Source organism: Neorhizobium sp. 2083 (genome assembly GCF_031455615.1).
In the GTDB taxonomy this organism is placed as follows: Bacteria; Pseudomonadota; Alphaproteobacteria; order Rhizobiales; family Rhizobiaceae; genus Neorhizobium.
Window position 1 is genome coordinate 111745 of record NZ_JAVDTC010000005.1, and the last position, 57671, is coordinate 169415.

The following is a 57671-nucleotide window of genomic DNA, read 5'->3' on the forward strand; positions in this document are numbered from 1 at the left end:
ATTCCAGCATCTTGGGGGTGCCGCTCTCGATCACCTCGAGCGCTTCGGTGATGACCGCACCTTCGACGCAGCCGCCCGAGACGGAACCTTCGAAATTGCCTTCGCCGTCGATGACGAGATGGCTGCCGGTCGGCCGCGGCGCCGAACCCCAGGTTTCGATCACCGTTGCAATCGCCACGTCGCGGCCGGCATGCTTCCAGCTCTCGGCGGTCAGCAGCGGGTCCAGAATTTCGGAAACAGTCATGCGACCCTCCTCATCTTCAAGTAGCGCCGCGGGTCCGCGGCCTTCGTATGGTCATCCGACAGCGCGGCGGCGAGATCGGCAAGCGATTGTAAATTGTGGACGGCGCGAAACTCGTCCACATGCGGCAGCATGGCGCGCACGCCGCGCGCCCGCGCCTCGAACCCGTCGAAGCGCAGCAGCGGATTCAGCCAGACCAGGCGGCGGCAGGAACGGTGCAGCCGGTCCATTTCCCGTTCCAGCTCCTCGACGCCCTCGCGCTCCAGGCCGTCTGTGATGAGGAGCACGACCGCGCCCTGCCCCAGCACGCGGCGCGACCAGAGCCGGTTGAATTCCGCAAGCGTCGCACCGATCCGGGTTCCGCCCGACCAGTCGCGCACCGCATCGGTGCAGCCGGACAAAGCCTCGTCCGGATCGCGGCGGCGCATCTGGCGGGTGACGTTGGTCAGCCGCGTGCCGAACAGGAAGGTATGCACCCGGGTGCGCTTTTCGGTGAGCGCATGCAGGAAATGCAGGAAGATGCGGGTATATTGGCTCATCGAGCCGGAAATGTCGGCAAGCACGACCAGCGGCGGCGGTTCGGTTTTGCGCTCGCGAAACCGTGGCAGGATCAGATCCCCGCCGCTCTTCATCGCCTGGCGCATGGTGGCGCGCGGATCGATTTTTGGCGGGTGATTGGACGGACGGAAACGGCGGGTCGCCACCTTGTCGAGCGGCAGGGCGAGCCTGACCATTTCGCGGCGCGCCTGGACCAGTTCCGCCGCGCTCATCTGGGCGAAATCCATGCGCTTGAGGATTTCGCTTGCTGAGGTCGTGAAGCGGGAGTCCACTTCGATCTCTGGCGGCTTCCTGCGGTTTGGGGTTTCCGGCTGATCGGCGGTGAGCGCCTCGCTGACGCGGGCGGCGCCTGCCTTCTGTTTTTCCCGTTCGCGATTGTCGGCGGCCTTCGGCGACATCATCGCTATCATCTTGCCGACCAGGTCGCGTGAGCGCCAGAACAGGCGGAACGCCTCGTCGAAGACCGGCTGATCCTCGTGCCGCTTGACGAACACGGCCGACAACGCCGCGTGGAACTCCTCGCGGGAACCGATGCCGATCGCGTCGACCGCGGCAATCGCATCGGCGGCAGCGGCGGGCCCGGTCTTCAACCCGGCGCGGCGCAGCACGCGGGAAAAATAGACGAGATTGTCCGCAAGCCGGCCATCGTCGCGCCTCCCCGCGCCGGCCGGGACCGGCGGGACGATCAATCCGTCGTTGCCGAAGCCAGCCGCCATGATCCCTATCCCGCCGCCAGAAGTTCTGCCTTGACTTCGGAAAGCACCCTTTCGCCCTCGCCGCCCCTGATACGGGCGATGTCGTCCTGGTATTTCAGAAGCGTGCCGAGCGTGTCGGCGATCGTTTCCGGATCGAGCGCGATCCGGTCGAGTTCGGTCAGCGCCGTCGCCCAGTCGATGGTTTCGGCGACGCCCGGGTTCTTGAAGAGATCGATCGTCCTCAGCTTCTGCACATAGGCGACCACCTGCCGCGACAGGGTTTCCGAACATTGCGGCACCTTGCGGCGAATGATCTCCAGCTCCCGGGCCGCATCCGGATAATCGACCCAGTGATACAGGCAGCGCCGCTTCAGCGCGTCGTGGATCTCGCGGGTGCGGTTGGTGGTGATGATGACGATCGGCGGTTCTTGCGCCTTTATCGTGCCGAGTTCGGGGATCGTCACCTGGAAGTCCGACAGCACTTCCAGCAGGAAGGCTTCGAACGCCTCGTCGGTGCGGTCGAGTTCATCGATCAGGAAGACCGGCGCCGGGCCTCCGGGCTGGCCGAGCGCCTGCAGCACCGGCCGGCGGATCAGATGGCGTTCGGAGAAAAGGTCCGCTTCGATGCGCGTGCGGTCCTTGATGCCGGACGCCTCCGAAAGCCGGATGTCGAGCATCTGGGCCGGGTAGTTCCATTCGTAGACGGCCGAGGAAATGTCGAGGCCTTCATAACACTGCAGCCGGATCAGCGGCCGGTCCAGGCCCTTGGCCAGCGCCTTGGCGATCTCGGTCTTGCCAACGCCCGCCTCACCTTCGAGGAAGAGCGGGCGTTTCATCTTCAGCGCCAGGAAAATCACCGTGCCGAGCGAGCGGCCGGCAAGATAATCCTCAGCGCCCAGAAGCGCGATCGTCTCGTCGATGGAGCTCGGGATGGAGGTGGACAGACTGCCCGTTTTTCCTTGCGCCATAATTAAGCCCTTTCAAACGGCGTTCTACAATGTACGAAAGCCGCGGTCCAGATAGATGAGCGAGGGGTTCGCCTCGCCGAGATGCATGGCCTTCACTTCGCCGAACATGACGAAATGGGTCGAAACCCGCTTTATGTCGGTCAGCCGGCAATCGAAGCTGACGACCGCGTCTGCAAGCACCGGGGCACCGGTCACCAATGTCTTCCAGTCCCCGAGCGCAAACCGCTCGTCGGCCGGCACGCCGCTCAACCCCGCAAAACCCGTCGCCAGGGCCTGATGATGCGCCGCCAGCGAATTCAACGCAAAAATGCCGCTCCTCTCGAATATGGCATTGTTGACGTTGCTGCCGTTGAGGCAGACAAGCACGGTCGGTGGATTGTCCGAAACCGAGCAGGCTGCCGTCACCGTCACGCCGCGGCGCACGCCTTCGAACTCCGTCGTCACAACCTGGACATGGCCAGCGTATCGCGCCATGCCGTTTCGGTAGTGGACGGGATCGAGAAGAGGCTGGTCCGTCAAAGGCATCTCTTGAAAGGCATCCGGGGGCTGATGTCAGTCCCGCATTACTCTGCGAGATATGGTGGCAAAGGCGCTAGTTGTCCATCGGAGTTGCGGCTTTTTACCTTCAAAAGCCGATTCTCTTTGACGGCTGCGATCAGAAAGCTAAATGTCAGTTCGAAGAAGAATCCCAGGGAAAACATGACAGCACGACGTTTCATCATCGCCGGACTGCTGGCTTCGTTTCTCGGATGCGGACCGGCATCGGCGGCAGTGATCGGCGTCGTGGCGCCACGCTCCGGTCCATATGCGCCGCTCGGCACCCAGGTCTTTACAGGCGCGCGCGCGGCGGCGGAGGCGGGCGGCGATACGATCGTCGAGATCGACGAGAGCTGCGACGAGAATGGCGGCGCTGCCGCCGCCAAAACCCTCACCGATGCGAAAGTGTCCGCCGCCATCGGTTTCCTCTGTGTCGAGACGCTGTCTACGGCACTGCCGATGCTCAAGGCGTCCCAGATCCCGGCCCTCACGATCTCAGTGCGTTCGAAGATCCTGATGGAAGACACGTTGCGCAACGGCTGGCCGTTCTTCCGCATGGCGCCGGCCGAAGGCGACGAGGCGGAAAAACTGTCCGAGACCATTCTGAGCATCTGGAAGGCGGAACCGATCGCGCTGGTCGAGGACGGCACGATCTACGGCCGCGAGCTTGCGAGCGCCATCCGCCAACGTCTCGAGCCGATGGGCATAACCCCGATCTTCACCGACACGTTCCGGCCGGGCCAGGAACAACAGGTGGCGCTGGTGCGCCGCCTCGCCAAGGCAGGCGCGAGCCATGTCTTCGTCGGCGGCGACCGCAACGACATGGCGATCATCGCCCGCGACGGCGCTTCCGAAAACATTCCGCTGACCTTGCTTGGCGGTGACAACCTGCGTGCGGCCAACCGCCCGGTTCCGTTGCGCGACGGTGTTCTGGCCGTCGCGCTTCCCGATTATGCCGCCCTGCCCTCGGCGTCTGCCGCCGTCGCCGCGCTGCGTGCGAAAAACATCGATGCCGACGGCTATATGCTGCCCGCCTATGCCGCTGCCGAACTCGTTCACCAGGCGGTGACCGCGGCCGCGGGCCAGCCGCTGGTGCAGACGATCGGCAGCCGCTCCTTCAATACCGTGATCGGCCCGATCGCCTTCGATCGCGGCCATGAACTGAAGGACAATCCGTTCCGCCTGCTGGAATGGCGTGGATCGACGTTCATGCTCTCACGCCCGGCGACCGACTGACGATTGTTCCGCCCGCGCCGCAATGTTAGAGGGAGCGCCGACAACCGGAGATTTTCGACCCATGACGCTCGCCCCGCACCTGCCGATCCGCATCGCTCCCTCCATTCTCGCCGCCGACTTTTCCAAGCTCGGCCAGGAAGTTCGCGACGCCGTCGATGCGGGGGCCGAATGGGTCCATCTCGACGTGATGGACGGGCATTTCGTGCCGAACATCTCTTTCGGACCCGACGTCATCAAGTCCTTGCGGTCCTACACCACGGCCTTTTTCGACTGCCACCTGATGATCTCCCCGGCCGATCCCTATCTCGAAGCCTTCGCCAAGGCCGGCTGCGACAGTATCACCGTCCATGTCGAGGCCGGGCCGCACCTGCACCGTTCGCTGCAGACCATCCGTTCGCTCGGCAAGAAGGTCGGCGTCACCCTCAACCCGGCAACGCCGCTTTCCGCCATCGAAAACGTGCTCGACGACATCGACCTGATCCTGATCATGAGCGTCAACCCGGGTTTCGGCGGCCAGAAGTTCATTCCGGCGATGGTGGACAAGATCCGCGCCGCCAAGGCGATGATCGGCAGCCGGCCGATCGAACTGGAAGTCGACGGCGGCATTACCGCAGACACGATCGGTGCGGCGACGGCCGCGGGGGCCAATGTCTTCGTTGCCGGATCCGCAGTTTACAAAGGTGATGGAATCGCGGCCTATCGTGAGAATATCGCGCGGCTGAAAGCTGCGGCGGAGGACGGACGCAGATGATACCACGCTTGCGATCTTCGGTTCCTGCATTTGCGGCAATGCTGTTTGCCGGTTCCACATCCGCTGCCGATATCGCAAGCGTGCGCCCCATCGGCTTTTCCGCCGACGGCGCCGTCTTCGCCTTCGAGGAATACGGCATCCAGGACGGATCCGGTTTCCCCTATGCGAACATCTACGCGCTCGACCTCAACAAGGACACCTATCTGCCCGGCACGCCGTTCCGGGTCCGGCTGGAAGAGGATGGCGCAACGGTCGCTAAGGCCCGCTGGCAGGTCCACAACGCTGCGGATGTGGTGGTCGAGACCCATGAGCTCACCAATCATCCGGGCGAGCTCGTCGCCTTCAACCCGATCACCGAAATCGGCACCGACCCGCATCAGCTTCGGTATCGCAGCGTGCCGGCCATGCCGCCCGTCGGGGAAGCCAACACGCTCGTCCTCGAAGAGGTCTCGCAGCCGCTCGGCCCGCAATGCGAGGGCATTGTCGACAAGATGGTTTCCTTCCGCCTGCGCTTTACCGAGCGCGACGGAAAACCGGTCGACGACGTGGTCCACGAGGACCAGCGCATCCCCCCCTCGCGCGGCTGCGTGACCGGATACCGGCTCGCCGGCGTCGTCAGCGGCGCATCGCTTGAAGGCGCAGCGGTGGAAGTCGCTCTGGTCATGGTCCTCAGCGCCGGTTTCGAGGGCCAGAACGGACGCTGGATCGCCATTCCGCTCAAGACGGCACCCTGATCCCGTTTGATCGCCTCAAAAACTTGAGCTTCGCCGCGCTTCTTGCTACAGCGCAGCCGACACTCGTGAAGGAAACGACAAGCCCATGATCCCCCGTTACTCGCGGCCCGAAATGGTCGCCATCTGGTCGCCCGAAACCAAGTTCCGCATCTGGTTCGAGATCGAGGCCCATGCCTGCGATGCGCTGGCGGCAATCGGCGTGATCCCGAAATCGGCGGCGGAGACGATCTGGGAAAAGGGCGGCAGCGCCACCTTCGACGTCGCGCGCATCGACGAGATCGAAGCCGTCACCAAGCATGACGTCATCGCCTTCCTGACCCACCTTGCCGAATTCGTCGGTCCCGACAGCCGCTTCATCCACCAGGGCATGACCTCGTCCGACGTGCTCGACACCTGTTTCAGCGTCCAGCTGGTGCGCGCCACCGACCTGCTGATCGCCGATATCGACAAGCTGCTCGAAGCACTGAAGCGTCGCGCCTTCGAGCACAAGGACACGGTCACGATCGGCCGCAGCCACGGCATCCACGCCGAACCGACCACGTTCGGCGTCAAGCTCGCCCAGGCCTATGCGGAATTCGACCGCAACAAGACGCGTCTGCTTGAAGCCCGCGACGAGATCGCCACCTGCGCGATATCGGGCGCCGTCGGCACCTTCGCCAATATCGACCCGCGCGTGGAGGAACACGTCGCCGCCGCCATGGGCCTGAAGCCGGAACCGGTCTCCACCCAGGTCATCCCGCGCGACCGTCACGCCATGTATTTCGCCATCCTCGGCGTCATCGCCTCGTCGATCGAGCGCCTTGCGATCGAGGTGCGCCACCTGCAGCGCACCGAAGTGCTCGAAGCGGAGGAATATTTCTCGCCGGGCCAGAAGGGTTCCTCGGCGATGCCGCACAAGCGCAACCCGGTGCTGACCGAAAACCTGACGGGCCTTGCCCGCATGGTGCGCTCCTACGCGCTGCCGGCCATGGAAAACGTGGCGCTCTGGCACGAGCGCGACATTTCGCACTCCTCGGTCGAACGCATGATCGGCCCGGATGCGACCGTGACGCTCGACTTCGCGCTGGCACGCATGACCAGCGTGATCGACAAGCTGCTCGTCTATCCTGAGAACATGATGAAGAACATGAACAAGTTCCGGGGACTTGTTCACTCGCAGCGGGTTCTGCTTGCCCTTACGCAGGCCGGCACTTCCCGCGAGGACGCCTACCGCCTCGTGCAGCGCAACGCCATGAAGGTCTGGGAAGAAGGCAAGGATTTCCTCGAGGAGCTGCTCGCCGACCAGGAAGTCCGCGCCGCCCTTTCCGAAGAGGACCTGCGCGAGAAATTCGACCTCGGCTATCACACCAAGCACGTGGACACGATCTTCCGTCGCGTTTTCGGCGAGGCTTGATCTTGACCGTCGGCGAACACAGATAGGCGCCATGAAGGCATCCGAAGCAGATATACTGATCGTCCCCGGCTACACCAATTCCGGGCCGCATCACTGGCAGACCCGTTGGGAGCAGAAGCTCACGACGGCCCGTCGGGTCGAGCAGGACGAATGGTCGAAGCCGGTCCGCGAGGACTGGATCGCCCGCGTCGCCGAAGAGGTGAACCGCGCGACGCGCCCCGTCGTCATCGTCGCCCACTCGCTCGGCATCCCGACGGTCGTCCACGCCGTCCCGCTGTTCACGAAGCCGGTGGCCGGCGCCTTTTTCGTGGCGCCGCCGGAAGTGGACAATCCGTCCATCCGGCCGAAGCACCTTTTGACCTTCGGCCCTTATCCCCGGGATCCGCTGCCCTTCCCGTCGCTGACGGTCGCAAGCCGCAACGATCCCTTCGGCTCCTATGAACATGCGGACGACATGGCGTCCGCCTGGGGTTCGATGCTGGTCGATGCCGGCGAGGCCGGCCACATCAACCAGGAATCCGGCCATGGGCCATGGCCGGAGGGCACGATGGTTTTTGCCCAATTCATCAGCCGCCTGAGGCCTTGAAAACACGACGGAATTGGCATTCTCCCGTAATTTCCGGGTGCATCAATTCGAACGGCAATTTTAAGCTGGATTTAATTGACACTTGCTAAAGTGCCCGCTCATTTTGTTGCGAGCCAGGCTGTGCCGATGCCGTCAAGTGTTCTCCCACGCCCTTTGGACTCCGGCCCCGGAGACGAGATCGGCGTTCTTGAGACGGTGTTCGAGGCAGCCCCTTTCCCGATCGCCATCATCGACCATGCCGCAGCGCTGTTGTTTGCAAACGGCACATTCAAACGCGAGTGGCTTGGGGAAAACCAGCGGCCGGCGACCCTGTCGACCCTTCTTCATGTCCAGGATCAGGCCAGGTTCCATCGGGCGATCGAAGGCCTGGACATCGGTTCCGCTTCAGAACGCCTGGAACTGCGGTTCCTGGACCCGTCCGGTTCGCCGCGATGGGCGGTGACCACTTTCGCGCCGCTCGGCAAGAATCTCAAAGGCCAGTTTCTGTTTGCGGTGCATCTGGCCGACGTCACCGACCAGAGACTGCAGATCGAAGAACTTGCCGAACGCGAAAGCCGCTGGGACAACGCGCTGGTCAGCTCCGTATCGGGCGTCTGGGACCATAACTACGCAACCGGCCAGAAATACTATTCGCCGGTGTGGCGGCAGATCCGGGGAATGTCACCGGAGGATCCGCTGGCAGCCAGCACCGAGGAATGGCTAAAGCTGGTGCATCCGGACGACCGGGACCGCGTCATCCATGCCATGGCGCGGCAGAATGCCGGCGACCCGGCCTATGCCGTCTTCGATTATCGCGAACGCCACAAACAGGGGCATTGGGTCTGGATCGAATGCCGGGGTGCCTGCGTCGAGTGGGACGCGACCGGCAAGGCGACCCGTGTGGTCGGCACGGACACGGACATTACCGCACGCAAGGCCGCAGACGAGAAGACCGCGCAGATGTCGCGGCGGCTCGACATGGCGCTCGAAATATCCGGCATCGGCGTCTACGAATCCGACTTCTCCACCGGCGAAGTCGACTGGGACGAACGCATGTTCCGGATCTATGGGCTGGCAAAAAGCGAAGAAGTGAAGATCGGCGGGCTCTGGGAGAGTTTTCTGCATCCCGACGACGCCGCGCGCGTTCAGGCAAACGTCCTCGACCATATCGAAGAGGGCAAGCGCTTCTCGGACCAATACCGGGTGATATTGCGGGACGGCTCCGAACGCGTCGTACGCACACGCACCATGTCTTTCATCGATGGCAACGGCCACCCGAAAATGGTCGGCGCCAACTGGGATGTCACGGCGGACGTTGCCCTTCACCGCGAACTCGAACGGGCAAAAACCCTCGCGGAAGCGCGCAATCGCGATCTCGAGGCCGCCCGCAGCAGCATCGAGCACAATGCGATGCACGACTACCTGACCGACCTCCCCAACCGGCGTTATCTCGACGAGATGCTGGACCGCGTCGCGGCCGAATGCGCCCGCGACAGGCACGGCATCGCGATCCTCCATATCGACCTCGACCGCTTCAAGCAGATCAACGACACGCTCGGTCACAGTGCCGGCGACATGATGCTGAAGCATGCGGCGAAAGTGCTCAGGGGCACGATCCGAAAGGGCGATTTCGTCGCCCGCATCGGCGGGGACGAATTCGTCATCCTGTCGAAATTCGAGGGCTCGCCGCGAAAGCTCTCGCATCTGGCCGACCGGATCATCGGGGAGCTGCGCAAGCCGGTGTCCTACGAGGGCAACGACTGCCGTTTCGGCGCCAGCATCGGCATCGCCTGCCATACCGGCGCGGAGGTCGACGCGCGCCAGCTTCTCCTCAACGCCGACATCGCGCTTTACCGGGCCAAGAACCGCGGCCGCAACCGGCATGAATTCTTCTCGGCCGACACCCACAACGCGATTATCAGCACCAAGCGGATATCGGACGAAATCCTTCTTGCGCTCGAGCGCGACGAATTCATTCCATATTATCAGCTTCAGTTCGACGCGGCGACGCTCGAGATCGCCGGGGTCGAAACGCTGGCGCGGTGGATGCATCCGGAACGCGGCATGCTGTCTCCCGACCAGTTCCTCGAAATGGCCGAGGAGCTCGACGCCGTCTCGGTGATCGACGGAATCATTCTCGACAAGGCGCTGGCCGATTTTCGCGATTGGCGGGCGCATGGCCTTTCGATCCCGAAACTCTCGGTCAACGTTTCCTACCGGCGGCTGCACGATGCTTCGCTGTCGCGCAAGCTCAAGAAACTCAGGATCGAGCCGGGTACGGTGTCCTTCGAGCTTCTGGAATCGATCTTCCTCGACAATTGCGATGGCGATGTGCTGAAGAACCTCGCGCGGATCAGGAAGCTTGGCATCGATATCGAAATCGACGATTTCGGCACCGGCCACGCCTCGATCATCAGCCTCCTGCGGCTCAATCCGCGGGCGCTGAAGATCGACCGCGAACTCGTCCGTCTCGTCTCGCAGTCGCAGAAGCAACGGAAGATGGTCGGGTCGATCATAGAGATCGGCAAGTCGCTGAATATCGAGGTGGTCGCCGAAGGCGTCGAGACCACGGAACAGATCCGTATCCTGCGCGACCTCGGCTGCGACGTCCTGCAGGGGTATGCGCTTGCAAGGCCGATGCCACGCGCGAGCATCCCGGACTTCATACGCTCCGGCCGCTGGCGGCCATCCGAAAGCCTGTAGGCCAACAACCGCAGCGCCCATCCGCCTGGATCGGCGTTCGATTCATCGGAATACGGAAAAGCCGCGCCCAACCGGACGCAGCTCTCGTATCAGGCTGGTGAAATACAGCTTACTGGTTTTCGATCTGATCGATCGCCTGGGCCAGAAGCTCCACCATCTTGGCACGGACATCCTGGTCGGAGACGGAGACGCCGGCGGCATCGAGATCGCTGCGCAGCTTGCGGAACACGTCCTCGTCGCCCGCTTCCTCGAAGTCGGCAACGACGACTTCCTTCGCATAAGCGTCGGCGTCGGCATCCGCCTTGCCGAGCAGACCGGCCGCCCAGAGGCCGACGAGCCTGTTGCGGCGGGCGAGCGCCTTGAACTTCAATTCCTGGTCCAGGGCAAACTTGTTTTCAAAGGCTTTTTCGCGATCGCTGAGGCCACTCATCTCGGGTCTCCCAAAGTGAACTTATACGGGACCCCCATAATCAAAAGAGGAGCGAAGCGCAATCGGCGAGCTGTCGATTCCGGCACTGGCGGACGCGGATTCCCGGCGGGTACTTGACGGATGCAAGTTCCATCGCCGCAGGCTGCAGCGCCCCGGCCGGTCGCGCCCCGCCCATGAAGCGAAGCGTCGACGCCGACGGCGCCGAAATCATGACGCATTTGGTGATTATGCCGTGCGGACCTTGCCGTCGAAGCTGGAAAGCACCAGATTCTGTGCATGGGCGCTTGAAACGGCAATGCCCGGCTGGATGCGGCTCTGCGTTCCATCAGCCTGTTGCGACGGGAGTGCCCCCCGGAACGGCGAGCTCTTGTCATAGCCAAATTTACCCTTGAGGGCTCTGGTCCGGTCACGAAGAGCGTAGACATATGATGGTTCCGGCTTTTCCTGTTCATTACCTCCCTTTCGGTCCGGACATCCCGATTGCCGGAGCAAAACCTTTGAAAAGCCGTGTAATCTGAAGCTCAATGATTCCCGATTGCGCTTCATAGACCCCTCACCCACAAAGGTTTCGGAGGCCCGCATTGTGAAACCTGTTCTTTTCCGTTAAGGGACCGCTCAAACATCATCCATTGCGCCCGGCAAGGGCGCCAACAACGAGACAAGAATCATGAACCGTCGCCGCCGTATCTACGAAGGCAAGGCCAAGATCCTCTATGAAGGCCCGGAGCCCGGCACGCTGATCCAGTTCTTCAAGGACGACGCCACCGCCTTCAACAAGAAGAAACATGACGTCATCGACGGCAAGGGTGTCCTCAACAACCGCATCTCGGAATACCTCTTCACCCATCTGAACAAGATCGGCATCCCGACGCATTTCATCCGCCGGCTGAACATGCGCGAACAGCTGATCAAGGAAGTGGAGATGATTCCGCTCGAGATCGTGGTGCGCAACGTCGCCGCGGGATCGCTCTCGACGCGTCTCGGCATCGAGGAAGGCATGGTCCTGCCGCGCTCGATCATCGAATTCTATTACAAGTCCGATGCGCTCGCCGACCCGATGGTCTCCGAGGAACACATCACCGCTTTCGGCTGGGCGAACCCTGCCGAACTCGACGACATCATGGCGCTCGCCATCCGCGTCAACGACTTCCTCTCGGGACTGTTCCTCGGCGTCGGCATCCAGCTCGTCGACTTCAAGATCGAATGCGGCCGCCTGTTCGAAGGCGACATGATGCGCATCATCCTTGCCGACGAGATCTCGCCGGACAGCTGCCGCCTCTGGGATATCGAGACCAGGGAAAAAATGGACAAGGACCGTTTCAGGCAGGACCTGGGCGGCCTTGTGGAAGCTTACTCGGAAGTGGCGCGCCGTCTCGGCATCATCAATGAGAACGAACCCGTCCGCGGCACCGGACCGGTTCTCGTCAAGTAATCTGGGGGTTGGATCAGTGATCAAGGCACGCGTGACCGTCACGCTCAAGAACGGCGTTCTCGATCCGCAGGGCAAGGCCATCGAAGGCGCGCTCGGCAGCCTCGGCTTTTCGGGCGTCGGTCATGTGCGCCAGGGCAAGGTCTTCGACCTCGAACTCGAGGGTACCGACAAGGCGAAGGCCGAGGCGGACCTGAAAGCCATGTGCGAGAAGCTGCTGGCAAACACTGTGATTGAGAACTATACTATCGCCCTCGACTGAAGGTTGCGGGAAGCGCGGGATGGCTGAGATCACAAGTGAGTTGATGTCTGAGCTTCTCAAGAAGATTCATCAGCGATTTGACAAGGTCGAACTATCAATTGGTGAGTTGCGGGCCGACCACATGACCTTGAGAGGACAACTCCACGTTCTCCAAGGGGATGTGAACAATCTTCGCGTCACGGTTGGTCATATCGAAAACCGACTCGATCGTATCGAAAACCGCCTCGAGCTGCGCGAGCTCGCCGAGGCCCAGGCAAGGTTTGAACCGCACCCATGAAATCCGCCGTCGTTCAGCTTCCCGGTCTCAATCGCGATCGCGACATGATTGCCGCCCTCACCAAGATTTCCGGCAAGGCGCCGATCACCATCTGGCAGACCGAGACCGAGATCGCGGACGATATCGACCTGATCGTGATCCCCGGCGGCTTCTCCTATGGCGACTACCTGCGCTGCGGTGCAATTGCCGCCCGCATGCCAGTGATGCAGGCGATCAAGGACAAGGCGGATAAGGGCGTGAAGGTGCTCGGCGTCTGCAACGGTTTCCAGATCCTCGTCGAAGCCGGCATGCTTCCCGGCGCATTGATGCGCAATTCGTCGCTGAAATTCGTCTGCAAGGAAGTGAAGCTCGAAGTGGTCAATGCCGAAACGGATTTCACCCGGGCCTATGAAAAGGGCCAGGTGCTCCGCTGCCCGGTCGCTCATCACGACGGCAACTATTTCGTCGACGCCGAAACGCTGTCCGGCATGGAAGATCGCGGCGAGATCGTCTTCCGTTATGCGGAAGGCACCAATCCGAACGGTTCGCTGAACGATATCGCCGGCGTCATCAACAGCCGCGGCAACGTGCTCGGCATGATGCCGCATCCGGAAAACCTGATCGAGGCCGCCCATGGCGGCAACGATGGGCGCGGAATTTTCGCCTCGGCGCTCGATGTGATCGCCGCGACCGCCTGAACCTCCACGCCATCCGGATCGCCCCTGGAACGACCGAAACCACGTCAGGACGTTTTGATGCCGTTCTTCCATCGCCTGCCCGCCCTATCGTCCCTCGTCATCCTTGGCGTGGCGCTCGCCGCCTGCCAATCCGAGCGTCCGGCGGCGGTGACGGCGAACCGTGCGGCGCTGCCGACCATGGAACGCGTGGCGCTCGCCGCCAACAGCTGCTGGTTCAAATCGGGCGATGCGGCCTTCAAACCCTATCGGCTGGCGCCGGAACTCAATTCCTTCTCCGGCCGGCCGCGCATCCTCGCCGTGCCGCGCAACAGTCCCGAGTCGCGCCCGATGCTGGTCGTCCAGGCGGAGGGCAACCCTGCCCGCCTTGACGCCTTCGGCCCGATGATGAGCGGACCCGACGGAGAGCGGATCAAACGCGACGTGCTGCGCTGGGCTGGCGGCGCGACGGGCTGCTGATATTAACCATCTGTATTTACGCATTAATATACAATCTGTTGCACGCCTGCACCGGCCTGCCCAAATCGTCACATTTTCTCGCCACAAGTGATAACACAGTGTGAACGGCGCTGGACGGCTTCAAACTGCCATTGTACCACTTCGATCTTGAAGAGTGGGCGAGCGTACCGAGTGCGAATCGCACCGGCCGCCAGCATGGCGGCGCTTATGAGGGCGGTGGAATGAACAAGACATTTTTCGCATCTGCAATCGGAGCCGTCATCCTGGCTTCGGGCATCTCCTCCTCGGCATCTGCCCAGGAACGTCTGTTCGATGAAGTGCGTATCGGCGTTTCCGGTTCGATCCAGAGCAAGAGCACCTTCGAAAAGGGCGCATTCCCTTCCGCCACCGTCTTCTTCGACCCCTTCGACCAGCGTCACGCCCAGAGCTTCATGGACCACATGCTGCGTCCGCGCGTCCATGTCGGCGCGATCGTCTCGACGGCCGGCGAGGCAAGCCAGGTGTTTGCCGGCTTCACCTGGACGGCACCGATCACCGACAAGATCTTCGTCGATCTCGGCTTCGGCGGCGCGTTCAACAACGGCAATCTCGACAAGCCGAATGACGGCCCGAAGGTCGGTTGCCATGCGCTCTTCCACGAGTCGCTCGGCCTCGGTTACAACATCACCAACAACTGGCGTGTTCTGGCGACCGTCGAGCACTCCTCGAATGCCAACCTCTGCGACTACAATGCCGGCCTTTCCTACGCGGGCATCGCGGTCGGCTACAAGTTCTGATCCACAGCCGATATGGTCTGAAAGAGGCGCCGGGTTTCCGGCGCTTTTTGTTTTCCGGCCTTCCACATCATGCCATCGCATGGCAGCATTTTCCTGTCGCGCGCCGCCGCCACATAGGTTAAAGAGCGGCCTTGTCAGGCTCCCCAATCCAGAGAAGATCATGACCATTCCGAACAGCATCGCGATCACTCCCGAACTCGTCGCCTCGCATGGCCTGAAGCCCGACGAATATCAGCGGATTCTCGATCTGATCGGACGCGAGCCAAGCTTCACGGAACTCGGCATCTTCTCGGCGATGTGGAACGAGCACTGCTCCTACAAATCCTCCAAGAAATGGCTGCGCACCCTGCCGACCAAGGGGCCGCGCGTCATCCAGGGGCCCGGCGAAAATGCCGGCGTGGTGGATATCGACGATGGCGACTGCGTCGTCTTCAAGATGGAGAGCCACAACCATCCATCCTATATCGAACCCTACCAGGGTGCGGCGACCGGCGTCGGCGGCATTCTGCGCGACGTCTTCACCATGGGCGCTCGCCCGATCGCAGCGATGAACGCGCTGCGCTTCGGGGCGCCCGACCATCCGAAGACCAAACATCTGGTGTCCGGCGTCGTTGCCGGCGTCGGCGGGTACGGCAATTCCTTCGGCGTGCCGACCGTCGGCGGCGAAGTGGAGTTCGATCCGCGATACAACGGCAACATCCTGGTCAATGCCTTTGCAGCCGGGCTTGCCAAGTCGAATGCGATCTTCCTGTCGGAAGCCAAAGGCGTCGGCTTGCCGGTCGTTTACCTCGGTGCCAAGACCGGCCGTGACGGCGTCGGCGGGGCAACGATGGCATCTGCCGAATTCGACGAATCCATCGAAGAAAAGCGCCCGACCGTCCAGGTCGGCGACCCCTTCACCGAAAAATGCCTGCTCGAAGCCTGCCTCGAACTGATGGCGACCGGCGCGGTGATCGCCATCCAGGACATGGGTGCGGCTGGCCTTACCTGCTCGGCCGTCGAGATGGGCGCCAAGGGTGACCTCGGCATCGAGCTCGACCTCGACCAGGTCCCGGTGCGCGAAGACCGGATGACGGCCTATGAAATGATGCTGTCGGAAAGCCAGGAGCGCATGCTCATGGTGCTGCAGCCGGAAAAGGAAGACCAGGCCAAGGCGATCTTCGTCAAATGGGGCCTCGATTTCGCGATCGTCGGCAAGACGACCGACGACCTGCGTTTCCGCGTCCTGCATCAGGGCGAGGAAGTCGCCAACCTGCCGATCAAGGATCTCGGCGACCAGGCTCCGGAATACGACCGTCCCTGGGTGCCGTCAAAGGCACGCCCGCCCCTGCCCGCCTCGCAGGTTGCCGCACCCGCCGACTATAATCAGGCTTTGCTGAAGCTCGTCGGCTCGGCCAACCAGTCCAGCCGCCGCTGGGTCTGGGAACAGTATGACACGCTGATCCAGGGCAATTCGCTGCAGCGCCCGGGCGGCGATGCCGGCGTCGTGCGTATCGACACCCATCCCACCAAGGCACTCGCCTTCTCTTCCGACGTCACGCCGCGCTACGTCGAGGCCGATCCGTTCGAAGGCGGCAAGCAGGCGGTCGCGGAATGCTGGCGCAATATCGTCGCCACCGGTGCCGAACCGCTCGCCGCCACCGACAACCTCAATTTCGGCAATCCGGAAAAACCGGAAATCATGGGTCAGCTCGTCGGCGCCATCAAGGGCATCGGCGAAGCCTGCAAGGCGCTCGATTTCCCGATCGTCTCCGGCAATGTCTCGCTCTACAACGAGACCAACGGCATCGCCATTCTGCCGACCCCGACGATAGCCGGTGTCGGCCTGCTGCCGGACTGGCAGAAAATGGCGAAGATCGGTTCGGCGAACGACGGCGACAAGCTGATCATGATCGGAACGGACGGCAGCCATCTCGGCTCTTCGGTCTATCTGCGCGACATTCTCGACACGATCGACGGTCCGCCGCCGGAAGTCGACCTGAAGGCCGAGCGCCGCAACGGCGATTTCGTCCGCTCGCTCATCCGCAACGGCCAAGTCACGGCCTGCCACGACATTTCTTCGGGCGGCCTTGCGGTGGCGCTTGCCGAGATGGCAATGGCATCAGCCAAGGGAATGAAAATCAGCCTCAAGGAACAGCGCGGCCCGGCCCATGCGCTGCTGTTCGGCGAAGATCAGGCCCGTTATGTCATCGCAGTGCCTGCGGATCTCGCCAATTTCGTGCAGGCCAATGCCGAAGGTGCGGCCGTTCCCTTCCGCACGCTTGGCACAGTCGCAGGCGGCAGCTTGGTGATCGACGACCTGATCGAGATCGGGATCCCGCAGCTGACGGAAGCGCATGAGAGCTGGTTCCCGGCCTTCATGGCCTGAACTCCAGCCGCTCCACGCGTCAGGAAAGCTACGCCAGTGCGAAAAGCCGCGGTTTGGGACTGCGGCTTTTCTGCACACGTGAGCAAATTTGAAGCCGAAGGGATTGCTGGACTCGTCTCATCCGGATAACCATTCGGGTTTTCTGATATGAGAACAAGCGTAGAGAAATGCTGAAACCGATTTTGACCTGGTTGAGGTCATCGGGCCCGACCTGGCACTACAGACGGATCTGGCTCGATGCACTGATCGTCACCCTTTGCCTGAATGTTCTGGCCTGGATGATTTTTTCGAAGATGGGAATGACCACCCACGATATCTTCGATGAAGACGGCCCCATCGAAGACCTTCAGTCCGCGTCGCTCGCCATCACCGCCGTTTTTGCCATCATGGCCGCCCTCGGAACGAGGATATTGGCACGCTTCGTCGCAGTCACGACGGCTTGCATCTCCGTCGTCTTCTTCATGCGCGAGATGCCAATATGCCGTGGAAGTGTGACAGTTTATTGTGTGTCGAAGACCTGGCTGCCAATTATTATCGGCATTGCCGCCCTGATCCTGCTGATTGCGACGATCGTGTTCGAATATCGGCACAGAGGCGGCTTCCTGCGCGCTATCCATCCGCGCCTGTCCTGGCCGCTGGGCCTGATTGCCGCGGTGCTCGGTGCCAGCCAGCTCGCCGAGCATTTCGATATCGTCATGATGGAGGAAAGCCTCGAGTCCTACGGCTTCATGATCCTGACGATGAGCTCCTTATGGCTCTTTCGTTTCTCCCGCGCCCAGCATCTTCCGCCACTGAGGTTCCGCGCCAGGGCCAGCCTCCACAAGATGAAGCATGCATTCTTGCATCATTGCAGCTGAGCCGCTCGATCCCGCTTTGACCGCAGAGCAGCTTTGAGGCAGTGTATCTCGACAAAAGGTTTCGCGGTTGAGTCTGCGGAGAAGAAAAGGCGTGACATCATGGCTATGAGACCCGGTGAAATCGAAGACCTGATCAAGGCCGGCATTCCCGGTGCCAAGGTTACCATCCGGGATCTCGCCGGCGACGGCGACCACTACGCTGCCGAAGTGGTGGCGGAGGCTTTTCGCGGAAAGAGCCGCGTCCAGCAGCATCAGATGGTCTACGAGGCTCTGAAGGGCAATATGGGCGGCGTACTGCATGCGCTGGCGCTGCAGACCTCCGCTCCGGCGGAGTGAGATGACGACGCCCCGCCTGATCGAGGAGATCGTCACCGGAGCTCCTCGGCAGTCGCAGCAAGCGGCACAGCCGCCAGCACGGTCGTGGCTCGCCTGACGTTTTAAACGGCGGCGAGCCGCGGAATAACCCCACCCAATGGACTATTCCGCTGGAATTCCAGCTGCCACATTGCTATTTAAGGCTAATGACGCAGCGCAGCGGCCCTTGAAACCGCATGTGAAAGGATAGGACATGAGCGGAATTACCGATTTTATCGCCAACGAAGTGAAGACCAATGACGTGGTTCTCTTCATGAAGGGCACCCCGCAGTTCCCGCAATGCGGTTTCTCCGGCCAGGTCGTGCAGATTCTCGACTATCTCGGCCTCGACTACAAGGGCGTCAACGTGCTCGCCGATGCGGAAATCCGCCAGGGCATCAAGGACTACTCCAACTGGCCAACCATTCCGCAGCTTTACGTCAAGGGCGAATTCATCGGCGGTTGCGATATCGTCCGCGAGATGTTCCAATCCGGAGAGCTGCAGACTCACCTGCAGGAGCAAGGCATCAGCGTCCGCGGCGCGGCTTGAGATTTTCCGGGCCAAGGTCCGGGACATTATAAAGATATTTTCAAGGCGCCGCTCCCAACGGCGCCTTCACGTTGTTTAGGAAACTGCTTGTGACAAATCCTTTGCAAACGCCTCAGGACCGCCTGCGCGGCATGGGGCGCGCCGAATTTATCGCGATGATGGCGATGCTGATGGCACTCAATGCATTCGCCATCGACATCATGCTCCCGGGCCTTCAACAGATCGGCGCTGCGCTTGGGGTCTTGAATGAGAACCACCGGCAGTATGTGGTCTCGTCCTACATATTCGGCCTTGGCATCGCCCAGGTCCTCTATGGCCCTCTCTCGGACCGTTTCGGCCGGCGCAACCCGATGCTGTTCGGCATCGGCATCTATTTCATCTGCGCCGTCGCCATCGTCGTCGTGCCCTCCTTTGGCGCTCTTCTTGTCCTTCGCTTTATCCAGGGCGCCGGCGCTGCCGCGACCCGGGTCATCACCATTTCCATCGTCCGCGACGTTTATGGCGGCCGCGCGATGGCTGAGGTCATGTCGCTGATCATGATGGTCTTCATGGTCGTGCCGATCATCGCACCGGGCACCGGCCAGCTTATTCTGCTTGCCGGCAACTGGCATCTGATCTTCCTCTTCATCGCGATCATTTCGCTCTGCATCGGAAGCTGGATGTATTTCAGGCTGCCGGAAACGCTTGACCCCGCCGACGTGCGCCCGTTCACCGTTTCGTCGATCCTGTCGGGCTTCAAGATGGTGCTGACCAATCGCCTGGCGCTTTGCTACACAATCGCCAGCACCTTCATTTTCGGCGCGATGTTCGGCTTCATCAACTCGGCGCAGCAGATCTATGTGGGTATCTACGGTCTCGGATCCCTATTCCCCGTCGCGTTCGCAGCCGTGGCGGTCTTCATGTCGGCGGCCTCCTTTCTCAACTCCCGCTTCGTCGGTCGTTTCGGCATGCGTCGTCTCTCGCATGGCTCGCTTGTCGGCTTCATCGCGATTACGACGGTCTGGATGCTCGTGCAGGTTTTGGGTCCGCAGCCCATGCCTTTCATGCTGTTCCTGACCTTCTTCTCGCTGGCAATGTTCCAGTTCGGCTGGATCGGTGCGAACTTCAATTCGCTGGCCATGGAACCGCTCGGTCACGTCGCGGGCACGGCCTCCTCGGTACTCGGTTTCATGAGTACCGTCGGCGGGGCGCTGATCGGCGTTGCGATCGGCCAATCCTTCAACGGCACGGCATTGCCGCTGGTGGCCGGATTTTTTATCGTGTCGATCATCGGACTGATCTTCGTGCTGATCGGCGAGAAGGGAAAACTCTTCCAGCCGCACAATCCGAAGATCTGAAATATCTCACCCAACAAAAAAAGGCCGGATTGCTCCGGCCTTTTTTGTATGCGCTGCTTCAATGGCCGATGATCTCGTTGCGGAGCATCTGCCAGCTTTCCCTGTCGGTGGTCAGCAGCAGCCCGCCGTCGAGGTGATGCGGCAGGTAGGGAGAACCGTCGAAGCGCGCAACGTAACCGCCGGCCTCCGTCCCGATCAGCGTGCCGGCCAGATGATCCCAGGGCATCAGCTTGTTATAGAGCACGAACTGCACGTGGCCGCCGGCAAACGTGCGGTATTCATGGGCCGAGCAGCGATAGTTGGCGAAGAAACGAACCTTGGCGAGATTGCCGAGGATCCGCTCGCGCTCGCCGCCGAAGAAATATCCGGGCGAGGCCATGCCGATCATCGCGTCGATCGGCCGGGATTGCGCGACCGCAAGCCGGATCGCCTCGCCGTCCGGACGCCGCAGGAAAGCACCGGCGCCCTTTTCCGCCATGACCCAGTCGTCGCCCATCGGATCGTAGATGATGCCGGCGACCGTCTCGCCCTTCCAGACGACCGAGGCCATCACGCCGAAGGCTGGGATGCCGGAGGCGAAATTGAACGTGCCGTCGACCGGATCGACGACCACCGCGAATTCCGCATCCGCGAGCTTGGCGAGCAGCGAGGGATCGGCCGCCACCGATTCCTCTCCGACGAAAAGCGCGCCGGGCGCAAAGGCCTCCAGCTCGCGGCGGATCATCCGCTCGGCCGCCTCGTCGGCCTCCGTCACCAGGTCGGCCGGCTCGCTCTTGGAGCGGACGTCACCGCTGCCAAGCCGCCGGAAACGCGGCAGGATTTCGGCCTTGGCGGCAAGGCGCAGAAGATCGGCAAGCTTCGTGATGTCGAGCGGGAGGGTCATGACTACGGTCTCTTGGGGTCTTGGTCGGGAGGAGTTCAGAGGTTTTGAGCGGCCTGGAGGCCGGAGAAATCGAAAAGTTTCGGATCGAGCAGGTGGGACGGGTTCACATGGGCGAGCGCGCGCAGCATCGTGTCCTTGCGGCCCGGCATGCGGGCCTCGATATCGGCAAGCATCGCCTTCATGGAATTGCGCTGCAGGCCGTCCTGCGAGCCGCAGAGATCGCAGGGGATGATCGGGAACTGCATGGCGGCGGCGAATTTGGCCAGGTCGTCCTCGGCGCAATAGGCGAGCGGCCTCAGCACCATCATGTCGCCTTCGTCGTTCAAGAGCTTTGCCGGCATGCCGGCAAGCCTTCCGCCGTGGAAAAAATTCATGAAGAAGGTTTCGAGAATGTCTTCGCGGTGATGACCGAGCACCAGCGCATCGCAACCCTCTTCGCGGGCGATCCGGTAAAGATTGCCGCGCCGAAGCCTGGAACAGAGAGAGCAATAGGTGGCGCCTTCCGGCACCTTTTCCTTCACGATCGAATAGGTATCGCGATATTCGATCCGGTGCTTGACGCCGATGGAGGCGAGATATTCCGGCAATATATGCTTGGGGAAGTTCGGCTGGCCCTGGTCGAGATTGCAGGCAATCAGCTCGACCGGCAGCAGGCCGCGCCATTGAAGATCGAGCAGCACCGCCAGCAGCGAGTAGGAATCCTTGCCGCCGGAGAGACCGACGAGCCAGCGTTTCTGGCCGCCCAGCATGCCGAAATCATCGAAGGCCTGGCGCACCTGCCGCAGCAGGCGCTTGCGCAGCTTGTTGAACGAGACCGAGCTCGGCGCCTCCCGAAACAGGGCGGGCACGAGACCGTCGACGGCATCGTCCAGGTCATCGTCGATTTTGGCCGTCACGCCCATTGGTCTTTCCTTGAGATCGAAAAGCGGGCAAAGGCCCGCTTTTCTCAACCGAATATCAGGCGCCGAGAACGGCTGCCACCGCGTCGAGCGCCTCATTGGCCTTGGCGCCATCCGGGCCGCCAGCCTGGGCCATGTCCGGCCGGCCGCCGCCGCCCTTGCCGCCGAGCGCCACGGAGGCGACGCGAACCAGGTCCACTGCGCTGAAGCGGTCCACCAGATCAGGCGTCACCGCAACAACGGCACTGGCCTTGCCGTCTTCCGAAACGCCGATCAGCGTGACGACGCCGGAGCCGAGGCTCGCCTTGCCTTCATCCGCCAGGCCCTTCAAATCCTTGGCATCGATGCCGGTGAGCGCCTTGCCCATGAACTTGACGCCGCCGACCTCCCTGACATCACCGGTCGAACCGCCCTGCCCGCCGCCCATGGCAAGCCGGCGCTTGGCATCCGCCAGTTCCTTTTCGAGCTTGCGGCGCTCGTCCAGCAGCGCCTCGACGCGCGAAACGACGTCCGCCGGCTGCACCTTGAGGGCGCCCGCGAGCGTTTTCACGCGATCGTCCTGTTCGGCGAGATAGGCGCGCGCCGCCTCGCCCGTCACCGCCTCGACGCGGCGAACGCCGGCGCCGACGGCGCTTTCGCCGAGAACGCGGACAAGGCCGATATCGCCGGTGGCGTTCACATGCGTGCCGCCGCAGAGCTCGATCGAATAGGGCTTGCCGGTCTTCGGACCCTCCACCGCCTTGCCCATCGCAACGACGCGGACTTCATCACCGTATTTTTCGCCGAACAGCGCCATTGCGCCTTCCGCGATCGCGTCGTCGACGCTCATCAGGCGGGTCGTGACGGGCGCGTTCTGCAGGATGATGGCATTGGCCATGTCCTCGACCTTCTGCAGCTCCTCGGCCGACATCGGCTTCGGATGCGAGACGTCGAAACGCAGGCGCTCGGGCGCCACCAGCGAGCCCTTCTGGGCGACGTGGGTGCCGAGCACTTCGCGAAGCGCCTCATGCAGGAGATGGGTGGCGGAATGGTTCGAGCGCAGGCGCGAACGGCGGGCGTGATCGACTGTCAGCGCCACCGCATCGCCGACCTTCAGCGTGCCCTCGGCGACGGTCGCGATGTGGACGAACAGGCCCTCGCCCCTCTTCTGCGTATCCGCGACCGTGAGCCTGGCGTGATCCGTCGAGATCACGCCGGTATCGCCCATCTGGCCGCCGGATTCGCCGTAGAACGGCGTCTGGTTGACGACGATCTGGACCTGCTCGCCGGCCGACGCGCTGTCGACCGCCTTGCCGTCGCGCACGATCGCCTGCACCACGCCTTCGGCGGTCTCGGTGTCGTAACCCAGAAACTCGGTCGCGCCGTGCTTTTCCTTGAGCTCGAACCAGATCGTCTCGGTCGCCTTGTCGCCGGAGCCAGCCCAATGGGAGCGGGCTTCCGCCTTCTGGCGTTCCATCGCATCGGTAAAACCGGCGATATCGACGCCGATCTCGCGGGCACGCAGGGCGTCCTGGGTCAGGTCGAGCGGAAAACCGTAGGTGTCATAAAGCTTGAAGGCCGTCTCGCCATCCAGCATGTCGCCCTTGCCAAGCGTGCCGGTCGCGTCGGAGAGCAGCGAAAGGCCGCGTTCCAGCGTCTTGCGGAAGCGGGTTTCCTCGAGCTTCAGCGTTTCGGAGATCAGAGCCTCGGCGCGGACCAGTTCCGGATAGGCGCGACCCATTTCCTGCACCAGCGTGGGCAGGAGCCTGTACATGACCGGCTCCCTGGCGCCCAGCAGCTGCGCATGGCGCATGGCGCGGCGCATGATGCGGCGCAGAACGTAACCACGCCCTTCGTTCGACGGAAGAACGCCATCGGCGATCAGGAAGGCGGAGGACCGGAGATGGTCGGCAATGACGCGGTGGCTGGCGCTGCCTTCCGCCTTGACGCTCATGACGTCCTCGATCGTGGCGGTCAACGTGCGGAACAGGTCCGTATCGAAGACGCTCTGCTTGCCCTGCAGGACGCAGGCCATGCGCTCGAGACCCATGCCGGTATCGATCGACGGGCGCGGCAGGAGCGAACGTTCGCCCGGCGCCGTCTGCTCGAACTGCATGAAAACGAGGTTCCAGAATTCGAGGAAACGGTCACCATCCTCTTCCGGCGAACCGGGCGGTCCGCCCCAGACGTTTTCACCCTGGTCGATGAAGATTTCCGAGCACGGACCGCAGGGGCCGGTATCGCCCATCTGCCAGAAATTGTCGGAGGTCGGGATGCGGATGATCTTGTCGTCGGAAAAGCCGGCGATCTTCTTCCAGAGCGTTGCCGCCTCTTCGTCCTCGGAATAGACCGTCACCAGCAGCCGGTGCTTCGGCAGGTCGAACCCTTCCGTGACCAGCTTCCAGGCAAGCTCGATGGCGCGCTCCTTGAAATAGTCGCCGAACGAGAAATTGCCGAGCATTTCGAAAAAGGTGAGATGGCGCGCGGTGTAGCCGACATTGTCGAGATCGTTGTGCTTGCCGCCGGCGCGCACGCATTTCTGCGAGGTTGTCGCGGTCGAATAGGAGCGCGTCTCAAGACCGGTGAACACGTTCTTGAACTGCACCATGCCGGCATTGGTGAACATCAGCGTCGGATCGTTGCGCGGTACCAGCGGACTGGAGGAAACGACCTCGTGGCCGTTCTTTCGGAAATAGTCGAGGAAGGTCGACCGGATTTCATTCACGCCGCTCATGCTACGCCCTTTTTACCGCCGGATGCGGTCCTATTATTCGAAAACCAAAGGCTTGTATCGTCCACGCCCACAACTGTCCAGCCGCCCGCCGCCTGGCCAAACGAGAAACCGGCCGCTCATCTTTCGATGGCGACCGGTCGATTGCAAGCGGCCGGAGAAAACTCCGAGTGCGGCGGGACCGCTTACATATCCGCAGCCGCGTCGCCGTCGTCAGCGTCGGGACCACCGTTCTGCAGGAAGCGGTCGGCGATGAGGCCGGCATTCTGGCGGAGCGACGTCTCGATCTCGCGGGCAAGTTCAGGATTGTCGCGCAGGAAGGTCTTGGCGTTCTCGCGGCCCTGGCCGAGGCGCTGGCTGTTATAGGAGAACCAGGCGCCGGACTTCTCGACGATGCCGGCCTTGACGCCGAGATCGATCAGTTCGCCGGTCTTGGAAACGCCTTCGCCATACATGATGTCGAATTCGACCTGCTTGAAGGGAGGCGCCATCTTGTTCTTGACGACCTTGACGCGGGTCTGGTTGCCGACCACTTCCTCGCGCTCCTTGACCTGGCCGATACGGCGGATATCGAGGCGAACCGAGGCGTAGAACTTCAGGGCGTTGCCGCCGGTGGTGGTTTCCGGAGAACCGAACATCACGCCGATCTTCATGCGGATCTGGTTGATGAAGATCACCATGCAGTTCGACTTGGAGATCGAAGCGGTCAGCTTGCGCAGCGCCTGGCTCATCAGGCGGGCCTGGAGACCCGGCAGGCTGTCGCCCATCTCGCCTTCGATTTCGGCGCGCGGGGTCAATGCGGCGACCGAGTCGACGACGAGGACGTCGACTGCGCCGGACCGGACCAGCGTGTCGGTGATTTCGAGCGCCTGTTCACCGGTATCCGGCTGCGAGATCAGCAGGTTCTGGAGATCGACGCCGAGCTTGCGGGCATAGACCGGATCGAGCGCATGTTCGGCATCGACGAAGGCGCAGATGCCGCCCTTCTTCTGGGCTTCGGCGATCGTCTGCAGCGCGAGCGTCGTCTTGCCGGAGCTTTCCGGACCGTAGATTTCGATGATGCGGCCCTTCGGCAGGCCACCGATGCCAAGCGCGATGTCGAGGCTGAGAGAGCCGGTCGAAACCGTCTCGATCTCAACGATATTCTCGTTCGAACCGAGCTTCATGATCGATCCCTTACCGAAGGATCGTTCGATCTGTGACAGTGCTGCTTCCAGCGCCTTGCTCTTGTCCACGCCTTTATCCTCTACCAGCCGCAACGAGTTCTGTGCCATGTTGATCCCACCTTTAGGTTATTGCCGCCGCGCAAGCAATGAAGCAGCCGATAAAGGTGATGTACCTATTTTGTTCTCATTTGGCAAGAGCCAGACAAGAGATTGACTCGAAATAGATATTTCCGTTCCGTTCCCAGGATGTTCACGCCTGTTGAGGTGTGGAAAATTCGCGTTTGAAATCAACATCGCGCAACGCTCGCGCGACGAATCGCGACGTTTGAAATTTCATGAGGGTCTGTCCGATTCTCACTCCGAATCGAGCATTTCCCGGACCGCGACCGCGAGCTGCTTCAGCGAAAACGGCTTCGGCAGGAAGCCGAACTTGGCGTCGGCGGGCAGGTTGCGGGCAAAAGCATCCTCGGCATAACCGGAGACGAAGATGAACTTCAGATCCGGATAAGTCTTGCGCAGCTCGGTCAGAAGCGTCGGCCCATCCATTTCCGGCATGACGACGTCGGAGACGACGATATCCACCTGGCCCTGAAGCTCTTCCATGATATCGAGCGCCTCGGTGCCGGAGCCCGCCTCATGCACGGTATAGCCACGCGTTTCCAGCATGCGCTTGCCGCCGCGGCGGACGGCCTCCTCGTCCTCGACGAGCAGGACGACCGCCGATTTTCCGGTAAGGTCCAGATCGTCGGAGGCGGGCGTCGACACGACGGGTGCCACAACGGCCGGCTGGGCAGACACGGCGGTTGCGTCTGCCGAAACGGCCTCCTGCACGATGACCGGCGCTTCGGGAATGTGGCGCGGCAGGAAGATGCGGAAACTGGTACCGCGGCCGACTTCCGATTCGGGATAGATATAGCCGCCGGACTGCTTGACGATGCCGTAGACCATGGAGAGGCCGAGGCCGGTGCCCTTGCCCACTTCCTTGGTGGTGAAGAACGGCTCGAAGATCTTGTCCATGATTTCGGGCGGAATGCCAGAGCCGGTGTCGGACACCTCGACCATGACGAAATCCTCGGCCGGCAGATCCGCCTGGTGGAAGCCGCCTGCATCCTCGGCGGAGACGTTGCGGGTCTTGATCAGGATCGTGCCGCCCTGGGGCATGGCGTCGCGTGCGTTGACGCAGAGATTGATCAGCACCTGCTCGAACTGCGACAGGTCGGTACGAACCGGCCAGAGATCGCGGCCGTAATCCACTTCGAGCTTCACATTGGTGCCGGAGATCAGCCGGTCGACGAGCATGCGCAGGTCGCCGACGACATCGGTCAAATTCAGCACCGCCGGCCGCATGGTCTGCTTGCGCGAGAAGGCAAGCAGCTGGCGCACCAGAACCGCGGCGCGGTTGGCGTTGCGCTTGATCTCCATCAGGTCCGCAAAGCTTGCGTCGGAGGGGCGCGCCTGCAGCAGGAGATGGTCGGAGGACAGAAGGATCGCGGTCAGCACGTTGTTGAAGTCGTGCGCGATGCCGCCCGCCAGCGTGCCAACCGCATTGAGCTTCTGGGTCTGGGCCATCTGGGTTTCGAGCGCCTTCTGCTCGGTCGTCTCGACGGCATAAACGATCGCCGCCTCTTCCGGCGCCTCGTCGCTCTCGTCGATCACGGCATTCACATAGAAGCGTACGTAACGGTTCTCGTCGCCCGGATGACGCGAATCGATCGGGGCGATATCGCCCTGGCCGTCCTTGGCGGCGGCGATCGCCTGCATCAGCGGCTGGCGGGAATTGTCGTGGACGATCCTGTCGAGTTCGATGCCGGCATCCACATCGTCGCGGGAAACCACACCGGCAAACAGCTTGAGGAACGGCGCATTGATGCGCAGGATCCGGCCTTCGCCGTCGACCGAAGCTATCGCCATCGGGGTGTTGTTGAAGAAACGCGTGAAGCGCATCGCGGAGGCCGACTGGTCGCCCTCGCCGCCCTTCGGCCGCGCCAGCACGATGGTGCGGCTTTCGCCCGGCGCGCCATCGCGGGTGGCGCTGACATTATGCACCAGGCGCACGGGCAGGCTCTGGCCGTTGGCGCGGCGCAGGTCGAGGTCGAGCGTTTCGGTGCGCTTGAGGCCGGGGGCCGCCTGCACCGACTGGATCAGCGCCATGCCCTCGCCCGCCACCAGATCGGCAATCGTCAGCGAGCGCGGAGCGAATTTGGTGAGGTCGATGCCGAGCCATTCGGCGAGCGTGGCGTTCAGATAGAAGATCTCGCCCTTCTTGCCGGCGGAGAAGAAACCGGCCGGCGCATGGTCGAGATAGTCGATGGCGTTCTGCAGCTCGCGGAAGAACCGCTCCTGGTCGTCGCGTTCCGAGGTGATGTCGGTGATCTGCCAGATATCAAGCTGGCCCTTGCGGCTGTCGGCGGGGGTCAGCAGCCTCGCCTTGAGGCGGTACCAGTGGGCGCCGGAACCGTTTCCGGTCGGGCGTCCGATCGGCTGGAGAAGCCGGAACTCCTCGTGGCCTTCGCGGCCTTCGCGCAGCGCCGTGGTCAGCCGGTAGAGCGCCTCGGTCGATTCGCGGGTCTTGGACAAAAGCGCTTCGAGCGACTGAACATTGCTTGCCCTGGTCGCGCCGGTCATCCGGCCATAGGCGGCATTGGCGTAGAGGATGCGACCCTTGACGTCGGTGATCAGAATGCCGTCGGGATGATTGGCGAGGAAACCGCGGGCCAGTTCGTCGGAACGCGATTGCGGCATCACCTCGACGAGGCCGATGATCGACGACACCAGGAAGAATATCCCGACCATGGCGAGGATGCCGAGCAGGCCGAGCACCAGCTCGTTGTCGAGCGCATGCTGGAACAACACGAAACCGGCGGCCACACCACAGAGAACGAGCGCCAGGAGAACGATCCGGATGATGGTACCGCCACGCGTCCCTTTTTCCACCAGGGGCGCCTCGTAGTTGCCGCTTTGCTGCAACTTCGTCATCAATTCCTCGCATTTCGACCGGCGCTGCGGCCATGAACATTCAGGGATCGGGGTTCCCGTGATTCCTTATTAGCAAGTTGCAGGTTCAGCAAAAAGCTCCGCAAGGCCACAAAAGCCGGGACAGTTCGGCGTAGTGACCTATCTTTGCTTTTCTGCGCTGTCTTTCAGCGCGGGACAATGACAGTTAGCAGCTTGCTTCGGTAGGAAAAAAGTCGTTTTTTACCGCGGCGTTTACATGAGGAGTGGCAAGAGATGTTCGAAGACCTGATGGGGGCCTATGGGGGCCGCCTGGTGATCGCAGTCGTCGGCGTCGGCATTGGCCTTCTCGTTCTCATCGGCGTGTTGTGGCTGATCCGCAGCCGCAGCGGCCCCTCGCCCTTCGTGCGCGGCGGCAAGAACCGCCAGCCGCGGCTGCAGGTGCTGGATGCGGCAGCCGTCGATACCCGGCGTCGCCTGGTTCTCATCCGTCGCGACGGCGTGGAACATCTGATCATGATCGGCGGTCCGACCGACATCGTCATCGAAAGCGGAATCACCACGTCGGCATCCGCAACGCCGGCCATCGCGGCCGCTGCGGCCAGCCGGTTCCAGCCGCTGGACATGACCGTGCCGCTTCAGGCGGTACAGGCCATGGAACCCCGACCGCCCGCGATTGCCGAACCGCGGCCGGCGGCCGTTGCCGAGCTCCGGCCAGCGCCCGTTCCACGCCCGGCGATGCCGGAGACGCGCCCGGAGCCGGTCCGCGAAAGCGCGTCCTTGCCGCGCGAGACGCCTCGTGCCGCTCCGGCCGAGGCGCCGACGGCAGCGCCTGCTCTCGGGGCGCCGATCCCCATGAGCGGTACGCTCGCACCCCGCCCCGCACCGGCCGCTTCACCCGCACCGGCTGCCAACGCCGCTCCCGAGCCGGTCGCCACCCTCCGGCCGGAACCGCCGGCCCGCCAGGCCCCGGAGGTAAAACCGGAGCCGCTGCGGCCGATCGCGGCACTGGCGGCGGCCGCGACACCGGTGACGCCTGCGCCCGCTCCCGCTCCTCCTCAGGTTCCGGCCTTTGACGATGCGGTGGATGTTCTCGATGCAGCCCGCGGACGCGTCTTCCAGGAGACGCCCGAGCCCCGCGTCGTGCCGGTCAGCGCCGCGATCGTACCTCCCGCCGTTCAATCTGCCGCCGAGAAGCCGAAGCAGCTCGGCAGCGATTTCGAACGGATCCTCGAAGAGGAAATGGCCAATAACCTCGCGGCCCGCGAGCCGGTGGTCATCCCGCAGCCGAACCGCCAGACACAGCCGCGGAACCCCGGCGTGCCGCCTGTCACCGGCGCCACGCCGGAACCGAGCCTGCAGTCGGAAGTCGCGCGGATATTCGGGGAAATGTCCGTCACCCGCGACAAGTGAGCGGATGCCTCCGTCGCTGGAACTTCGGCAAAGAAAAAAGGCACGGAAAACCGTGCCTTGAATTCGTTTGCCGTTGATCGGGCGAGTTATTCGTCCCGATAGACCTTTTCACGACGCTCGTGGCGTTCCTGCGCTTCGATCGACAGCGTGGCGATCGGGCGAGCGTCGAGACGCTTGAGGCCGATCGGTTCGCCCGTTTCCTCGCAGTAACCGTAGGTACCGTCCTCGATGCGCTGCAAGGCGGCATCGATTTTGGAAATCAGCTTGCGCTGACGGTCACGGGCTCGAAGTTCGATGGCTCTGTCGGTTTCGGAGGAAGCCCGATCGGCGAGATCGGGGTGGTTGGCGCTTTCTTCGGCCAGGTGGCCCAGCGTTTCGCGCGCTTCTCTCAGGATGTCATTTTTCCAGGCGATCAGCTTTGCCCGGAAGTATGCCTTCTGATTTGCATTCATGAACTCATCGTTTTCCGAGAGCACATAGTTGCTAAGATCGATCTTCTCACTCAACGCGATTCTCCTGAAGAACATCTCATGCGGCGCTCTATATCCTATCCCGCTATCCGGATTCAAGCCTCGCGCTCAGTATTAAGGCATTTTTAAAACTGTCATAAAAATCCGCTAAACGGCTATTTTTTAAGCTTTTATTCGAAGCCCCCAAAACTCTTCTCCACAACCGGATCTGCCTGACCTCGCTATTTCGAAACATCTGCGGCAGTTGACGAGCCTCGTGCCGAAAGGCTACCCATGCCTTCCATCCTCCTAACAGCGGTGCCGGGCATGACGACGATCACTCCTCCTCCTTCCCGCATCTACCTCCTGCGCCATGCCAAATCCGGCTGGGCGGAGCCCGGACAGCACGATTTCGACCGTCCCCTCGACAACCAGGGTTTTGCCCAGGCCGAGATCGTTGCCGACAAGGCGGCCGACCGCAGCTACCGCCCCGATATCCTGATCAGCTCCACCGCCATGCGGTGCCGCCAGACGGCCGAAGCCGTCCGCCGCGCGATCAGCGAGGAAATCGAGCCGCTCTTCGTCGACGAGCTCTATAACGGCTCGCTCGGCACCTATCTCGCCATCCTTGCGGGCCAGAGGGACAGCGGTTCGGTCATGCTCGTCGGCCACAACCCGACCATGGAGGAAGTCCTGGAGGGGTTGATCGGCGCCGACCAGATGGTGGCGGCGGTTCCGGGCGGCTACCCTCCCGCCGGCCTTGCGGTGCTCGACTATCGCGGTTTCGTCGCCGGCTCGGATGCCGCCTGGGTGCTGACCGACTTCCTGACTGCCTGAACCGGATGCCGTAACGGCCTGGCCGCCCGCCGCCGGATTCTTGCACTTTGCGGCCGCGCGACGGCTTCCTATATAGGCGTAAACACTGGACCCGGAACGACGCCTTGCCGCCTTCGCTTACCAGCTTCTCGGATGATGCGCGCATCGCGCTCGACAATATCGCAGACCGTGCTTCGGGCCTCGTGCATCCGACGATCAGGCTCGGCGTGACCGGGCTGTCGCGTGCCGGCAAGACCGTGTTCATCTCGTCGCTCGTCCATAATCTCCTGAACGGCGGGCGGTTGCCGCTTTTCGAAGCCTTGCGCTCCGGCCGGGTCTCCGCGGTGCGGCTCGAGCCGCAGCCGGACGACGCCATCCCGCGCTTCCAATACGAAGACCATATCCAGGCCCTGGTCCGCGACCGCATCTGGCCGGATTCGACCCGTGCCATCTCCGAGCTGCGGATCACCCTCGACTACCAGAGTGCCAGCGGCTGGGGCCGGATGTTCTCGCGCGGCAGATTGTCGATCGACATCGTCGATTATCCCGGCGAATGGCTGCTCGACCTGCCGCTGCTGGCCCAGGATTTCCGCACATTCAGCGACAATACCGTCGCCCTTGCCGGGACCGGCATCCGCGAGGAACTGGCGCGCGAATGGCTGGCGCTTGCGCGCGGCATCGACGCGGACGCGCCGGCCGACGAAATGACGGCCCGGCGGCTGGCGGAAGCCTTTGCCGCCTATCTCAGGGCCTGCAAGGCGGATGAGCGCTCGCTTTCGACCCTGCCGCCCGGCCGCTTCCTGATGCCCGGCGATCTCGAAGGCTCGCCGGCGCTCACTTTCACGCCGCTGCCGGACATGCCCGACACCAAAGCGCCAAAAGGTTCGCTGCGGGCGATGATGGAGCGCCGCTACGAGGCCTACAAGAACGTCGTCGTCAAACCGTTCTTCCGTGAGCATTTTGCCCGGCTCGACCGCCAGATCGTGCTGATCGACGCGCTGCAGGCGATCAACCGCGGTCCCGAAGCGGTGCAGGATCTGGAACGGGCGCTGACCGACGTGCTCGCCTGTTTCCGGCCCGGCCATAATAGTTTCTTCTCGTCCCTGATCGGCCGCCGGATCGACAGGGTCCTGGTGGCGGCCACCAAGGCGGATCACCTGCATCACGAAAGCCACGACCGGCTGGAACGGCTCACCGGCCGGCTGGTCGATCGCGCCGTCCAGCGTATAGGCATGGCCGGCGCCGGCATCGAGGTGATGGCGATCGCATCGGTGCGCGCCACCCGGGAGGCGACCGTCAAGGAAGACGGCCATCTCCTGCCGGTCATCGTCGGCACACCGATTTCGGGCGAAACGATCAATGGCGAACGCTTCGACGGCATTAAGAAAACTGCCATATTTCCCGGTGACTTGCCGGATGATCCTGAAGCATTCTTTCAGCAACTTGATTCCGTCGACGCGGAGCTGCCGGAGATCAATGTGGTGCGTTTCCGCCCGCCGGCGCTCGAAGAGGCGAATGGCGGGATGAAGCTCTCCGTGCCGCATATCCGGCTCGACCGCGCCATGCAGTTCCTGTTCGGAGACCGCCTCGCATGAGACCGCCCGAATCATCCCCGAACGGCAAGCGCCGTCCCGCCTCCTTTTCGGTCGAAGAGGAGAGCGTGTCCGCAAACCAGTCCCTGCCCGTCGCTCGCCGCAGCCCGCGCAGCTTCGAGGACGGCGTCGTGGTGACGCCCGACGAACAGGATCCATTCGTGACGCCGCCCGAACTGGCGGCGGAGGCGATTCCCGTCGCCGAACCGCGGCCGCGCAAAAAATTCTCGTTCGTCAACCTGGCGGCGGCCGCCTTCGGCACCTTCCTGTCGCTCGCTTTCGGGCTCTGGGCCGATAGCGTCGTCCGAGACCTGTTTACCCGTGCCGACTGGCTGGGATATGCCGCCCTCACCGCTCTTGCCGTCGGGCTCCTGGCCGTCGCCGTTATCGTCGGCCGCGAGATTTTCGGCATGATGCGGCTTTCCGCGGTCCAGACGCTGAAGGCCCAGGCGGAAGAGGCGGCCCTTTCCCCTCGCCCGACCGCCGCGCGCGCCGTCGTCGCCGCGCTCACAAAGATCCTCGGTCACCGGGCAGAGACCGCCAGGGGTCGCGCGAACCTGGACGCCACGAAGGACGAGATCATCGACGGACCACAGCTTATCGAGCTTGCCGAACGGGAGCTTCTGGCGCCGCTCGACCGCAAGGCCCGGGCGCTCATTCTCGGCTCGTCGAAGCGTGTCTCGGTGGTCACCGCCGTCAGTCCGCGCGCCATCGTCGACCTCGCCTATGTGCTCTTCGAAGTCACCCGGCTGATCCGGGCCATGGCCGAACTCTATGGCGGCCGCCCGGGCACGCTCGGACTGCTGCGGCTGATGCGGGATGTCATCGCCCATCTTGCCGTCACCGGCTCGATCGCGGTCGGCGACGGCCTTGCGCAACAGGTTCTCGGCCACGGCCTTGCCTCGAAACTGTCCAAGCGTCTCGGCGAAGGCGTGATCAACGGCCTGCTGACGGCGCGAATCGGCATCGCCGCCATGGATCTCTGCCGGCCGCTGCCCTTCCGGGCGGTCAAAAGGCCCGGGATCGGCGACTTCATCTCGGACATCGCGAGCGTCGGCGGGCGGAAAGACGAATAATAGAGGGTCGCCCTGCCGCCCCGATCCGGCCACAGTCACCAGTCGTTAACCATTCCCACTTAAATTACGTGACACTTAAAGTAGCCGCTCGTCAGGGGAAAGTTCATGTATTCGCGCTTCTTTTCGCTTCTCGGCGGGTTCGCCATTCTGACAGTCGCAGCGACCTCCGCCATGGCGCCGCAGGCTGAAGCTGCTCCACGCGACAAGGCTTTCTTCCAGTCGGTCGCCGGCGTCTGGAAAGGCCCTGGCGAAATCGTCGCCGGCAAATACAAGGGTACGAAATTCAGCTGCAACCTGACCGGCGCCGCCGTCGCGGACAGCAATGTCGGCATCAAGCTCGACGGCACCTGCCGCGTCGGCGTGTTCCAGCAGCCGATGTCGGCCACGATAACCCAGAGCGGCCGCGGTTATACCGGCAAGTTCCTGGACGGCGCCGAAGGCAAGGGCCTCGATATCATTTCCGGCTCGGTCAGCGGCGACAAGGTCGTCATGGGCATCAACCGCAATCAGCTCAACGGCGCGATGGTGGCGAGCCTGCGCGGCGAAAACAAGATGAACATCACCATCTCGATCAAGGTCGAGGACCAGATGGTCCCGGTGATCGGCCTCAGCCTCGACCGCGACATGGATTCGATCGCCGTCGGCTCGATCCAGCAGTAACAGCGCCGGGCGCTCAGGCGCCCCGCCACCAGTCCTGGCTCTCCCGCGCGACTCTGATGCCAGCCGTATCGGCTTCCAGAAGCCAGTCGCGCACTGCCCTTCCCTTCACCAGCAGATCCGGCGCGATGTCGGCCAGCGGCATCATCACGAAGCCGCGGTCGGTCATGCGCGGATGCGGCACTTCCAGCTTTTCGCTTCTCCGCTCGCGGGTGCCGTAGGTCAGGATATCGATGTCGATGGTGCGCGGTCCCCAGCGCTCCAGGCGGACACGCTTCATGCCCCGCTCGATCGACAGACAGACATCCAGCAGGTCTTCGGGCTCCAGCGAGGTCTCCACCAGAACGCAGCAGTTGAAGAAATCGGCCTGGTCGGTCTTGCCCCAGGGCGGGGTCGAATAAAGTTTCGAGACGGCGACGATCCGACAGTCCTCGCGCGCATCGAGCTGCCTGAGGGCTTCGGCCATGGAAGACGGCGGATAGCCGATATTGCCGCCGAGCCCGAGCGCGGCGATCTCGAACGTCTTTTCAGGCGAAATGCTCAACGCGAACCTCCGCATAGTCCAGGATACCGGGGATCGGTACGCTCGGCTTGCGCACGGCGATCTCCGCGCGGCGGATCTGCGGCGTCCAGGCGCAGAGCGCCTTGGCGATGTCCTTGGCAAGCGTCTCGATGAGATTGCGCCGGTGTCCGGTCACCACCTTCTCGACGATCTCGTAGGCGATGCCGTAATGCACCGTGCTGGCGACATCGTCGTTTTCGAGCGCCTCGTCGGCCTCCACATCCATGATGACGTCGATGAAGAACCGCTGGCCGAGCGTCGCCTCCTGCTCGAAGGCGCCATGCCTGGCGTAGAAGGCACAATTCTTCAGCGTGATCGTGTAGGTCGCCATCACGGGCCCTTTCTCTGGTCGTCAGCGGCGGCTGCGGCGAGAACCGCGTCGGCGATCGCCAGCGCATCGCGATTGGCGGCGACATTGTGAACGCGGAAGATCGATGCGCCCGCAAGCCGCAGGATCACCGTGGTCGCCGCAGTACCAACGTCGCGCTCGTTAGCCTTCTCGCGACCGGTCACCGCCCCTATGAAGCGTTTTCGCGAGGTTCCGGCCAGCAACGGGAAGCCCAGCCGATGCAGTTCGGCGAAGCGGGCGATCAGTTCCAGGTCGTCGTCACGGTCCTTGGCGAAGCCGAATCCCGGATCGAGCACGATCGCCTCGTCGGGAATACCGGCGGCGCGGGCGATCTCGAGTGATTGCTGGAGGAAGAATTCCTGGTCGGCGATCCGGTCGGCGCGCTTTTCACGACCCCGGCCGGTATGCATGATGCAGATGCCGGCAGACGTCTGAGCCGCAACGGTTGCGATCTCCGGCTCGCGCTGCAGCCCGTGGACGTCGTTGATGATATGGGCACCCGCCGCCACCGCCAGGCGGGCGGTTTCGGCCCGATAGGTATCGATCGAGATCAGCGCATCCGTCTCGGCGGCGAGCTTTTCGATCACCGGCAGGACGCGATCCTGCTCTTCCGCCCCCGTCACCTCGGCAGCACCCGGCCTCGTCGATTCGCCGCCGATATCGAGGATGTCGGCGCCGTCGCGGACGCAGGAAAGGGCGTGAGCCACCGCCGCATCGACATTTCCGTATTTTCCGCCGTCGGAAAAGGAATCAGGCGTGATGTTGATGATCGCCATAATCTGGCCTTTGCGGCCGAGTTCAACGGCACGGCCGCGCCCGACACGCCAGGTGCTGTTGCGCTGCGATATCACCGGCCGGCCATCTGTCGAAGGGTAACGCAAAATTTGATGCCTTTGTGTTGCGCTCAGGCTGGCTATGCCCCAAGGTCCCCATAAGTTCAACGTCGCAGGCCATAGAATGTTCTCCATGCGCAGAGTCCACCGGCTTTTCGGTGTCTTTCTTCTCCTTTGCGCGATCCCTGCAACGGCCATGGCGGAACCGGTCATCAACAAGACCTATTCCTATTTCCGGATCGGCGGGCGCACGGCCGAAGACCTCGACCGGGAACTGGAGAATCGCGGCCCCCTTACCCGCGGGAGCGGCCATCGCCACCCCGGCGCCACCGAAATCAAGTTCGGCGGCGACGTCACCTATGTGGAAAGCGGCGGCCGCTGCTCGGTCGGCGGCGTGCGGGTGACGCTTCGCACCCACATCATCCTGCCCCGCTGGGGCAATCGCGGCCGCGCCACCGCCGATCTCGGCTTCATCTGGGATACGCTGTCGAAGGACATCAAGCGCCACGAGGAGCGACACGCGGAAATCGCCCGCAACCATGCGCGTCAGCTCGAACGGGAACTGCTCGGCCTTGCCCCCGGCAGGAGCTGCGACTCGCTGGAAAAACAGGTAGCGGAGACAACCCGCCGGGTCCTAGAGGCGCACGACCGCGAGCAGCTGCGATTCGACCAGATCGAGGCGGCCAATTTCGACGCCCGGATGATGCGGCTGCTGCAGTACCGGATGAAAAAATCCGGCGACTAACCCCGCCATTTTCTCGTGAATCAGTTCGGCCTACCGCCGCGAAGCTTTTGCCAGGCTTGCGTCATCCCCCGTCAATGACGGGTGATTTATGGTGATAGTCTAAAATACGAATCTCGGATATAACCTAAGACATAGCTTACCTACCAACGTTTCGAAAAACGAAGCCGATGAGGTAGATAGCCGCAGGATCAGCGTACCTTTCCGGTTTTCGGACCGATGTGTCGGACGCGGTAGTTCAGGTGTTCCTGAGTTTTGGTTCCAGTGTTCAGTTCTCCTGGCGCGTCTTCAAGCCGCAGGTGTTTCCTCCCTCCCCTGCTGGTGATGCGCCCGCCTTGCCTCGCTTGCCGCTTTTGCGGGGCGAGGCTTTTTTTTGCGTTGGAACGGACGATCAGGCGGTGATCAGGCCTGGCGCTCGGGTACGTTGACCACGAGCCCGTCGAGATCCGCCTTGACCTTGATCTGACAGGAAAGGCGCGAGTTCGGCTTCACCTCGAAGGCGAAGTCCAGCATGTCTTCTTCCATGGGCGCCGGCGGGCCGACCTTTTCGGTCCAGGCCTCGTCGACATAGACATGACAGGTGGCACAGGCGCAGGCGCCGCCGCATTCGGCCTCGATGCCGGGGACGGAATTGCGAACCGCATTCTCCATGACTGTGGAGCCTGGCTCGGCTTCGATATCGAAGCGCGTTCCGTCGAAGGCAACGATGGTCAGTTTCGTCATGATAGGGAAATCCGGGATGTTGAAGGGTCAGGGCACACTATTTAAGCGCGCTGTCTTCCGATAAAACCCCGGCACAGTCAACATTTTCGGGCGCCGCCGACTATTCCATCGGCGCCGCGCAACGCTGATTCGCCGAATCGCTTCAGCGGCAGAGCTTGTTGATGAAGTTTTCGGCCTCGACGACCGCAGCGGCGACAGCAGCCCGCAAAGAAGCGTCGGAGCCGTTGTCCTCTACGCGCTCGGCGGCAGCCGAAACCTTGAAGGCGCCGACGGCAGCGGCCGCCCCCTTGAGGCGATGCGCGGCTGCGGAGACCTGGGCGCTATCGACGTTCGCCATGTCGTGCAGGGCCCGGCGCGCCTGGCGCGCGAACATCTGGAGCACTTCGACTTCCAGGGTCTTGTCGCCCATGGTCTGGGTCGCGAGATGGACGAGATCGATCGGACGGGACTGCGAAGGGCAAGCGCCCCGCAGCGTTTCGGGGGCTTCGAACGCAATACTGACGGCTGCCATTGCCATGAACCTGTTTTCCCTGTTGTTCTTCTGATAATGTCCCGAATTGTGCGGGCCAATCGCAGCTATCCCGTTAAATTCCGGCACAATCTGGGCCGGTTTCTTCCCATATGGTTAATTTCTGCTAAGCTCCCGGGATTTTAGGACTTTTGCATCTTCGCATGGTTTAAATTCTGTTAACAACATTCCGCAGCATCATTCGAAGGCAGGCGTCATAATTGTGCAGAGTGGCCGAATGTGCCACTACAATACGCCTAAGGTGGCGGGGAATATCGTCCTTTTGCCCCGGATGGTAGGTTGGTAAGCTTTCATTATCATCCGTTTGAAAGAACGGCCGTCCGACTTAAAAATGAATAGGAAACTCAAGGTCCGTTTTGTGGATCCGGGGTTTCCGGCAGGCAGCGTTCCATCTGTCGGTCTGCGGGCGGCAGCGCGTCAGATGGGATTTGCCGGGCGAGTATGTAACGAGGCGTAACCGCATGGCAAAGAACCCTAGCAGCGAGTCGGTCGATGAGACTGCGTTCCAGGCGTTGGAAGATGCCCTAAAAATCAATTTCAACGATGAGCAGTCGCGCCCCAGATCAGTGCCCCATGCCTCGGAGGCAAGAGTGTCAGACACTACCAAATCGCGTCAGACCCAATATCAGGACGATGCCGCCGAATCATACAGATCGGCCGCCACCGAAACCGCTGCCAAGTCCCCGACATTCCAGCCCGCCAACGATGCGGGCAAACGCAGTTCGACGGCGATCCTTCGCACGCTGGAAGGCGGCGCGATGCGCTCGTCGATCCGCAATGCGGTGATCGTCTCGATCCTCTGGGCGGTGGGCGGCATCGCGCTCGGGCAGATGATCTACGGCAACCAGCTCTGGCAGATCACCTCGGTCGAAGGCGTCCTTGCCGCGCCCGGCATCGTCGCGCTCGCGGTCTGCATCCTCATCCCCATCATGCTGTTCTTCGCCTTCGCGATCATGATGGCGCGCGCCCAGGATCTCAGAACCGCCGCCCGCTCGATGGCCGAGGTGGCGCTTCGCCTGTCCGATCCGGAAACCGTCGCCTCCGAGCGCATCATGAGCGTCGGCCAGGCCGTGCGCCGCGAAGTCTCGGCGATGAACGAAGGCATCGAGCGCACCATTGCCCGCGCCGCCGAGCTCGAAACGCTCGTGCATTCCGAAGTGAATGCGCTGGAGCGGAGCTTCACCGACAACGAACTGCGCGTTCGCGGCCTCGTCCACGAACTGGGCGCCGAGCGGGATGCGATCGTCAACCATGCCGAGCGTATCCGCTCGTCGATCGCCGGGGCCCATGACCAGCTCAAGGAAGAGCTCTCGCTCGCGACCGAAGAAATCTCCATCCGCCTGGCGACGTCGGGCGAAGCCTTCGCCTCGATGATCGAGACGCGCGGCGCGGCGCTGATGGAGAAGTCCAACGCCGCCGGCGAAGCGCTCGGCAGCCTGCTGACGACCAAGACCGAGAACCTGCTGCAGACGCTCAACTCCTCCGGCTTCGCGCTCGCCCACGAGTTCGACGAGCGGATGGAGGCGATCAACACCGTGCTGTCGCAGCGCGGCCAGGCACTTCTCAACGAATTCCAGACGCGCGCCTCCTCGCTCGACGCCAATACCGAAAAGCTCAACGCGGCCCTTGCCGACCGCACCCGCCAGCTGAACGAGACGCTGCTTGCCCGGACCCGGGAAATCACCGACGGACTTGCCGAAAGCGAACAGACGCTCACCGGTTCGCTCGGCGGCATCCTTGCGGCCCTCAACAGCTCGCTCGAAGAAAAGAGCTCGTCCTTCCGCCAGAGCCTGCAGAGCACGGTCGAAGACGTGGTCCTCGACCTCGACATGCGCTCCGGCTTCTTCGAGGAACGGCTGCAGACGACCGTCGGCCTGCTCAGCACGACCTTCGACGACAGCATCTCGCAGTTCACCTCCGCGTTCGACCAGCGCGCCGGCACGCTCGACAGCAAGCTGATGGACAGCCTCGCCCGCATCAACGAGACGGTGGCGAGCGGTTCGGATGCGATCGAGAACATTCTCTCGTCCAGCGTCGAGCGCATCAGCTCCTCGCTCACCGACCAGTCGCTCGCGCTCGAGACGACGCTCGGCACCGGCCAGGAAATGCTGGACGCCATGCTCGGCAGCCGCTCGCGCGAACTGTCCGACGCCCTGTCTGCCCGCAGCAGCGAAATTCAGGACACCCTGGCATCCCGCGCCACCGAAATCCAGGACGCGCTCGTCACCCGCACCGGCGAACTTCAGGACGTCCTCGGGTCGCGGACCAGCCAGCTTCGGGACGTGCTCGGAACACGCGCCGGCGAACTGCAGTCCATGCTCGTCTCGCGGACCGAGGAACTTCAGGAAGCGCTCGGCGCACGCACCGGCGAGCTCCAGGAAGTGTTGACCACACGCACCGGCGAACTTCACGAAGCGCTCGAAACGCGCACCGGCGAACTCCAGACCGTGCTTGCCTCGGGCACCGGCTCGCTTCACGAAACGCTCGGAGCCCGGACCACCGAACTCCAGGACGTGCTCACCACCCGTACCGGCGAGCTCCAGAACGTGCTTGCTTCGGGTAGCGGCGAACTCCAGGACGTCATCGGCGCCCGCACCGTCGAGCTTCAGGACGCGCTTGCATCGCGCACCGGGGAACTCAAGGACGTGTTCGCCTCCGGCACCGGCGAACTCCATGCCGGTTTCGCGAATGCACACCAGAACATCGAAACGACGCTCGCCGAGCGCAGCAGCAGCCTGCTCAGCACGCTCTCGGAAAACCAGTCCAAGTTCGAACAGAGCCTGGCGATCCGTTCTGGCGCCATCATCGCCGCGCTGTCCGGCAGCCACGATCATCTGACCGAGGTGCTGAGCCAGAAATCCACCGCGATCGAAACGCTGATGGCGGGTGCGCCGGAGCGGCTTGCGGGCATGTTCGACGAGAAGTCGGAGCAGATCTCCCGCACGCTCGCTGCCAGCGAACAGCGGATCGGCGCCGAGCTCGGCCGGCGCGCTTCCGAAATGGAAACGTCGCTGGATGCCAATCGCGAGCGGATCTCCGAAATCCTCGAGGACAAGTCGATGGAAATCGCCACGTCCTTCGCGCTCGGCGAGGACCGCCTCGCTGGCATGCTGGAGGAAAAGTCGGACTCCATCACCCGCGCGCTTTCGGAAACCGAACAGCGCATGAGCGGCGACCTCGCCCGCCGCACCGTGGAAATCAACGAGGCGCTGGGCGTCAACCGCGACAGGCTCGCGGAAATCCTCGACGACAAGTCGATGGAGATCGCCACCTCCTTCGCGCTTGGCGAAGACCGCCTCGCCGGCATGCTGGACGAGAAGTCGACCGCGATCGCCAACACCTTCATCGATGCCGACGTCCGCATCGAGCAGTCCTTCGCGGCCCGGGCGGAAGCGATCCGCAGCGCCTATGCCGACAACCAGCTCAATCTCGACCTGTCGCTGGAGAACCGCACGGCCGAGCTTGCCCGCATTCTCGAAAGTGGCGGCGACCGTCTCGAGCAGGCCGTCGGTGGCGCAAGCGGCCGCATCGAAACCGTGCTCACGAGCGGCGCACAGCGTTTCGAAACGGGCATGGCGGACGGGCTGGAGCGCGTGGAAACCGTTCTCGGCTCGACGCAGGAGCGGATCGCGGCGACCATCGGCCTCGGCCATCAGCAGCTTGAGACGACCCTCGGCTCCGGTTACGAGCAGATCCGCGACACGCTGGAAGAACGCACGAATGTCATCGCCACCACGCTCGGTGATGCCCAGAGCCGGATCGGCACCTTGATGGAAGATCAGGTGACGTCGCTCGGCACCTCGATCGCCGCAAGCGCCGGCATGCTGGAAATGTCTCTCGAGACCCAGCAAAGCGCTCTGCGCGGCGCGATCGACACGGCGGGCCAGTCCCTCGAAGACCGTCTGCGCGACAATGTCGGCACGCTTGCCGTCAGGCTTTCCGATGCCGCCAGCGAGATCGGCCGTTCGGCCGACGCCTTCTCCAACCGCATCCGCCAGACCGTCGGCGGCGTCCAGGGCGCGCTCGAGGAAACCGGCAGCCGCATCGAATCGACGTTCGGCGGTCTCGAAGGCCGTATCCGCGGCGAGATCCTCGAAGCGGCCCAGCTCGTCGACGAGGCCGGCACCAATCTTTCCGCCACGCTCACCAACCGCACGGCCGACCTGGAACGGGTCGCGGTCGAGGCTTCGGACCGTATCACCGAGACCATGGACGGCCGCACCGCCCGGATCGAGGAACGCCTCGGCACGATCGACCGCGCGCTGACGATCGGCCTCGACAACGTCACCAAGACGATCGAAAGCAAGGCCGTCGGCCTCGCCTCGACGCTGCGAGAAGCCGTCGGCGCCGCGGCCCAGAGCATGGACAGCGAAGCCACCCGCTCCGCCGAAGTGCTGGCGCGCGCCGGTGCCGAGTTCACCGAGGAACTCACCAATCGCAACGCCGAGTTCACCAAGGCGATCGAGGAACGCTCGACCCAGATCGTCGGCCGGATTTCGGAAACCCAGAACCGACTCGCCGGCCAGGCCGCAACCGTGGCACTCGCCTTCTCGGAAGCCGGCAACGCGATCGTCCACAAGGTCGCGGAAGCCGACAGCCTGGTGAAGCGCCAGGTCACGGCAATTTCCGAGGCGCTGGACGAGGCGCAGAAGGCTCTCGACTCGCGCGGCGACGGCATCCGCACCACGCTCGCCGATACCGCAACGCAGCTCGACACCGCGATGGACGCCGTCGACCGTGCGCTCGCAGCTCGCGGCGAAGCCATCCACTCAGCCCTCGAGGCCCGCGCCCGCGATCTGAATTCCATGCTCGCCGGCCGCTCGACCGAACTGACGCGCCTTCTCGATGAAAAGGCAAAGCCGATGGTCGAGGAATATGCCGCGGCCGGCCGCACCGCCATCGAGCTGATGACGACCGCCGCCCAGCAGGGTGCAGAACGGCTCTCCGCCGTGGCGCAGGAAACGACTGCGCGGCTTTCCTCCGCCGCAGACGAGACGACCGCGCGGCTTTCTTCCGCGGCCGAAGAGACAACCACACGGCTTTCTTCCGCAGCCGAAGAGACCACCACACGGCTCACCTCGGCGACGGAAGAATCGACGGCGCGGATCCGCAACGAGAATTCGGCACTTGTCGATGCGATCGCCGCGCGGACCAACGAAACGCTCGCCGCCATCACCCAGCGGACCGAAAACGCTGCCGGCATGATGCGTCATGTCGAACAGGGCCTGTCGGTCAGCGTCAACAGCCTGATCGACAAGCTGGCGGAAAGCAATTCGAGCATTTCCGCGACGGTCCAGGAAGCGGCGAAGGAACTCGGCAGCACGGCCGATGCCGTCGCCCACCATCTTTCCGAGGCCGACCGCAAGCTCGGCGCCACCGCCAACCGGTTCGTGCAGTCGGCAACCCATTCCGCCGATATCGTTTCCGGCTCGACACGCATGCTCGAGGACAATATCGGCCGCATGTCCGATGTCTTCGGCAATACGCTCGATCAGGTCAGCAGCCTCGTCGGCCGTTTCGACGACCATTCGCGCGTCCTGGCCGAGGCAGCGGAACTCCTCGGTGCCGCCCAGTCCAATCTCGTCAGCACGCTCGACGAACGCCAGAACGCGCTGCGCAACCTCTCCAGCGGCCTCGTCAAGCGGTCCGAAGAAATCGAGACGACGATGCGCAGCCTGACGACCCTCGTCGACGGCGCTTTCGAACGGGCGGAAGAACGTTCGCTGCAGGTCGGCTCACGGCTTCGCGAAAGCCTGCACGCCTCGTTCGCCGATATCGGCCGCACGCTCGGGGAAACCCAGCACCGCGCCGAAGTCACCGCCGATGCGATGCGCGAGGCTCTGATCAGCGCCGGCAGCGACGCCAACCACGCGATCGAGACGACGCTTTCCGATGCCGAAAAGCGTACCCGCGATCTCTCCGAGCGGATGCGCGGTAGCATTTCGCAGTCGCTGAGCGACGTCGAGCAGCTGCTGTCGGATGCGACCAGCCGTTCGGGCAGTGCTGCCGAGCAGCTGCGCGATACGCTGAGGGAATCGGTGGAGGAAGCGATCAACCGCTTCTCCGGCGCAACCGACGAAATCCGCCGCTCGGCACAGGATATCCGCCACGAGCTGGATACGACCCGCACCGAACTGAAGCGCGGCGCCTTCGACCTGCCGGAAGAAGCCAAGGAAAGTGCTGCCGCGATGCGGCGTGCCGTCGCCGAACAGATCAAGGCGCTGCAGGATATCTCGACCCTGGTCGGACGTTCGACGCAGAACTTCGAGATCTCCGAGGCTTCGGCACCGCGCCAGGCCCCGGCTCCCGCTCCGCAGCCGGCCCCGCCGCGCCCGCAGCCGCAGCCCGCAGCCGTTGCCATCCCGCAGCCGGCTCCGCCTGCGCCCCGCAACGATCCCTATGCCGGAAACGCGCTGCGCGGCACGCTGCCGCTCGACCGTCCGGCACAGGCGCCCGCCGCCCGCGCACCGGAACCGGCACAGCGCGGCGGCACGGACGGCGGCTGGATCAGCGACCTGCTGCGCGGCGCCTCGCGCGACGAGTTTGCCGAAGCACCGGCAGCCGCACCGCGCCAGCAGCCGCAGCCGGCACCGCGTGCGGCAGAACCGGCCCCCGCTCCGCGCAGCGGCAACGGTGACAACCGCAACCCGCGCCATATGGTGGAATCTCTGAACTCGCTGTCGGTCGATATCGCCCGCGCCATCGATCATGACGCCTCGGTCGACCTGTGGCGGCGCTACCAGCGCGGCGAGCGCGACGTCTTCACCCGTCGCCTCTATACGCTGAAGGGCCAGCAGACCTTCGACGAGATCAAGCGCAAGTACGACCGCGAACCGGAATTCCGCACCGCCGTCGACCGCTATATCGCCGATTTCGAAAAGCTGCTCGCCGACGTCGCCCGCACCGACCGCGACAAAACGGTGACCCAGAGCTACCTCACGTCGGACACGGGCAAGGTCTATACGATGCTGGCCCACGCCGCCGGCCGGTTCAACTAAGAGCCGGATCGGGAATACGAAAACAAAAAGGCCGCCTTTCGGGGCGGCCTTTTTCATATCTAAAAGCACGGTGACGCTGGGGGATGAGATATGAAAAACATTCAGATCATAGACGGCGCGGAAAATGCCACTTTCAGCGTCTTTCAGGCCTCGGAAGAGGAATTTCTGGAAATATTCCCTGAGCCTGGGCAGGATATGGAAGTCATCGAAGACTTCAGTGACCGCGTCACCGACGAGAAAGCCGCATCAGTACTTCATGCTATATGGAACCGTCCGATCCTGAAGCGCGATGTGGCCGGCATTCACGGCACTCTTTTTTTCGACTATGCCGGCCGAAGGCAGTATTTGCCTGATACAAAACGTGAAATAGACTGGGCGGCCAGCTGCATTAACGAAGCGCAACGCTTACTTTTCGCAAGCAGAAAATAGCGGGCAGCCACCAGTTCACGAAGTCGATCCGGCAATCACATCGACTTCAGCGACCAGTCGACGATCTGGGCGCCGACCTTGGCGAAAGCGCGATCCAGCGCCTCGATGAAGTCGCGGTTCTCGGCGCCCGACACCGCAGCCGTCGCCTTGAACACGCTCTGGGCGCGCACCGTGCCGTTGCGGTCGTTGAGGATTTTTGCCGAGATCTCGACATTGGCGAGCCGCGGGCTGCCGGCGGTCACCTCGAAGGCGCGGATATCGGTCACGACCTGGTAGTCGATCGCAAGGCCCTGCCCCGGCTTGCCGACGCCGCCGAGGCGGCCGGAATTTTCGAAGGCTTCGACCAGCTTCGACTGGACGAGGGCCGGCAGGCGGTCACCCCAGCGGGAATCGGCGAGATACTGGATTTCGGAAGGCGAGACGCGCACCACGACCTGTTCGCTGTTGAGCAATTTCAGCGCCGTCGGTTCCGGCACGAGGATCTGCCGGTTGCGGGCGGAAACGCCCTGGCTGGACGGCGTGATCGACAGGTCGAACGTGTCGCTGTTCGCCTTGCTGCCGCAACCGCTCACCAGCGCCGCCACCAGCGGCAGCGCCAGCAGAACCGGGGCACGGGCCGCCGCACGTCGCATCAGGAACTCCGAACCGCTCATCAAACCCCACTCTCCAACACTGGAAACGCCCAGCCTAGCGCCGCGTCCTGCCGTCATATTCCTTCACCGTCTCGCCGCCGAAGATCAGCCGCTGCGGATTCTGGTCGAAATTGTTGATCGTCTGGTCGAGCGACTGCACCGTGCGGCGCGCATCGTTGACCAGCGTCTGGATGTCCCTCAGGCCGCTTGCCGAGAACCGCGACAGGTTGTCGGCGATCGGCCCGACCCGTGCATTGATGTTGTCGGCCACGGTGCGGAAGGATTCCAGCGTCTTGCGCGCCTCGGCAAACAGCCCCTGCGAGTCGTCGCTCGACACAAGTCCGTCCACCTTGGCAAGGATGCCGTCGACACGGCTCGACGCGTCGTTGAGCTTCTTTGCCAGATCCGTGAAATCGCCGATCGCGCGGTCGATATCGTCCTTGCGATGCGCGAAATTGTCGACCACGCTGCGGGCCGAGCCGATGGTCTGGCGGGCATCTTCGGAAGCCGCGGTGATATTGCGGATCGTCGTCGCGACCTGATCGGTATTGACCGCGCTCAGCACGCTATCGGCACGCCAGATAAGGGTCTGGGCGTCCGAACCCACCTTTTCGAAGTTGGCGGCTGCATTTCTGACATTGGTGACCACGTCGTCGAACTTATCCGAAGCGATGGCGACATTGCGGGTGGCGCGCTCGGTATTGGAGACAACGGCGTTGATCTTTTCCGCATCGATCGCCTTCACCAGCCGCTCGGCTGCGGCAAGGGTCGAGTTGAGCGTTCCGGAGACCCGGTCGATCGTCGCAGAAAGCGTCGAGAGGCTGTTCAGGAACTTGTCGATGCTGTCGGAATTCTGGGCGAGCGCCGAGGTGAACGTCTCGACATTGCGGATGGTCTGGGTCAGCGGACCGCGCGCATCGGCGACGAAGCCCTGGATGTCGCCGATCGCATCGTCGGCCCGGTCGAGGATCTTGTCGGCGGTGGCAAGCAGGTTGGTGACGCTCGACTGTTCGGCGATCAGCACCGCCGGCCGGCCGTTCTCGATCGATTTCTGGAGAATGTTCTCCTCGCCCTTGGCGCCGCCGGAAAGCTCGATATAGGCCGCACCCGTCAGGCCCTGCACTTCGAGCGCCGCCTGGGTGGATTGATAGACCGGCGCATCGGCCCGCACCTCGGTGAAGGCGATCGAATAACGCGGATCGTCGGGATCGATGGTGAGGCTGCGGACGGAACCGACCGCGATACCGTTGAAACGAACCGGAGAACCGACGGACAAGCCGTTCGCCGAACCGGGGATGCGGATCGCCAGTTCGGCCGTCGGCCCACCGCGGCCCGATTGCGCCATCCAATAGACGAAGCCGAAGGCCGCAGCGATCACCAGCAAGGTGAAGAAACCGACAAGGGCGTAATTGGCTCTGGTTTCCATAGATCAGGTCACTCTTCTACTTCTGCCGCAGGCTGCTTTTCTTGGACCACGACTGACCGCGCCCGCTTGCCGCGGAAATAGGACTGCACCCATGGATCGTCACAGGCAAACATATCCTCAAGCGTACCCTCCACCAAGACCCGTTTCTCGCCGAGCACAGCTATTCTGTCGCAAACCGAGAAAAGGCTGTCGAGGTCGTGTGTCACCATGTAGACCGTCAGGCCGAGCGTATCGCGCAGCCTGGCGATCAGCGCATCGAAATCGGCAGCGCCGATCGGGTCGAGGCCGGAGGTCGGTTCGTCCAGGAAGACCAGGTCGGGATCGAGCGACAGGGCGCGCGCCAAAGCGGCGCGCTTGATCATGCCGCCTGACAGTTCGGACGGATATTTGTCGGCAGCGTCCGGCGGCAGGCCGACCATCTCGATCTTCAGATAGGCGAGCTCGTCCATCAGCGACTGCGGCAGGTCGAGATATTCCCGCATCGGCAGCTGGATGTTCTCCTTCACCGTCAGCGCGGAAAACAGCGCTCCGTGCTGGAAGAGCACGCCGAGGCGGGTATCGAGCCCCATGCGTTCGTTTTCCGAGACCGCATCATAGTCGGCGCCGAGAATGTGGATCGTGCCGGAACGGTGCGGCAGGAGGCCGAGCACGGTGCGCATCAGCACCGACTTGCCCGTGCCCGAGGCACCGACAAAGCCCAGGATCTCGCCGCGATAGATATCGAGGTTCAGGTGGTCGAGCACCAGCTTTTCGCCGAATCCGACCGTCAGGTCGCGCACCGACAGCACCACCTGCCGGCCGTCAGCCTTGTCCTTGATCGCGGTCCGCGGGGCGTCGTCCAAACCGTTCTCCATCAGAAATCGATCGCGGAATAGAAAAGGGCGAACATCGCATCCATGAAGATCACGGCGAAGATCGATTTAACAACCGAGGTGGTGACGTGCTGGCCGAGCGATTCGGCGCTGCCGCCGACCTTCATGCCCTCGACGGCGGCAACGATACCGATCGCAAGCGCCATGAACGGCGCCTTGATCATGCCCGAGGCGACGGATGTGTGGTCGATCGCCTCATGGAGACGCGAGAGATAGGTGTCGAAGGTGATGCCGGAATAGGCAAATGCGACGACGGCCGCGCCGAACAGCGCCGAAAAATTGGCGATGATCGTCAACAGCGGCAGCGCGACGGTGAGGGCCACGAGCCGCGGGAAGATCAGCACGCCGACCGGGTTGAGGCCGATCACCGTCAAGGCGTCGATCTCCTCGCGCATCTTCATCGAACCGATTTCGGCGGTAATCGCGCTGCCCGAACGGCCGGCGATCATGATCGCGGTCAGAAGCACGCCGATCTCGCGCAGCTGCAGGATGCCGACGAGGTCGACCACGAAGATTTCGGCCCCGAAGTAACGCAGCTGGAAGGCACCCTGCTGGGCGATGATCGCTCCGATCAGGAAGGACATCAGCACGATGATCGGCACCGCACGCACGCCCATGCGGTCGATATGGGTGACGACCGAAGCGGGCGAGACGCCGGCGCCGCGGCCGAGTTTCATCTGCGCGCCGCGGACCGCCGATCCAAGGATGTGCATGGCCGCATAAAAATCGCCGCCGAGCGAAACCATCACTTCGCCTACCGGCGCAAACAGCCGCTCGAACAGGCTTCCCCTGGCGCCGTTGCCCGCAGGCGGCGCGGGCGTGTGTTCGGGCAACACGCCGATCAGCTCGCGGATCGGGCCTTCGCCGCCGACCAGGGCCGTTTCCCCGCCCTCGCCGCCCTTGGCGGTCATCAGCCGGCGGATCAGCCAGGCGCCGGCCGTATCGACGCCGGTTATGCCGGAAAGATCGATCTCGACCTTGCCCCGGCTCCCGGCCCGCTCCAGGCGTTCGAATTCCTTGAGCATCGGCCCGATCGTCGGGCCGCGCCATTCTCCGGCCAGCACATACCGTTCGCCGCCGTCGCCGGGCATGGATTCGGCCTTGATTTCGGCTGGCTGGAACGTCACGGGTTTCTTTCGCGCTTCAAGCTTCTCAGAAGATTCAATATCATGCGGTTGATCGCACTTTCGAGACCGGCAATATAGCCACCTCACCGGGATTTGCCATAAACGGGACGCGTAAAACCATGTGCCGTCACCTCCAAGCCACAATAGAAACCTTTCCGATCGCCGGTTCCAAGACCGAAGCCGAAGCCATTACCTGCACGATCAGCGAAAACGGCCTTTCCGGGCGTGGCGAATCACGCTGTGGGAAAACGCCGGCAATCGAGCGGGCGTGCACGGCGATCCAGAGTCTGCGTCACGGCGAATAGCTTTTGACCGCTCCCGACCCCTTTCCAGGTCAGCGACCTCCCGCCAAACTAGCGGTGACTCGCATGTGTTCGGCGAGCGCATCGATGAATACCCGTACCTTGGCCGAGAGGCTGCGGTGGCTGGGATAGAGCGCATGGACCTCGATCGTGGCGGCGATCACATCTGGCAATACACGAACGAGATGCCCGCTGGCGACCGCTGGGCGCACGAGATAATCAGGTAGGTTACCGATCCCTGCTCCGCCCTCCACCACAACCTTTTGTGCGCTTGCGTCCGGTATGATGACTCGCGGCTCCACGTCGATCGCGCCGGCGTCGGCAAAGCGCCAATCGGTGCGATCCTGGCGATCAACCAGGCGGTGAGCAGCCAGTTCCGCCACGGTCCTTGGTGTCCCCTGCGCCGCCAGGTACGCCGGACTGGCGCAAAGCCACAAGTCCACCGAAGGCAGCCGACGAGCGATCAGCGCGGAGTCCGCCATCGAGCCGATACGGATCGCCAGATCCGTGTCTCTCGCTGCCAGGTCGATGCGGCGATCGTCAGCATCCAGCGCCACCTGCACCTGGCTGTAGCGAGCCAAGAATGCAGGCAGCATCGGGGCTATCACGCCAACGCCGAAGGCATGGGTGGCGTTCACACGCAGGCGTCCGCGCGGCACGCCCGCCAGTCCCTCCAGTGCCGTTTCCGCGTCAGCGATGTCAGCGAGAATGCGCACGGCGTGAGCGTGAAGCAGGACCCCTGCGTCGGTTAGCCGAACATGCCGTGTGGACCGTTCGACCAAGGCGGATCCGGCAACGGCTTCCATTCGCGCCAACGCCCGGCTTACCGATGATTTGGGAAGGCCAAGCGCTCGCGCCGTCGCTGATATGCCCTTCAGCTCCGCGATCCGGTCAAACACTCGAACATCATCAAAGTTCATCGCTCGTTCCTCCAGTGGAACGCTGTGCGCCACTTTCCTAGCCTAATCCTTTCGGCTGGAACAGTCTACTTAGGAGCGGCGAAAGGATCACCATGCCGCCAACCTCTGACCTCACGCTCAAATTCGGCGAACTGGATTGCCGCACGTTCATTGCGCTTGCAGCCGCCCTCGCGATGCCTGCCGCCGCCCCTGCTTCAGGAGAAATGACCATGACCGAAACGATCAAGCCCTTCCATCTGGCTATTCCAGACAGCGCGCTCGAAAGTTTGCGCGAGCGCTTGTCCAAAACCCGATGGCCCGATCGCGAGACGGTCGAAGACAACAGCCAGGGGGCTCAGCTGGCGAAGATACAGGCGCTCTGCGAACATTGGCGCACCCACTATGACTGGCGCGCCTGCGAGGCCCTGCTCAATAGCTTTGGCCAATACATGGCGATGATCGACGGGCAAGAACTCCACTTTCTTCATATCCGCTCGCCCGAGCCAGACGCTCTGCCGCTCTTGATGATGCACGGCTGGCCGGGATCGGTGCTGGAGTTTCGCAAGGTGATCGGTCCTCTGACCGATCCGGCCGCGCATGGCGGAGACCCGCGCCGCGCCTTTCACGTTATCGCTCCTTCGATGCCAGGCTTCGGATTCTCGGGTAAGCCCGCCTCGACCGGTTGTGGTCTGCCCCAGATCGCCGACCTTTACATCAAACTGATGGCGGAGCTCGGTTACAACCGCTGGGGCATGCAAGGCGGCGACCTGGGTGCCGGCGTCGCTGACGCCATTGCGCGCAAGAAGCCCGCCGGTTTGGTCGGCACCCACATGAACTTCGCGATGGTCATGCCGACGCCTGAGGAAATGACGGAAGCCTCACTTGAAGAAAAGGCGATGCTCGGCGACGCCAAGCACTTCTGGGACGACCTTTCCGGTTACGCCAAGCAACAATCCACGCGTCCGCAAACAATCGGCTACTCGCTGGCGGACTCGCCGTCCGGCCTGGCGGCCTGGATCTACGCCATGTTCCAGGACACCGGCGGCACGCGCGGGGACGCTGAGGCGTCTTTCTCTATTGACGAGATTCTAGACGACATCATGCTTTATTGGCTTCCCAACACCGGCGCGTCCGCGGCCCGGCTCTACTGGGAACTCTCAAAGGCGGGCGGCCCGGCAGGCGGACAGCCTAAAGGTCCGATCACCGTGCCGACAGGCTTCACGATGCTGAAGGGCGAACATGTCCGCATCTCTCGGCGTTGGGCTGAACGCCGTTATTCGCAGATGATCTATTTTAACGGCGAGAGCGACGGTGGCCACTTCGCGGCGCTAGAGCGGCCGCAGGTGTTGGTGAACGATATTCGCGCTACTTTTGCTCGCCTGGTCTGAAAGGATTAAACTATGATCGCTCCGGCCGCTGATGGGATTTGCGGTGATGATCGGCTGCATGGTCGGCTCTTCGCTTGCCATGGCGCCGGCCGCGCTGCTTGCCCAGGACGCGGATTATGCGGATCTCGACGGGCCGCTGCTGCTTGCCCGCGACCGGCCGGACAGGCTGCGTTACGAAGGATCCCTCGTCTATCCGCCGGATGCGACCCTCTGGGGCTGAAGTCTTGCCGCAAGCGCGATGATCGCCAGGCCGACAAGTGCCAGGACGGACATGGCGACGTAGCTCGTCAGGCCGAACTGGCGGTAGAGCATTCCGGAAAGCACCGTCGACAGCGCCAGGAAAACGCCGTTGTAAAACACATAGGCGCCCTGCATCGAGGCTTCCTGGTCCTCGCGCACCGCCTCGACCAGCCGATGCTGGATGCCGATATGCACGAAGGCGAAGGTGAAGGCATGGGTGGCCTGCAGCGCCAGATATCCCCAGAAATCGAGCGGCATCGGAAACAGCGTCCAGCGCAGCACCGCCACGGCACACCCTATCCGCATCAGCGTCCAGGGCGAAACCCTGCGGGCGATCCAGCCTGCCGCAAAGAAGACCAGGATCTCCGACACGACTGCGGCACTCCAAAGCACGCCGATCGAACCGTTCGAAAAGCCGATCTGCTGCCAGTGGATCGTGCCGAACGTATAGAACATGCCGTGGCCCGCCTGCGCGACCGATGCGCCGATCATCAGCACATGCAGATCGAGGCGCCTGAGCGAGCTCGGCTGAGGCATCCGGTCGACGTCCGGCCGCAACACCGCCCTGCCGAGCCTGGGCGCGGCGAAGGCGACGCCGACGGTCAGCAGAAAGCCGACCGCCATCGCCGAAGGGATGGCCTGGAAGCCCCAGAAGCCGCGCAGTTCGCCGACCAAAAGCGTCACGGCCACGAAGCCGACCGATCCCCACACCCGCATCGAGCCATATTGGAAACCCCAGCGCCGGACCCCGCTGACGGCGATTGATTCGACGATCGGCGCATAGGGCGCAAAAACCGCCGCCTGAACGGCAACGACGATCAGAACCGGCCAGAAGTCGCGGATGAAGAACATGGCGAACGCCGTCAGCAGCGACAGGGCACCGGACCAGGCGAGCATCAGCGTTCGTTCCGTCATGCGGTCGGCCAGCAGACCGGCAACCGGAGCGGCGGCCACGCGCAGGAAAAGCTGGGCTGCGAGCACAATGCCGATTTCGAACTCGGTGAAAGCCAGCCCGTCCAGCCAGACGGGCAGATAGGGCAGAATCACGCCATTCACCCCGAGCGGCGCCCCATAGGCAATCGCGCAGCGCAACTGGAAGAACCGGGGCGCGGATTGCGCCGTATTTGAGGGAATCACGATTTCACGGGTGGGTTGCTGAAGTTTCAGCTTACCTAACACACACCCCGGTGCCTGCCTATGGCAAGAAATGGCCTCTTGACCGCCGGCCCGCCATCGCAGGCCGCTCAGGCGGCCTGCATGTCCTCAAGGGATTTCGGCGCCGGCAGGGACTTGATCTCGGCCGTGGCCGTGATGTTCTGCCAGGAGATCATCTCCAGCGTGCCGTCGAAGTTCTCGGCGATCGCCGTGCAGCTTTCCACCCAGTCGCCGGTATTGACGTAGTGGATGCCGTCGATGTCTTCCATCACGGCGTGATGGATGTGGCCGCAGATGACGCCATCGACATTGTTACGGCGGGCTTCGTCGGCGACGACCCGCTGGAACTCGCCGATGAAGTTCACGGCGTGCTTGACCTGCAGCTTGGCCCAGGCCGAGAACGACCAGTAGGGCATGCCGAGGCGACGGCGGATGGCGGCAAGGCCGATATTGATGACGATGGCCGCGTCATAGGCCCAGTCGCCGAGATAGGCGAGCAGGCGCGCATTGCGGACCACGACGTCGAATTCGTCGCCATGCAGGATCAGGTATTTCTTGCCGTCGGCCATTTCGTAGATTTCGCGCTCGGCAACTTCGATGCCACCGAAATGGGTGCCGGGGAAGGAACGCAGGAATTCGTCGTGGTTGCCGGGGATGTAGACGATGCGGGTGCCCTTGCGCGCCTTGCGCAGCAGCTTCTGGACCACGTCGTTGCAGCCCTGCGGCCAGTACCAGTTGCGCTTCAGCCGCCAGCCATCGACGATGTCGCCGACCAGGAAGATGGTCTCCGCTTCATGATAGCGCAGGAAATCCAGGAGAAAATCCGTTCGGGCCGCCTTGGAGCCCAGGTGAACGTCCGAAATGAAGAGCGTTCTGAAATGCCGTGTATCCATCTCACCGGTCACGAAGTCGTCCTTTCGCTGCCGCTTCTAGGGGCTTCAAAACCAGACTCGTGTTTCAGGATGATGACAGGGGCCGGGAAAGGCGGATCACGACGCCCGACCGGCCATGTTCCAATTTCCGCCATGACCGCAAATTACCTGCTGTCGCTTCTGGTCGATTGATGTAATGAGAGGTCTCTCCTTTCGACCCCTCAAAGACAAAACAAGCAAGCCAGGAGGAACGATGAACGCGCAGGACAAACCGAAGGCGCCGACCATGCCGGTCAATGCCGATCTCGACGAACAGGCGCTGTTCTTCCACCGCTACCCACGTCCCGGCAAGCTGGAGATCCAGGCGACCAAGCCGCTCGGCAACCAGCGCGACCTGGCGCTCGCCTATTCCCCGGGCGTTGCAGCGCCCTGCCTGGCGATCCGCGACAATCCGGACATGGCGGCGGATTATACCGCCCGCGCCAATCTCGTCGCCGTCATTTCCAACGGCTCGGCCGTGCTCGGTCTCGGCAATATCGGTCCGCTGGCCTCCAAGCCGGTCATGGAAGGCAAGGCGGTCCTCTTCAAGAAATTCGCCGGCATCGACGTGTTCGATATCGAGATCGAGGCGCCCGGCATCGAGGCGATGGTTTCGACCGTCTCGGCGCTGGAACCCACCTTCGGCGGCATCAACCTCGAAGACATCAAGTCGCCGGAATGTTTCGAAGTCGAGCGCCGGCTGCGCGAAAAGATGAACATCCCGGTCTTCCACGACGACCAGCACGGCACCGCGATCATCGTCGCCGCCGCGATCCTGAACGGGCTGGAACTTGCCGGCAAGAACATATCCGACGTCAAGATCGTCACGTCGGGCGCGGGTGCCGCGGCGCTCGCCTGCCTGCATCTCCTCGTCTCGCTCGGCGCGAAGAAGGAGAATATCTGGGTCCACGACATCGAAGGCCTCGTTTATGACGGGCGCAACACGCTGATGGACGAGTGGAAGGAAATCTACGCCCAGAAGAGCGACAAGCGGGTGCTTGCCGACAGCATCGGCGGTGCCGACGTGTTCCTCGGCCTGTCCGCCGCCGGCGTGCTGAAGCCCGAACTGCTGGTCCAGATGGCCGAAAAGCCGCTGATCATGGCGCTTGCCAACCCGACGCCGGAAATCATGCCGGAGCTCGCCCGCGCCGCGCGCCCGGACGCGATGATCTGCACCGGCCGTTCGGACTTCCCGAACCAGGTCAACAACGTGCTGTGTTTCCCCTACATCTTCCGCGGCGCGCTCGATTGCGGTGCCCGGACGATCAACGAGGAAATGAAGATGGCAGCGGTCAAGGCGATCGCAGCTTTGGCCCGCGAGGAAGTTTCCGACGTCGCGGCGCGGGCCTATTCCGGCGAGACGCCGATTTTCGGCGCCGACTACCTGATCCCCTCGCCCTTCGATCCGCGCCTCATCCTGCGCATCGCGCCGGCGGTTGCCAGGGCTGCCGCCGAAACCGGTGTCGCCTCGCGGCCGATCCATGATTTCGAGGCTTATCTCGACCAGCTGAACCGCTTCGTCTGGCGTTCCGGTTTCGTGATGAAGCCGATCTTCAGCGCCGCCAAGGTTTCGGAAAGGAACCGGGTGATCTTCGCGGAAGGCGAGGACGAGCGCGTGCTGCGCGCCGCCCAGGTCCTGCTCGAGGAAAAGACCGCAACCCCGATCCTGATCGGCCGTCCCTCGGTCATCGAGGCGCGGCTTGCCCGCTTCGGCATCCGCATTCGCCCGAATGTCGACTTCGCCGTGGTCAACCCGGAAGACGATCCGCGCTACCGCGACTATGTCGACGAATATTTCGCACTGGTCGGCCGCGAAGGCATCAATCCGGAAGCGGCGCGCACCATCGTGCGCACCAACAACACGGTGATCGGCGCGCTGGCGGTCAAGCGCGGCGATGCGGACGCGCTGATCTGCGGCGTCGAAGGCCGTTACGACAAACATCTCAACGACGTGAACCAGATCATCGGCAAGCGCCCGGACGTCTGCGCCTTCTCGGGCCTCAGCCTTGTCATTTCCCAGCGCGGCGCGATGTTCTTCACCGACACCTTCGTGAACTACAATCCGTCCGCGCAGGAGATCGCCGAGATCACGGTCCTGGCGGCCGAGGAAATCCGCCGATTCGGCATTACCCCGAAGGCGGCGCTGATCTGCCATTCGAACTTCGGCTCGCGCGATTCGGAAAGTGCCCAGAAGATGCGGGCCGCCTTGAAGCTGGTACGCCAGCGGGCGCCGGAGCTGGAAGTGGACGGCGAAATGCAGGGCGGTTCGGCGCTGTCGGAAATCGTGCGCAAGCGGGCCATGCCGAACAGCTCGCTCACCGGCGAAGCCAACCTGCTCGTCTTCCCGAATCTCGACGCGGCAAACATATCGCTCGGTATCGTCCGCAACATGACGGACGCGCTGCATGTCGGGCCGATCCTGCTCGGCGCGGCCCAGCCGGCGCATATCCTGTCGTCCTCGGTCACGTCACGCGGCGTGGTGAACATGGCGGCGCTCGCCGTCGTCGAAGCATCGCAGCCCAATCTGCAATTTCAATCCTGAGTTGCAGATCTATTAGAGACCCGGTTTGAGCCCTGAAACAGGGGCTCAAACCCCTGTCGTCGAAATGACCTGCGCCGGATATTGGCCAATTTTGACGGCGATGCCCGCGGTTTTATAAAATTGTCAACCGGCACGTTCCATGATGCAATCTCCACTCTGGAGAGGATTCCGGAATTGCCGATACCGCTTCGCGGCCTGCTGACCGTACCGCTGTTTTTTCTGCCTGCCGCAGCGCTTGCGGGGGA

General features: G+C 63.0%; 51 protein-coding genes and 1 pseudogene (2 of these 52 only partly in view). 29 read left to right on the forward strand and 23 right to left on the reverse strand.

Features of this window, described 5'->3' with window-relative positions; translation table 11 throughout:
• The 4 genes in view from J2X76_RS19820 to J2X76_RS19835 are tightly spaced (at most 24 nt apart) and all read right to left on the reverse strand, a layout consistent with a single transcriptional unit that may run on beyond the window.
• Positions 1–244 carry the 5' portion of an XdhC family protein gene (locus J2X76_RS19820; protein ID WP_310219005.1) on the reverse strand. The gene continues 83 nt to the left of window position 1, outside the view, so 244 of the gene's 327 nt are visible here — the first part of the coding sequence; its start codon is at positions 242–244; its stop codon lies off the left edge, out of view.
• Positions 241–1515 carry a VWA domain-containing protein gene (locus J2X76_RS19825; RefSeq protein WP_310219007.1) on the reverse strand — a complete coding sequence of 425 codons (1275 nt, stop codon included), beginning with the start codon at positions 1513–1515 and terminating at the stop codon, positions 241–243. Before J2X76_RS19825 ends, J2X76_RS19820 begins: the two co-directional genes overlap by 4 nt.
• 5 nt (positions 1516–1520) lie before the next feature.
• On the reverse strand, positions 1521–2462 hold the full coding sequence (locus tag J2X76_RS19830; RefSeq protein ID WP_310219008.1) for a MoxR family ATPase: 942 nt from the start codon (positions 2460–2462) through the stop codon (positions 1521–1523).
• A 24-nt stretch (positions 2463–2486) separates the two neighbouring features.
• The gene (locus tag J2X76_RS19835; protein WP_310219009.1) at positions 2487–2987 is read right to left on the reverse strand and encodes a flavin reductase; all 501 of its coding nucleotides are present in this window, start codon (positions 2985–2987) and stop codon (positions 2487–2489) included.
• A 174-nt stretch (positions 2988–3161) separates the two neighbouring features.
• On the opposite strand from J2X76_RS19835, the gene J2X76_RS19840 reads away from it, so the two are divergent.
• The 6 genes from J2X76_RS19840 to J2X76_RS19865 all read left to right on the forward strand — a co-directional run bounded on the left by J2X76_RS19840 (position 3162) and on the right by J2X76_RS19865 (position 10381).
• Positions 3162–4235, forward strand: coding sequence for a branched-chain amino acid ABC transporter substrate-binding protein (locus J2X76_RS19840; RefSeq protein WP_310219011.1), 1074 nt, complete (start codon positions 3162–3164; stop codon positions 4233–4235).
• A gap of 61 nt (positions 4236–4296) precedes the next feature.
• Positions 4297–4986, forward strand: a complete 690-nt coding sequence (gene rpe, locus J2X76_RS19845) for a ribulose-phosphate 3-epimerase (RefSeq protein ID WP_310219013.1) — start codon at positions 4297–4299, stop codon at positions 4984–4986.
• Complete coding sequence (locus tag J2X76_RS19850) at positions 4983–5720, forward strand: DUF2259 domain-containing protein (RefSeq protein ID WP_310219015.1); 738 nt, start codon at positions 4983–4985, stop codon at positions 5718–5720. Before rpe ends, J2X76_RS19850 begins: the two co-directional genes overlap by 4 nt.
• A gap of 85 nt (positions 5721–5805) precedes the next feature.
• Positions 5806–7113 carry an adenylosuccinate lyase gene (gene purB / locus J2X76_RS19855; RefSeq protein WP_113129595.1) on the forward strand — a complete coding sequence of 436 codons (1308 nt, stop codon included), beginning with the start codon at positions 5806–5808 and terminating at the stop codon, positions 7111–7113.
• Between the two features lie 31 nt (positions 7114–7144).
• Positions 7145–7699, forward strand: a complete 555-nt coding sequence (locus J2X76_RS19860; RefSeq protein ID WP_310219016.1) for an alpha/beta hydrolase — start codon at positions 7145–7147, stop codon at positions 7697–7699.
• Positions 7700–7825: 126 nt separating this feature from the next.
• Positions 7826–10381 carry an EAL domain-containing protein gene (locus tag J2X76_RS19865; protein WP_310219018.1) on the forward strand — a complete coding sequence of 852 codons (2556 nt, stop codon included), beginning with the start codon at positions 7826–7828 and terminating at the stop codon, positions 10379–10381.
• A gap of 109 nt (positions 10382–10490) precedes the next feature.
• Here J2X76_RS19865 and J2X76_RS19870 read toward each other — a convergent pair whose 3' ends face one another.
• Positions 10491–10811: a DUF1476 domain-containing protein gene (locus J2X76_RS19870; protein ID WP_310219019.1), complete on the reverse strand. Its 321-nt coding sequence runs from the start codon at positions 10809–10811 to the stop codon at positions 10491–10493.
• Positions 10812–11478: 667 nt separating this feature from the next.
• Here J2X76_RS19870 and purC point away from each other — a divergent pair.
• From purC to J2X76_RS19925, 11 genes are all read left to right on the forward strand, one after another.
• Positions 11479–12243, forward strand: coding sequence for a phosphoribosylaminoimidazolesuccinocarboxamide synthase (gene purC / locus J2X76_RS19875; RefSeq protein ID WP_046606788.1), 765 nt, complete (start codon positions 11479–11481; stop codon positions 12241–12243).
• Positions 12244–12259: 16 nt separating this feature from the next.
• Positions 12260–12502 (forward strand): phosphoribosylformylglycinamidine synthase subunit PurS, encoded by a 243-nt coding sequence (gene purS, locus J2X76_RS19880; protein ID WP_007770062.1) that lies wholly within the window; start codon positions 12260–12262, stop codon positions 12500–12502.
• 19 nt (positions 12503–12521) lie between these two features.
• Positions 12522–12779, forward strand: coding sequence for a hypothetical protein (locus J2X76_RS19885; protein WP_113129591.1), 258 nt, complete (start codon positions 12522–12524; stop codon positions 12777–12779).
• Positions 12776–13456 carry a phosphoribosylformylglycinamidine synthase subunit PurQ gene (gene purQ / locus J2X76_RS19890; RefSeq protein ID WP_310219024.1) on the forward strand — a complete coding sequence of 227 codons (681 nt, stop codon included), beginning with the start codon at positions 12776–12778 and terminating at the stop codon, positions 13454–13456. The genes J2X76_RS19885 and purQ overlap by 4 nt, the downstream gene beginning before the upstream one ends.
• Before the next feature lie 57 nt (positions 13457–13513).
• Entirely contained in the window at positions 13514–13912 is a 399-nt protein-coding gene (locus J2X76_RS19895) for a hypothetical protein (RefSeq protein ID WP_113129589.1), read from the forward strand.
• Positions 13913–14133: 221 nt separating this feature from the next.
• Positions 14134–14688, forward strand: a complete 555-nt coding sequence (locus tag J2X76_RS19900; protein ID WP_113129588.1) for an acyloxyacyl hydrolase — start codon at positions 14134–14136, stop codon at positions 14686–14688.
• A gap of 160 nt (positions 14689–14848) precedes the next feature.
• A complete protein-coding gene (gene purL, locus J2X76_RS19905) occupies positions 14849–17056 on the forward strand; it encodes a phosphoribosylformylglycinamidine synthase subunit PurL (protein ID WP_310219026.1) in 2208 nt (735 codons plus the stop codon).
• A gap of 167 nt (positions 17057–17223) precedes the next feature.
• Positions 17224–17913 carry a hypothetical protein gene (locus J2X76_RS19910; RefSeq protein WP_310219028.1) on the forward strand — a complete coding sequence of 230 codons (690 nt, stop codon included), beginning with the start codon at positions 17224–17226 and terminating at the stop codon, positions 17911–17913.
• 99 nt (positions 17914–18012) lie between these two features.
• The gene (locus tag J2X76_RS19915; protein WP_007770085.1) at positions 18013–18249 is read left to right on the forward strand and encodes a BolA family protein; all 237 of its coding nucleotides are present in this window, start codon (positions 18013–18015) and stop codon (positions 18247–18249) included.
• 232 nt (positions 18250–18481) lie between these two features.
• Entirely contained in the window at positions 18482–18817 is a 336-nt protein-coding gene (grxD, locus tag J2X76_RS19920) for a Grx4 family monothiol glutaredoxin (RefSeq protein ID WP_007770088.1), read from the forward strand.
• A gap of 131 nt (positions 18818–18948) precedes the next feature.
• Positions 18949–20154 (forward strand): multidrug effflux MFS transporter, encoded by a 1206-nt coding sequence (locus J2X76_RS19925; RefSeq protein ID WP_113129682.1) that lies wholly within the window; start codon positions 18949–18951, stop codon positions 20152–20154.
• A 58-nt stretch (positions 20155–20212) separates the two neighbouring features.
• Here the strand turns inward: J2X76_RS19925 and J2X76_RS19930 are convergent, their stop codons facing one another.
• The 5 genes from J2X76_RS19930 to cckA form a co-directional block, all read right to left on the reverse strand.
• Positions 20213–21037: an inositol monophosphatase family protein gene (locus J2X76_RS19930; RefSeq protein WP_310219032.1), complete on the reverse strand. Its 825-nt coding sequence runs from the start codon at positions 21035–21037 to the stop codon at positions 20213–20215.
• 35 nt (positions 21038–21072) lie between these two features.
• Complete coding sequence (gene ttcA / locus J2X76_RS19935) at positions 21073–21939, reverse strand: tRNA 2-thiocytidine(32) synthetase TtcA (RefSeq protein WP_113129584.1); 867 nt, start codon at positions 21937–21939, stop codon at positions 21073–21075.
• A gap of 55 nt (positions 21940–21994) precedes the next feature.
• Complete coding sequence (gene alaS / locus J2X76_RS19940; RefSeq protein ID WP_310219033.1) at positions 21995–24649, reverse strand: alanine--tRNA ligase; 2655 nt, start codon at positions 24647–24649, stop codon at positions 21995–21997.
• A 182-nt stretch (positions 24650–24831) separates the two neighbouring features.
• A complete protein-coding gene (gene recA, locus J2X76_RS19945) occupies positions 24832–25920 on the reverse strand; it encodes a recombinase RecA (RefSeq protein ID WP_113129582.1) in 1089 nt (362 codons plus the stop codon).
• Positions 25921–26166: 246 nt separating this feature from the next.
• A complete protein-coding gene (gene cckA / locus J2X76_RS19950; RefSeq protein WP_113129581.1) occupies positions 26167–28788 on the reverse strand; it encodes a cell cycle histidine kinase CckA in 2622 nt (873 codons plus the stop codon).
• Positions 28789–29040: 252 nt separating this feature from the next.
• Here cckA and J2X76_RS19955 point away from each other — a divergent pair, with 252 nt between their 5' ends.
• The gene (locus J2X76_RS19955) at positions 29041–30177 is read left to right on the forward strand and encodes a flagellar biosynthetic protein FliO (RefSeq protein WP_310219037.1); all 1137 of its coding nucleotides are present in this window, start codon (positions 29041–29043) and stop codon (positions 30175–30177) included.
• Between the two features lie 86 nt (positions 30178–30263).
• Here the strand turns inward: J2X76_RS19955 and dksA are convergent, their stop codons facing one another.
• The gene (gene dksA, locus J2X76_RS19960; RefSeq protein ID WP_007771163.1) at positions 30264–30683 is read right to left on the reverse strand and encodes an RNA polymerase-binding protein DksA; all 420 of its coding nucleotides are present in this window, start codon (positions 30681–30683) and stop codon (positions 30264–30266) included.
• Positions 30684–30953: 270 nt separating this feature from the next.
• On the opposite strand from dksA, the gene J2X76_RS19965 reads away from it, so the two are divergent.
• The 4 genes from J2X76_RS19965 (at position 30954) to J2X76_RS19980 (ending at position 34770) form a co-directional block, all read left to right on the forward strand.
• Entirely contained in the window at positions 30954–31463 is a 510-nt protein-coding gene (locus tag J2X76_RS19965) for a histidine phosphatase family protein (RefSeq protein WP_310219038.1), read from the forward strand.
• Between the two features lie 104 nt (positions 31464–31567).
• Complete coding sequence (locus J2X76_RS19970) at positions 31568–33037, forward strand: YcjX family protein (RefSeq protein WP_310219039.1); 1470 nt, start codon at positions 31568–31570, stop codon at positions 33035–33037.
• Positions 33034–34110: a TIGR01620 family protein gene (locus tag J2X76_RS19975; protein WP_310219040.1), complete on the forward strand. Its 1077-nt coding sequence runs from the start codon at positions 33034–33036 to the stop codon at positions 34108–34110. Before J2X76_RS19970 ends, J2X76_RS19975 begins: the two co-directional genes overlap by 4 nt.
• A gap of 105 nt (positions 34111–34215) precedes the next feature.
• Positions 34216–34770, forward strand: a complete 555-nt coding sequence (locus J2X76_RS19980; RefSeq protein ID WP_113129577.1) for a hypothetical protein — start codon at positions 34216–34218, stop codon at positions 34768–34770.
• 13 nt (positions 34771–34783) lie between these two features.
• Here J2X76_RS19980 and folK read toward each other — a convergent pair whose 3' ends face one another.
• The 3 genes from folK to folP are packed head-to-tail and all read right to left on the reverse strand — an operon-like array spanning position 34784 to position 36529.
• A complete protein-coding gene (gene folK / locus J2X76_RS19985; protein ID WP_405030068.1) occupies positions 34784–35326 on the reverse strand; it encodes a 2-amino-4-hydroxy-6-hydroxymethyldihydropteridine diphosphokinase in 543 nt (180 codons plus the stop codon).
• On the reverse strand, positions 35295–35660 hold the full coding sequence (gene folB, locus J2X76_RS19990; protein ID WP_310219042.1) for a dihydroneopterin aldolase: 366 nt from the start codon (positions 35658–35660) through the stop codon (positions 35295–35297). Before folB ends, folK begins: the two co-directional genes overlap by 32 nt.
• Positions 35660–36529: a dihydropteroate synthase gene (folP, locus tag J2X76_RS19995; RefSeq protein ID WP_310219043.1), complete on the reverse strand. Its 870-nt coding sequence runs from the start codon at positions 36527–36529 to the stop codon at positions 35660–35662. The genes folB and folP overlap by 1 nt, the downstream gene beginning before the upstream one ends.
• A gap of 106 nt (positions 36530–36635) precedes the next feature.
• Here folP and J2X76_RS20000 point away from each other — a divergent pair, with 106 nt between their 5' ends.
• The gene (locus tag J2X76_RS20000; protein ID WP_310219045.1) at positions 36636–37256 is read left to right on the forward strand and encodes a DUF922 domain-containing protein; all 621 of its coding nucleotides are present in this window, start codon (positions 36636–36638) and stop codon (positions 37254–37256) included.
• 399 nt (positions 37257–37655) lie between these two features.
• Here J2X76_RS20000 and J2X76_RS20005 read toward each other — a convergent pair whose 3' ends face one another.
• Together J2X76_RS20005 and J2X76_RS20010 are read right to left on the reverse strand one after the other, a co-directional pair.
• A complete protein-coding gene (locus J2X76_RS20005) occupies positions 37656–37976 on the reverse strand; it encodes a 2Fe-2S iron-sulfur cluster-binding protein (RefSeq protein ID WP_038542828.1) in 321 nt (106 codons plus the stop codon).
• Positions 37977–38118: 142 nt separating this feature from the next.
• Positions 38119–38487, reverse strand: coding sequence for an Hpt domain-containing protein (locus tag J2X76_RS20010; protein ID WP_113129679.1), 369 nt, complete (start codon positions 38485–38487; stop codon positions 38119–38121).
• Between the two features lie 608 nt (positions 38488–39095).
• On the opposite strand from J2X76_RS20010, the gene J2X76_RS20015 reads away from it, so the two are divergent.
• Positions 39096–45503, forward strand: a complete 6408-nt coding sequence (locus J2X76_RS20015; protein ID WP_310219048.1) for a hypothetical protein — start codon at positions 39096–39098, stop codon at positions 45501–45503.
• Between the two features lie 90 nt (positions 45504–45593).
• Positions 45594–45932, forward strand: a complete 339-nt coding sequence (locus J2X76_RS20020) for a hypothetical protein (protein ID WP_310219049.1) — start codon at positions 45594–45596, stop codon at positions 45930–45932.
• Between the two features lie 35 nt (positions 45933–45967).
• Here the strand turns inward: J2X76_RS20020 and J2X76_RS20025 are convergent, their stop codons facing one another.
• The 5 genes from J2X76_RS20025 to J2X76_RS20045 all read right to left on the reverse strand — a co-directional run bounded on the left by J2X76_RS20025 (position 45968) and on the right by J2X76_RS20045 (position 51211).
• On the reverse strand, positions 45968–46585 hold the full coding sequence (locus J2X76_RS20025) for an ABC-type transport auxiliary lipoprotein family protein (protein WP_113129571.1): 618 nt from the start codon (positions 46583–46585) through the stop codon (positions 45968–45970).
• Positions 46586–46619: 34 nt separating this feature from the next.
• A complete protein-coding gene (locus J2X76_RS20030) occupies positions 46620–47990 on the reverse strand; it encodes an MlaD family protein (protein ID WP_310219050.1) in 1371 nt (456 codons plus the stop codon).
• An 8-nt stretch (positions 47991–47998) separates the two neighbouring features.
• Positions 47999–48844, reverse strand: coding sequence for an ABC transporter ATP-binding protein (locus J2X76_RS20035; RefSeq protein ID WP_310219052.1), 846 nt, complete (start codon positions 48842–48844; stop codon positions 47999–48001).
• Positions 48844–49953: an MlaE family lipid ABC transporter permease subunit gene (locus J2X76_RS20040; RefSeq protein WP_310219371.1), complete on the reverse strand. Its 1110-nt coding sequence runs from the start codon at positions 49951–49953 to the stop codon at positions 48844–48846. The genes J2X76_RS20035 and J2X76_RS20040 overlap by 1 nt, the downstream gene beginning before the upstream one ends.
• Positions 49954–50323: 370 nt before the next feature.
• On the reverse strand, positions 50324–51211 hold the full coding sequence (locus J2X76_RS20045; RefSeq protein ID WP_310219053.1) for a LysR family transcriptional regulator: 888 nt from the start codon (positions 51209–51211) through the stop codon (positions 50324–50326).
• A 209-nt stretch (positions 51212–51420) separates the two neighbouring features.
• Between J2X76_RS20045 and J2X76_RS20050 the strand changes: the two genes are divergently transcribed.
• Both J2X76_RS20050 and J2X76_RS20055 read left to right on the forward strand, forming a co-directional pair.
• Positions 51421–52578 carry an epoxide hydrolase gene (locus J2X76_RS20050; protein ID WP_310219054.1) on the forward strand — a complete coding sequence of 386 codons (1158 nt, stop codon included), beginning with the start codon at positions 51421–51423 and terminating at the stop codon, positions 52576–52578.
• A gap of 31 nt (positions 52579–52609) precedes the next feature.
• A pseudogene (locus J2X76_RS20055) lies at positions 52610–52798 on the forward strand (dipeptide epimerase); the annotation flags it as partial.
• Here the strand turns inward: J2X76_RS20055 and J2X76_RS20060 are convergent.
• Both J2X76_RS20060 and J2X76_RS20065 read right to left on the reverse strand, forming a co-directional pair.
• Positions 52768–53955 (reverse strand): MFS transporter, encoded by a 1188-nt coding sequence (locus J2X76_RS20060; protein ID WP_310219055.1) that lies wholly within the window; start codon positions 53953–53955, stop codon positions 52768–52770. The pseudogene J2X76_RS20055 and the gene J2X76_RS20060 sit on opposite strands and share 31 nt — an antisense overlap.
• 107 nt (positions 53956–54062) lie before the next feature.
• A complete protein-coding gene (locus tag J2X76_RS20065; protein ID WP_310219373.1) occupies positions 54063–54866 on the reverse strand; it encodes a UDP-2,3-diacylglucosamine diphosphatase in 804 nt (267 codons plus the stop codon).
• Between the two features lie 232 nt (positions 54867–55098).
• On the opposite strand from J2X76_RS20065, the gene J2X76_RS20070 reads away from it, so the two are divergent.
• Both J2X76_RS20070 and J2X76_RS20075 read left to right on the forward strand, forming a co-directional pair.
• Complete coding sequence (locus J2X76_RS20070) at positions 55099–57426, forward strand: NADP-dependent malic enzyme (RefSeq protein WP_113129565.1); 2328 nt, start codon at positions 55099–55101, stop codon at positions 57424–57426.
• A gap of 174 nt (positions 57427–57600) precedes the next feature.
• A protein-coding gene (locus J2X76_RS20075; protein WP_162736613.1) for a hypothetical protein crosses the window boundary here: on the forward strand, positions 57601–57671 show its 5' portion. Its footprint extends 622 nt past the window's final position; 71 of the gene's 693 nt are visible here — the first part of the coding sequence; it begins with the start codon at positions 57601–57603; its stop codon lies beyond the right edge, outside the window.

Coding starts and splice junctions, on each gene's coding strand:
- J2X76_RS19825 (WP_310219007.1), bottom strand. CDS start 1,515: ATGGCGGCTGGCTTCGGCAACGACGGATTGATCGTCCCGCCGGTCCCG.
- J2X76_RS19830 (WP_310219008.1), bottom strand. CDS start 2,462: ATGGCGCAAGGAAAAACGGGCAGTCTGTCCACCTCCATCCCGAGCTCC.
- J2X76_RS19835 (WP_310219009.1), bottom strand. CDS start 2,987: ATGCCTTTGACGGACCAGCCTCTTCTCGATCCCGTCCACTACCGAAAC.
- J2X76_RS19840 (WP_310219011.1), top strand. CDS start 3,162: ATGACAGCACGACGTTTCATCATCGCCGGACTGCTGGCTTCGTTTCTC.
- rpe (WP_310219013.1), top strand. CDS start 4,297: ATGACGCTCGCCCCGCACCTGCCGATCCGCATCGCTCCCTCCATTCTC.
- J2X76_RS19850 (WP_310219015.1), top strand. CDS start 4,983: ATGATACCACGCTTGCGATCTTCGGTTCCTGCATTTGCGGCAATGCTG.
- purB (WP_113129595.1), top strand. CDS start 5,806: ATGATCCCCCGTTACTCGCGGCCCGAAATGGTCGCCATCTGGTCGCCC.
- J2X76_RS19860 (WP_310219016.1), top strand. CDS start 7,145: ATGAAGGCATCCGAAGCAGATATACTGATCGTCCCCGGCTACACCAAT.
- J2X76_RS19865 (WP_310219018.1), top strand. CDS start 7,826: ATGCCGTCAAGTGTTCTCCCACGCCCTTTGGACTCCGGCCCCGGAGAC.
- J2X76_RS19870 (WP_310219019.1), bottom strand. CDS start 10,811: ATGAGTGGCCTCAGCGATCGCGAAAAAGCCTTTGAAAACAAGTTTGCC.
- purC (WP_046606788.1), top strand. CDS start 11,479: ATGAACCGTCGCCGCCGTATCTACGAAGGCAAGGCCAAGATCCTCTAT.
- J2X76_RS19885 (WP_113129591.1), top strand. CDS start 12,522: ATGGCTGAGATCACAAGTGAGTTGATGTCTGAGCTTCTCAAGAAGATT.
- purQ (WP_310219024.1), top strand. CDS start 12,776: ATGAAATCCGCCGTCGTTCAGCTTCCCGGTCTCAATCGCGATCGCGAC.
- J2X76_RS19895 (WP_113129589.1), top strand. CDS start 13,514: ATGCCGTTCTTCCATCGCCTGCCCGCCCTATCGTCCCTCGTCATCCTT.
- J2X76_RS19900 (WP_113129588.1), top strand. CDS start 14,134: ATGAACAAGACATTTTTCGCATCTGCAATCGGAGCCGTCATCCTGGCT.
- purL (WP_310219026.1), top strand. CDS start 14,849: ATGACCATTCCGAACAGCATCGCGATCACTCCCGAACTCGTCGCCTCG.
- J2X76_RS19910 (WP_310219028.1), top strand. CDS start 17,224: ATGCTGAAACCGATTTTGACCTGGTTGAGGTCATCGGGCCCGACCTGG.
- J2X76_RS19915 (WP_007770085.1), top strand. CDS start 18,013: ATGGCTATGAGACCCGGTGAAATCGAAGACCTGATCAAGGCCGGCATT.
- grxD (WP_007770088.1), top strand. CDS start 18,482: ATGAGCGGAATTACCGATTTTATCGCCAACGAAGTGAAGACCAATGAC.
- J2X76_RS19925 (WP_113129682.1), top strand. CDS start 18,949: ATGGGGCGCGCCGAATTTATCGCGATGATGGCGATGCTGATGGCACTC.
- J2X76_RS19930 (WP_310219032.1), bottom strand. CDS start 21,037: ATGACCCTCCCGCTCGACATCACGAAGCTTGCCGATCTTCTGCGCCTT.
- ttcA (WP_113129584.1), bottom strand. CDS start 21,939: ATGGGCGTGACGGCCAAAATCGACGATGACCTGGACGATGCCGTCGAC.
- alaS (WP_310219033.1), bottom strand. CDS start 24,649: ATGAGCGGCGTGAATGAAATCCGGTCGACCTTCCTCGACTATTTCCGA.
- recA (WP_113129582.1), bottom strand. CDS start 25,920: ATGGCACAGAACTCGTTGCGGCTGGTAGAGGATAAAGGCGTGGACAAG.
- cckA (WP_113129581.1), bottom strand. CDS start 28,788: ATGACGAAGTTGCAGCAAAGCGGCAACTACGAGGCGCCCCTGGTGGAA.
- J2X76_RS19955 (WP_310219037.1), top strand. CDS start 29,041: ATGTTCGAAGACCTGATGGGGGCCTATGGGGGCCGCCTGGTGATCGCA.
- J2X76_RS19965 (WP_310219038.1), top strand. CDS start 30,954: ATGACGACGATCACTCCTCCTCCTTCCCGCATCTACCTCCTGCGCCAT.
- J2X76_RS19975 (WP_310219040.1), top strand. CDS start 33,034: ATGAGACCGCCCGAATCATCCCCGAACGGCAAGCGCCGTCCCGCCTCC.
- J2X76_RS19980 (WP_113129577.1), top strand. CDS start 34,216: ATGTATTCGCGCTTCTTTTCGCTTCTCGGCGGGTTCGCCATTCTGACA.
- folK (WP_405030068.1), bottom strand. CDS start 35,326: ATGCGGAGGTTCGCGTTGAGCATTTCGCCTGAAAAGACGTTCGAGATC.
- folB (WP_310219042.1), bottom strand. CDS start 35,660: ATGGCGACCTACACGATCACGCTGAAGAATTGTGCCTTCTACGCCAGG.
- J2X76_RS20000 (WP_310219045.1), top strand. CDS start 36,636: ATGTTCTCCATGCGCAGAGTCCACCGGCTTTTCGGTGTCTTTCTTCTC.
- J2X76_RS20005 (WP_038542828.1), bottom strand. CDS start 37,976: ATGACGAAACTGACCATCGTTGCCTTCGACGGAACGCGCTTCGATATC.
- J2X76_RS20010 (WP_113129679.1), bottom strand. CDS start 38,487: ATGGCAGCCGTCAGTATTGCGTTCGAAGCCCCCGAAACGCTGCGGGGC.
- J2X76_RS20020 (WP_310219049.1), top strand. CDS start 45,594: ATGAAAAACATTCAGATCATAGACGGCGCGGAAAATGCCACTTTCAGC.
- J2X76_RS20025 (WP_113129571.1), bottom strand. CDS start 46,585: ATGAGCGGTTCGGAGTTCCTGATGCGACGTGCGGCGGCCCGTGCCCCG.
- J2X76_RS20030 (WP_310219050.1), bottom strand. CDS start 47,990: ATGGAAACCAGAGCCAATTACGCCCTTGTCGGTTTCTTCACCTTGCTG.
- J2X76_RS20035 (WP_310219052.1), bottom strand. CDS start 48,844: ATGGAGAACGGTTTGGACGACGCCCCGCGGACCGCGATCAAGGACAAG.
- J2X76_RS20040 (WP_310219371.1), bottom strand. CDS start 49,953: ATGCCCGGCGACGGCGGCGAACGGTATGTGCTGGCCGGAGAATGGCGC.
- J2X76_RS20045 (WP_310219053.1), bottom strand. CDS start 51,211: ATGAACTTTGATGATGTTCGAGTGTTTGACCGGATCGCGGAGCTGAAG.
- J2X76_RS20050 (WP_310219054.1), top strand. CDS start 51,421: ATGACCGAAACGATCAAGCCCTTCCATCTGGCTATTCCAGACAGCGCG.
- J2X76_RS20065 (WP_310219373.1), bottom strand. CDS start 54,866: ATGGATACACGGCATTTCAGAACGCTCTTCATTTCGGACGTTCACCTG.
- J2X76_RS20070 (WP_113129565.1), top strand. CDS start 55,099: ATGAACGCGCAGGACAAACCGAAGGCGCCGACCATGCCGGTCAATGCC.